This is a genomic window from Streptomyces bungoensis (genome assembly GCF_001514215.1).
GTDB classification, from domain to species: domain Bacteria; phylum Actinomycetota; class Actinomycetes; order Streptomycetales; family Streptomycetaceae; genus Streptomyces; species Streptomyces bungoensis.
Map to the genome: position 1 here is coordinate 273,052 of NZ_KQ948855.1, position 47,954 is coordinate 321,005.

At 72.8% G+C, this 47,954-nt stretch carries 38 protein-coding genes; 9 read left to right on the top strand and 29 right to left on the bottom strand.

What is annotated here, in order from left to right; genetic code table 11:
* Positions 1–511: 511 nt before the first annotated feature.
* Positions 512–1,285 (top strand): hypothetical protein, encoded by a 774-nt coding sequence (locus tag AQJ66_RS13655; protein ID WP_061920642.1) that lies wholly within the window; start codon positions 512–514, stop codon positions 1,283–1,285.
* A gap of 216 nt (positions 1,286–1,501) precedes the next feature.
* Here the strand turns inward: AQJ66_RS13655 and AQJ66_RS13660 are convergent, their stop codons facing one another.
* Together AQJ66_RS13660 and AQJ66_RS13665 are read right to left on the bottom strand one after the other, a co-directional pair.
* Entirely contained in the window at positions 1,502–1,936 is a 435-nt protein-coding gene (locus tag AQJ66_RS13660) for a hypothetical protein (RefSeq protein ID WP_061920644.1), read from the bottom strand.
* Positions 1,937–1,970: 34 nt separating this feature from the next.
* On the bottom strand, positions 1,971–3,596 hold the full coding sequence (locus AQJ66_RS13665) for a restriction endonuclease fold toxin-2 domain-containing protein (protein ID WP_244162818.1): 1,626 nt from the start codon (positions 3,594–3,596) through the stop codon (positions 1,971–1,973).
* A gap of 219 nt (positions 3,597–3,815) precedes the next feature.
* Between AQJ66_RS13665 and AQJ66_RS13670 the strand changes: the two genes are divergently transcribed.
* Entirely contained in the window at positions 3,816–4,247 is a 432-nt protein-coding gene (locus AQJ66_RS13670; RefSeq protein WP_061920646.1) for an ATP-binding protein, read from the top strand.
* Here AQJ66_RS13670 and AQJ66_RS13675 read toward each other — a convergent pair.
* Positions 4,241–4,498, bottom strand: a complete 258-nt coding sequence (locus AQJ66_RS13675) for a Txe/YoeB family addiction module toxin (RefSeq protein WP_061920648.1) — start codon at positions 4,496–4,498, stop codon at positions 4,241–4,243. The two genes, AQJ66_RS13670 and AQJ66_RS13675, sit on opposite strands and share 7 nt — an antisense overlap.
* Complete coding sequence (locus AQJ66_RS13680; protein WP_061920649.1) at positions 4,495–4,773, bottom strand: type II toxin-antitoxin system Phd/YefM family antitoxin; 279 nt, start codon at positions 4,771–4,773, stop codon at positions 4,495–4,497. The genes AQJ66_RS13675 and AQJ66_RS13680 overlap by 4 nt, the downstream gene beginning before the upstream one ends.
* A gap of 179 nt (positions 4,774–4,952) precedes the next feature.
* Between AQJ66_RS13680 and AQJ66_RS13685 the strand changes: the two genes are divergently transcribed.
* Genes AQJ66_RS13685 through AQJ66_RS13700 form a run of 4 tightly spaced genes read left to right on the top strand, consistent with a single transcriptional unit; the run spans position 4,953 to position 15,113 of the window.
* On the top strand, positions 4,953–8,900 hold the full coding sequence (locus AQJ66_RS13685) for a BREX-2 system ATPase PglY family protein (protein ID WP_061920651.1): 3,948 nt from the start codon (positions 4,953–4,955) through the stop codon (positions 8,898–8,900).
* Positions 8,900–11,632: a BREX-2 system phosphatase PglZ gene (gene pglZ, locus AQJ66_RS13690; RefSeq protein WP_061920653.1), complete on the top strand. Its 2,733-nt coding sequence runs from the start codon at positions 8,900–8,902 to the stop codon at positions 11,630–11,632. Before AQJ66_RS13685 ends, pglZ begins: the two co-directional genes overlap by 1 nt.
* On the top strand, positions 11,629–12,972 hold the full coding sequence (brxD, locus tag AQJ66_RS13695) for a BREX system ATP-binding protein BrxD (protein WP_208611357.1): 1,344 nt from the start codon (positions 11,629–11,631) through the stop codon (positions 12,970–12,972). Before pglZ ends, brxD begins: the two co-directional genes overlap by 4 nt.
* The gene (locus AQJ66_RS13700; protein WP_107118929.1) at positions 12,969–15,113 is read left to right on the top strand and encodes a DEAD/DEAH box helicase; all 2,145 of its coding nucleotides are present in this window, start codon (positions 12,969–12,971) and stop codon (positions 15,111–15,113) included. The genes brxD and AQJ66_RS13700 overlap by 4 nt, the downstream gene beginning before the upstream one ends.
* A 178-nt stretch (positions 15,114–15,291) precedes the next feature.
* On the opposite strand, the gene groL is transcribed toward AQJ66_RS13700, so the two are convergent.
* The 4 genes from groL to AQJ66_RS13720 all read right to left on the bottom strand — a co-directional run bounded on the left by groL (position 15,292) and on the right by AQJ66_RS13720 (position 19,465).
* Positions 15,292–16,917, bottom strand: coding sequence for a chaperonin GroEL (gene groL / locus AQJ66_RS13705; RefSeq protein WP_061920654.1), 1,626 nt, complete (start codon positions 16,915–16,917; stop codon positions 15,292–15,294).
* 120 nt (positions 16,918–17,037) lie between these two features.
* Positions 17,038–17,346: a co-chaperone GroES gene (gene groES / locus AQJ66_RS13710; RefSeq protein ID WP_020132158.1), complete on the bottom strand. Its 309-nt coding sequence runs from the start codon at positions 17,344–17,346 to the stop codon at positions 17,038–17,040.
* 338 nt (positions 17,347–17,684) lie between these two features.
* Positions 17,685–18,536 carry a polysaccharide deacetylase family protein gene (locus tag AQJ66_RS13715; protein ID WP_061920656.1) on the bottom strand — a complete coding sequence of 284 codons (852 nt, stop codon included), beginning with the start codon at positions 18,534–18,536 and terminating at the stop codon, positions 17,685–17,687.
* Positions 18,533–19,465 (bottom strand): polysaccharide deacetylase family protein, encoded by a 933-nt coding sequence (locus AQJ66_RS13720; RefSeq protein ID WP_079060216.1) that lies wholly within the window; start codon positions 19,463–19,465, stop codon positions 18,533–18,535. Before AQJ66_RS13720 ends, AQJ66_RS13715 begins: the two co-directional genes overlap by 4 nt.
* 90 nt (positions 19,466–19,555) lie before the next feature.
* On the opposite strand from AQJ66_RS13720, the gene AQJ66_RS13725 reads away from it, so the two are divergent.
* On the top strand, positions 19,556–20,779 hold the full coding sequence (locus tag AQJ66_RS13725; protein WP_061920658.1) for a THUMP-like domain-containing protein: 1,224 nt from the start codon (positions 19,556–19,558) through the stop codon (positions 20,777–20,779).
* A gap of 88 nt (positions 20,780–20,867) precedes the next feature.
* On the opposite strand, the gene AQJ66_RS13730 is transcribed toward AQJ66_RS13725, so the two are convergent.
* From AQJ66_RS13730 to tsaB, 12 genes are all read right to left on the bottom strand, one after another.
* Entirely contained in the window at positions 20,868–23,876 is a 3,009-nt protein-coding gene (locus AQJ66_RS13730) for a glycosyl hydrolase (RefSeq protein ID WP_061920660.1), read from the bottom strand.
* Positions 23,877–24,004: 128 nt separating this feature from the next.
* On the bottom strand, positions 24,005–25,273 hold the full coding sequence (locus AQJ66_RS13735; protein ID WP_061920662.1) for an RNA polymerase sigma factor: 1,269 nt from the start codon (positions 25,271–25,273) through the stop codon (positions 24,005–24,007).
* Positions 25,274–25,316: 43 nt separating this feature from the next.
* On the bottom strand, positions 25,317–25,673 hold the full coding sequence (locus tag AQJ66_RS13740) for a YciI family protein (protein WP_061920664.1): 357 nt from the start codon (positions 25,671–25,673) through the stop codon (positions 25,317–25,319).
* Positions 25,674–25,870: 197 nt separating this feature from the next.
* The gene (locus AQJ66_RS13745; RefSeq protein WP_063804042.1) at positions 25,871–27,256 is read right to left on the bottom strand and encodes an FG-GAP and VCBS repeat-containing protein; all 1,386 of its coding nucleotides are present in this window, start codon (positions 27,254–27,256) and stop codon (positions 25,871–25,873) included.
* Between the two features lie 71 nt (positions 27,257–27,327).
* A complete protein-coding gene (locus AQJ66_RS13750; protein ID WP_208611358.1) occupies positions 27,328–28,383 on the bottom strand; it encodes an LCP family protein in 1,056 nt (351 codons plus the stop codon).
* A 73-nt stretch (positions 28,384–28,456) separates the two neighbouring features.
* Complete coding sequence (locus tag AQJ66_RS13755; RefSeq protein ID WP_061920669.1) at positions 28,457–29,827, bottom strand: endo-1,4-beta-xylanase; 1,371 nt, start codon at positions 29,825–29,827, stop codon at positions 28,457–28,459.
* 91 nt (positions 29,828–29,918) lie between these two features.
* The gene (locus tag AQJ66_RS13760; RefSeq protein WP_061920671.1) at positions 29,919–30,950 is read right to left on the bottom strand and encodes a LacI family DNA-binding transcriptional regulator; all 1,032 of its coding nucleotides are present in this window, start codon (positions 30,948–30,950) and stop codon (positions 29,919–29,921) included.
* 324 nt (positions 30,951–31,274) lie between these two features.
* Positions 31,275–31,709 (bottom strand): ester cyclase, encoded by a 435-nt coding sequence (locus AQJ66_RS13765; protein ID WP_061920673.1) that lies wholly within the window; start codon positions 31,707–31,709, stop codon positions 31,275–31,277.
* Positions 31,710–31,814: 105 nt separating this feature from the next.
* Positions 31,815–32,072, bottom strand: a complete 258-nt coding sequence (locus AQJ66_RS13770) for a hypothetical protein (RefSeq protein WP_061920674.1) — start codon at positions 32,070–32,072, stop codon at positions 31,815–31,817.
* Positions 32,069–33,160 (bottom strand): tRNA (adenosine(37)-N6)-threonylcarbamoyltransferase complex transferase subunit TsaD, encoded by a 1,092-nt coding sequence (gene tsaD, locus AQJ66_RS13775; RefSeq protein ID WP_061920676.1) that lies wholly within the window; start codon positions 33,158–33,160, stop codon positions 32,069–32,071. Before tsaD ends, AQJ66_RS13770 begins: the two co-directional genes overlap by 4 nt.
* Complete coding sequence (locus AQJ66_RS13780) at positions 33,153–33,680, bottom strand: GNAT family N-acetyltransferase (RefSeq protein ID WP_061920907.1); 528 nt, start codon at positions 33,678–33,680, stop codon at positions 33,153–33,155. The genes tsaD and AQJ66_RS13780 overlap by 8 nt, the downstream gene beginning before the upstream one ends.
* Positions 33,681–33,697: 17 nt before the next feature.
* Complete coding sequence (gene tsaB / locus AQJ66_RS13785) at positions 33,698–34,354, bottom strand: tRNA (adenosine(37)-N6)-threonylcarbamoyltransferase complex dimerization subunit type 1 TsaB (RefSeq protein ID WP_061920679.1); 657 nt, start codon at positions 34,352–34,354, stop codon at positions 33,698–33,700.
* A 113-nt stretch (positions 34,355–34,467) separates the two neighbouring features.
* Here tsaB and AQJ66_RS13790 point away from each other — a divergent pair, with 113 nt between their 5' ends.
* Complete coding sequence (locus AQJ66_RS13790; RefSeq protein WP_061920680.1) at positions 34,468–35,025, top strand: hypothetical protein; 558 nt, start codon at positions 34,468–34,470, stop codon at positions 35,023–35,025.
* A gap of 19 nt (positions 35,026–35,044) precedes the next feature.
* Here AQJ66_RS13790 and AQJ66_RS13795 read toward each other — a convergent pair whose 3' ends face one another.
* The 9 genes from AQJ66_RS13795 to glmS all read right to left on the bottom strand — a co-directional run bounded on the left by AQJ66_RS13795 (position 35,045) and on the right by glmS (position 44,410).
* Entirely contained in the window at positions 35,045–35,224 is a 180-nt protein-coding gene (locus AQJ66_RS13795; protein ID WP_061920682.1) for a hypothetical protein, read from the bottom strand.
* A gap of 155 nt (positions 35,225–35,379) precedes the next feature.
* Positions 35,380–35,892, bottom strand: a complete 513-nt coding sequence (gene tsaE / locus AQJ66_RS13800) for a tRNA (adenosine(37)-N6)-threonylcarbamoyltransferase complex ATPase subunit type 1 TsaE (protein ID WP_063804043.1) — start codon at positions 35,890–35,892, stop codon at positions 35,380–35,382.
* Entirely contained in the window at positions 35,858–37,117 is a 1,260-nt protein-coding gene (locus tag AQJ66_RS13805) for an alpha/beta fold hydrolase (protein ID WP_061920686.1), read from the bottom strand. Before AQJ66_RS13805 ends, tsaE begins: the two co-directional genes overlap by 35 nt.
* 135 nt (positions 37,118–37,252) lie before the next feature.
* Positions 37,253–38,419, bottom strand: a complete 1,167-nt coding sequence (alr, locus tag AQJ66_RS13810; RefSeq protein ID WP_061920688.1) for an alanine racemase — start codon at positions 38,417–38,419, stop codon at positions 37,253–37,255.
* 281 nt (positions 38,420–38,700) lie between these two features.
* Positions 38,701–40,137 carry an NAD(P)H-hydrate dehydratase gene (locus AQJ66_RS13820; protein ID WP_107118930.1) on the bottom strand — a complete coding sequence of 479 codons (1,437 nt, stop codon included), beginning with the start codon at positions 40,135–40,137 and terminating at the stop codon, positions 38,701–38,703.
* Between the two features lie 46 nt (positions 40,138–40,183).
* Complete coding sequence (locus AQJ66_RS13825; protein ID WP_061920912.1) at positions 40,184–40,555, bottom strand: holo-ACP synthase; 372 nt, start codon at positions 40,553–40,555, stop codon at positions 40,184–40,186.
* Between the two features lie 329 nt (positions 40,556–40,884).
* Entirely contained in the window at positions 40,885–41,448 is a 564-nt protein-coding gene (locus tag AQJ66_RS38295; RefSeq protein ID WP_063804044.1) for a hypothetical protein, read from the bottom strand.
* 72 nt (positions 41,449–41,520) lie between these two features.
* Positions 41,521–42,390: a TNT domain-containing protein gene (locus AQJ66_RS13835; protein WP_208611359.1), complete on the bottom strand. Its 870-nt coding sequence runs from the start codon at positions 42,388–42,390 to the stop codon at positions 41,521–41,523.
* Positions 42,391–42,562: 172 nt separating this feature from the next.
* A complete protein-coding gene (gene glmS, locus AQJ66_RS13840; RefSeq protein WP_061920694.1) occupies positions 42,563–44,410 on the bottom strand; it encodes a glutamine--fructose-6-phosphate transaminase (isomerizing) in 1,848 nt (615 codons plus the stop codon).
* A 505-nt stretch (positions 44,411–44,915) separates the two neighbouring features.
* Here glmS and AQJ66_RS13845 point away from each other — a divergent pair.
* Positions 44,916–47,954: RICIN domain-containing protein (locus tag AQJ66_RS13845; protein ID WP_244162819.1), on the top strand; the 3,039-nt coding region annotated here is incomplete at its 3' end.

The window sequence follows — 47,954 nt, forward strand, 5'->3', positions numbered from 1 at the left end:
GATCCTGTGGCCCGCTCGTTACCGGTCCGCCCTCCTTCTCCTCCCCGCTCCAGGACCTCCGTCCGTGCCTGGCTGGAGCAGCGCACGAACGCGGCCGGTCGACAAGGACACACTGTGCCGCCGTTGCCGCAACTCGCCTGCACACGCGCCCGGTCGGCCCGGGCCACGCACGCCGCCCACCCTGCGGGAGCCCGTCGTCACATGAGTCCCCGTCGCCAGAGGTCCCTGGCGGCATGCTCGCCATGGGAGCGAGACACGACAGCGAGGAGCCGTACGTCAACGGCCTGTGCGATCAGGTACCGGCGAAAACGCCCTGACGCGACACAGGTTCGGCCGGCTGCTCGGGGACACCGGAGCCGGGGGCCGACAGGTAAGGCTGCCGGTCGACGCGTATCACTGCTGTTTGGAGGCGGGGGCGATGTCAGCGGTTCCTCGTACAGTCGGTCCTGATCGTTTGCTCCGTGCATGGACCCCGTCCACCGTCGTCACGGTCCCCATCCCATGGAAAGTCGTGAACGTCATGTCCAACCTCCCCATCCCCGCCACTGGTGACGACTGGGAGTCGTCACTGACGCAGGCCTTCGGCGTCCTGCTGGGCCATCCCCTCGCGGACTTCGATTTTGGCGCGGAATACGCGGCCGACTACAGCGGCAGCTGGCTCTACGAATCCCAGGCCGACACGGATCCCGCCTGGTTGGAGCCGGCCGCTCTCGCCGGCCGGGAGACGATAACCAACGAGAACCTGCTGCTGCTCGACGAGGTGGGCTACCCGGAGCTCCGGTTCGACGCGAGCCGGTCACTGTTCGAGATCGACACCGCGGTGGACTTCCCAGCGGCTTTCAAGGAAGACCTGGCGGCCGTCAAGGTGCGAGGTCACGAACGCCGGCCTGTAGTCAGGGGCGCCGATCTGGCGCGCCTGACCGCACGCCACGGGGTCGACCTCACCTCGCCGGACCTGCCCGCGAAGACGTGGTGCGTGGTGCGGGCCAGAATCGCGTCGGACGGCACTCTTCTCGATGCCCTCCGGGTCGCCACCGGTATCGGCGAGGGCTCCGACGGCCTCGTGCCGTGTGAGGAGAAGGACGCGGCGACAGAGGCAGCGATCGCGGCCGTGGAGCATGCTGGGATCCGCGCACATCTGCGCGCGTTCTGCAGCCCCGGCTCCGACCTCGGCCTCTGCCTTTGGTACATGCGCAAGTGCAGGGAGGAAGGCAGCCCGCTGGTGGCCCAGTGGGAAGAGGCCGGGGAACAGTTCGAGATCACCGTGCAGCGGGTCGAGGCCTGACCCGTCACCTGCGGACCGGTCTGTGCCTGGATGCCCGGACCTGGTACGCGCTCGTCGTGCCGTCCTCGTCCGTGAAGGCCGTCGAGCGCGTTTCGGGCCACGTCCGCGACCTGCTGCGGATATAGGTGTACGAGGTGACGGACGACAACAGAGTGCGCCGGGTGTCCGCGTGACCGAGTCCCCCGCCGACAGGGTGGAAGGCGTGGCCCTGGCCGTTCAGCCCTCTACGACCTGGATGTGATGCTTCAGCTCCTCGGCGATGCTCGCTGTGTCGGCAGTCGCGGGCACGCGCCAGTCCGTCTCGATCCCCCGCTCCACAGCGGGCTCCGTGGTGAAGCGGATCAGGTCCGGTGACGGAAGGAACGAATCACGGAGCCAGGCGATGAAGACGGCCGCTTCACCGGGGGTGTTGTCCGTGAGGAGGACCGTGTCCCGGCCTTCGTTGGTGGCGAAGCCGTCGAACACGATTCCGTCCTCCGTCACGGCCCAGAAACACAGCCGCAGTTGGCGGCCCTGCTCAGTCTCGTAGCGAACGTCGTGGAACGCGGCGTCGAGCGCGGCGCCGAACGCGGCCAGGTCGAGATTCCAGCCGGCGGGGTTCTTGGCGGGCGCGTAGAGCAGGTAGGTCGTCTGGTAGTCGTCGAGGTCCACGGTGGGAGGTTTCCTTCGTCGTTCGCGTTCGAGATCAGGGCACGTACCGGGAGGTTCCCCTGACTTGCTGGACAGCCATGAGTGTCTGCCAATAGGCGGCAGCATCCTTGTCGTTCGTCATGATCTCCAGGCCGCGGATCTGCTCGTGCTCGTTCATCGCCAGCCGGTAGTCGTTCAGTTCCTTCTCATCCTTGCCGACAAGAACGTCCTTCTTACTCCATTTCTTCTTGCCGTTCTCGTCGTACTTGTCTTCTAGTGCGAAAGTGTCCGGTGTACGGAACGAGTTCTTCTTGCACTCGTCATCGGTGCCCTGCACGTATTTGGCGTCGACCATGTAGCCGTCGACCGGCCGCATGCCGTCCGCCGCGATGGCGCCCTTTCGGGCATCGGCGGGCAACGGTATGAGCCGCTCGGGGTAGCCGGCGGTCCGCAGTTGGTAGGCGTTGGCGGGGTCTGTCACGTCGGGCCGCCCGCCGAAGCCCATGGGTCGCAACGTGTTCACCCACCTCTCGAACGACCTCCGCTCGGCATCGGTGAGCATCCGGGTGGTGCCGGGCACCGGCGGCAGGGGGTCCTGGTGGGCCACGTTGGGGTCGGGATCCCGGTAGACGGCCGGCACGATCCCCGGCACACCTCCCTTGTACGAGGCGAGAGCGAGCGGTACGGGCACGGGCTCGGGGACCGGGAGCAGCGGCAGGCCGGGCAGCCCCGGCGGGTCGTCCGAGCCCTGGGGCAGCTTGACGCGCTTCTCGGAGTCGTCGAGGGCGTGAGCGACGTCGCCGAGCCGGTGGATCCACGGGTCACCGAGAACGGCGTCGAGGAGGCCGCCGTCGTCACCGTTGCCGCCGAACATGGGCGCGTCCCACGGCATGTCCACATGGAAGGGGTCGACCCGGTCCTCGGTGATCTGCGCCTTGGCCGCTTCGACGTGATCGGCGTACCGGTCGCACGCCTTCGCCAGCTGGGCACACGCGGCCACGAGATTGGCGACCAGCGGCTCGTCCGGGTGGGCCCGCTCGGGGGGCACCGAGAAGCCGACGAAGCCCTTGAAGTAGTTGCGGAACGCGTCGGCGGCCTCACCGGAGTGCGCCTTGTCAGCGGTGTGCGCGCAGGCCTGCGCGTCCTCCAGCAAACGCGTCATCAGCTTCGCGCCGCGGTGCCAGGTGCCCGCCACGTCCCGGAGTTTCTCCGGGGAGCCGCGAAACCGGTCGCTCATCCCGGCGGGAGCGTACTGGTCGTACCACGCAGTGTCGCCCACGACCTCCGGGAGTTCCTGGCCCAGCCCGAGGAAGCTTTCGGGGCAGTCCGCTCCCGGGTCGCCCATGCCGTCGGTCAGGTCCACCTGCTTGCCGAGAATGGCGGAGGCGATGCTGCTCTCCCGTGCCATGAACTCGCGGCACGTACGCATCAGGCCCTTACCCGTCTCGCCCATCACATAGGCGCTGAAGCCCATCTTGTCGAGTGTGGTGGCCGCCGCAGACCGGTACACCTTCGCGAAGGCGCGGCCGGCATCATCGTCTCCGGCCATGCCGTGCTGCCGGTCTAGTTCGTGGAAGACCGCGATGGCGGTGTCCCGGGTGCCGACCATGACGCTGTCCACCATGGTCATGGACGCCTTGATCATGCCGTCCACGATCAGTTTCACGTCCGGTCGCAGCACCACGCACTCCCCCAGGCCTCACTCGCCCAGCAGAAGGGCGATCGGACCTCTGTTCTACCGCACGAGGATCTTCGGGACAGGGCCACCGTGAGCCAAAGGATGCCTCGGCGCGCGTGGCGGCCCGACACCCCCCACACCAGCCGTCCGCGGTCCCACAAAGCCGGGCTGTAGTGCCGTTTCTGCTGGTCACGCCGAACGCGGGGCGAAATCTTTGGGTGCATGACGACCTTCACCCTCCGGTTCACAGCGACTCCGCGCGGCGCACGCCTCGCCCGTCGGCTCGCCTCCCAGCAGATGGACGCCTGGGGCTGGCCGTACGGCGGCACGGCGAACGACACCGTCGAGCTGATCGTCGCCGAGCTGGCCGCGAACGCCGTCACGCACGGCCGGGTCCCGGGCCGGGACGCCGAGCTGCGGCTGTGCCGACAGGACGGCGAGAACGGGGTCCGCATCGAGGTGAGCGACACCCGCGGTGAGCGTCTGCCCGTGGTGCGGGACGCCGGGAGCGAGGAGGACGGCGGGCGGGGACTCGTCATGGTCGGCGCACTGGCCAAGGAGTGGGGTGTGACGGACCGCCCTGGTGCTCCCGGCAAGACCGTGTGGGCCGTCGTAGGCACCGGGGTTCCGTTGGCATCGCGCGAAGGTCAGTAGTGGTACCGGGCCTTGATGATCACAACTTCCTTCTCGGTGGCCCGGTAGACGAGTCGGTGCTCGTCGTCGATCCGGCGCGACCAGTAGCCGGACAGGTCACCCTTCAATGGTTCCGGTTTGCCGATGCCGGTGAAGGGGTCGCGCTGGATCTCGCCGATAAGGCGGACAAGCTTGCGGAACAGCTTCTTGTCGGCGTCCTGCCAGTACAGGAGGTCCTCCCACCCGGTAGGACGAAACCGTACGTCCCTCACTCCCCGTCCTCCGCAAGGGCCTGGAGTTCCTCCATGCTCTTGGTGATCACCGGAGTGTCGGCAGCTTTGTCGGCGGCGACGGCCGCCATGAGGTGGGCGGCATTGGCTGGTGAACGCAGCAGGTAGACGGTCTCCTGCCAGGAGCGGAAGTCGTCGGCGGACATCAGTATGGCGTTGCCGCCCCTGGACGTGATCTCGACGGGCTCGTGATCGTCGTTGACCTGCTGGATCAACGGGAAAAGCCTGGCTCGGGCCTCGCTGGCGGTGATGGACATGGCCCGCTCCCTCCGGATCGGCAGAAATGGTACGGAAAAGCCGTACCAGTGCGATGGTACAAGCATGCGGTACCAGTCGCACTCATCTCATGCTTCCCCGGCCGAGAGTCCCGCCCGAGCTGGCAGGATAAGGAGGAGTTGTAAGGGGCACGGGTTTCACCGGGGAGCGGGAGCAGCCGATGGCCAGGGGTGGCGACACCGTCGTACTGAGGGACGTCCTCGACATCAAGGAGGACGTCTACGCCGGCGACTTCAAGGTCGAGCTGTCCCAGGGGTTCACCGGTGACTCGGCGGGGCGGGTCGAGGAGTACGTCGTCACGCCGCAGCTCAGGGAGCAGTTCGACAAGGCGCTGAAGCTGGTGCGCGGCGCCGTGCGCAAGAACGCCTCGTACGCCGCCTACCTGCACGGTTCCTTCGGCGCCGGTAAGAGCCACTTCCTGACCGTGCTGCACGCCGTCCTCAACGGGGACGCCTCCGCGCGGGCCAAGCCGCGGCTCCGAGAGGTCATCGCCGAGCACGACGAGTGGCTGCGCGGCAAGAGGTTCCTCATGGTGCCGTACCACCTGGTCGGCGCGGCCAACCTGGACGAGGCGCTGCTCGGCGGGTACGTGCGGGCCGTGCGCGAGCAGCACCCCAAGGCGCCCACGCCGACCGTGTTCCGCTCCGACGCCATGCTTGCCGACGCCCGGCGCATGCGGGAGCAGCTCGGCGACGACGCGTTCGTCCGGCTGCTGCCCGCGGACGGTGCTACCGCGGGCGGTGACGACGACGATGACGAGCTTCAGGTGATCGGCGCCGGCGGGGCCTGGACCTCGAGCGAGCTGGACGACGCCTTCGACGCGCCGGCCGGGGACTCGCGCCGCGAGCGGCTGGTGTCCGCGCTGCTCACCGGGCCGATGCGGTCGTACGCCGAGAGCGCGCGCGGCGACGCCGCCAAGTACGTGCCGCTGGAGAACGGGCTGTCCGCGATCAGCCGCCACGCGCGCGCCCTGAACTACGACGGTGTCGTGCTGTTCCTCGACGAGCTGGTGCTGTGGCTCCAGGCGCACATGCGGGACCGGACCTTCGTCAACAGCGAGATCCAGAAGCTGGTGAAGCTGATCGAGTCCGGGGACGCCGACCGGCCGGTGCCGATCGTGTCGTTCATCTCCCGTCAGCGCGACCTGTCCCAGCTCGTCGGCTCCGACGTGCTCGGCGCCGACGTCAAGGCCATGGAACAGGCGCTCGAATACCTGAACGAGCGGTTCGACACGGTCGACCTGGAGGACCGCAACCTGCCGGAGATCATCAAGGAGCGGGTGCTGAAGCCGCTACCCGGCAAGGACGTGGTGCTGGAGAACGCCTTCGGCGGGGTCGACCGGTCCAACCAGCAGGTCAAGGACATCCTGCTGGACGGCGGCGGCGCCACCCACGCCGACTGGACCGACTTCCGCGCCGTCTACCCGCTCTCCCCCGCGCTGCTCAACGTGCTCGTCGCCCTCTCCGGCGCCCTCCAGCGCGAGCGGACCGGTCTGAAGCTGGTGCAGCAGCTGCTGCAGAAGAACGCGGGCGCCGCCGTCGGGCAGCTCATCCCGCTCGGTGACCTGTGGGACGTCCTCGTCGACGGCTCCGGGGCCGCCTTCACCGACAAGCTGAAGCGCGAATCCGAGGCGGCCGTGAAGTTCTACGGCAAGGCGCGCACCCACCTGCTGGAGAAGTACGGCTCCGACACGCACGCCGACTTCCGGGCCGACGACCGGTTCGTGAAGACCCTGCTGCTGGGCGCGCTCGCCCCGGACGTGCCCGCGCTGCGCCGGCTCACCGGGGCCCGGCTCGCCGCCCTCAACCACGGCTCCGTGCGCTCCCGTACCGTGCCGGCCGGTGACGTCGTCGTACGGCGCATGCGGGACCTGCAGGCCGCGTTCCCGTCCGAGGTGCGTTCCGACGGCGAGACCGACCCGGTGTTCTCGCTGCACCTGTCCGAGCTGGACATCGAGCCGCTGCTCGACGCGGTCGCCGAGGAGGACAAGGCGGGCGTGCGCCGGGTGTGGCTGCGCGACCGGATCTGGGAGGCCGTCGGCGTCCGGGACGGGCAGTTCGTCGCCGAGAAGGAGATCGTCTGGCGGGGCACCCGGCGCCTCGCCGAGTTCGTCTTCGGCAACGTGCGGGACCGGGCCGACCTGCCGGACGAGCAGTTCACCCCGGCGACCGCGGGCAACGTGCGGTTCGTCGTCGACTACCCCTTCGACGACGGCGACCACTACCCCAGCGACGACTTCCACCGCGTGGAACAGCTGAGGAAGGACGGGGTGACCGCACCGACCCTGGTGTGGCTCACCGACTTCTTCTCCGACCAGCGCCGCGCCCAGCTCGGCCGGCTGATGCGGATCAACTTCCTGCTGGAACGCGACCGGCTCACCGACTACACCGGCAACTTCCCGCCCGACGACCGGGCCAAGGTCCGGCGACAGCTGGAGGTGGCCCGCGACACCCTCACCGACCAGCTCACCGGCGCGCTCGCCGAGGTGTACGGGCTGGCCCGGCCGACCGACGCCAACCCCGGCCCCGAGGTGCCCGACGGCCGGCACGTGCTCTCGCTCCAGCCGGAGTTCGCGCAGCCGCGCGAGGAGGGCGGCAAGGGCTTCGAGGCGAACGTGCAGCATCTGGCCGACGGCATGTTCTCCGCGCTGTACCCGAAGCACCCCGACTTCGGACTCGACGGCAAGGGGCAGCGCAAGGCGGTGAGCCCGGCCGAGCTGCGGACCGCCCTGGAGTGGATCACCCGGGCCATGGACGAGGGCGGGCGCGCCCAGAACGTCGACAGCCACCACCTGAAGACCGTCAAGCGGGTCGTGGAACCGCTCGAGCTGGGCACGGTGCACGACGGTCCGCTGGTCATGCGGCAGGACTGGCGCACCCGGATCAACCAGGCCGCCTCCGCGCACAAGCAGCGCGGTGACCTGGCCGTCGAGGACATCCGCGGCTGGATCACCAGGGACCTCGGCTACGGGGGCCTCGACAAGCTCACCGGGAACCTGCTCATCTCCGCGTACGCGCTGCTGGACGACCGGGCCTGGGTGTACCAGGGCGGCCCGGAGCGGGAGGCGCCCGCGCTGCACGAGATCGGGCCCGGCTGGTCGCTGCGTTCGCAGCCCCTGCCCAGCGAGGACGAGTACGCGGCGGCCCGCGAGCGGGCGGCCCGGCTGTTCGGCGTCTCCGCCAAGCCGAACATGTACGCCCGGAACGTCAACCGGCTCGCCGAGGACATCCGCGCCAAGGCGGACGCCTGGGAGCGGGACGTCGCCGGGGTGCGGGCCTCGCTGGACCGGCACGCGGCGCTGCTCGGCCTCGACGCGCCCGGTGAGCCCGCGCCCCGGGTGGCGATCCTGCGGGAGGCTGCCGGCCTGCTCGCCCGGCTGACCCGGCACGGCAGCGACGCCACCGCCCTGGTGCGCGAGCTGGCCTCCGCGTCCTGCACGGCCACCGAGCGGGACCTGAACACCGCCATGGGCAGCGCCGGTGAGGTGCTGCGGGCCCTGGACGAGGCCGCCTGGCCGGCGCTGACCAACGTGCGCGGGCTGACCGGCCGGGAGGACGGCGTCGGCGACCGGGCCCGGCGGCTCTTCGACGAGATCGCCCTCGCCGCCCGTGCCTCGGAGTTCGAGCGGTCGCTGGTGCCGGTGCTCGGCCACGCCGGGGAGAAGGCCAACTCCATCATCAACGCCGCGCTCCAGGTGGAGACCGTGTTCACACCGCGCCAGGAGCCGGCTCCGGGGGCGCGGGACGTGCGGGTGAGCGAGCCGGAGGTAGCGACACACCATCCGCGGCCGGGAGCCGGCGGTGCCGTCCCGGCAGGGCCGGACGGGGACGCCGTACCGGCGGCGGCACGGCCGGAGCCCGCCCCCGCTGCGCCGGCCGACGGCCCGGCCGCGCCGCGCGCGTCGTCCGGGCGGCGGCTCATCGCGGCCGGCGGGGCCACCCCGCTGGAGCAGCGGCTGGCCGACGGCCTGGCGGGCGTCCGCGACGACATCCGCGCCTTCCTGGCCGCGCATCCGGACGCCTCCGTGGAGATCAGCTGGAAGCCGGTCGCACCCTCCGGCGAGTCCTCGGGCGAGTCCTCCGCCGAGGACGCCGAAGGGGCCCGCTGATGGCCGCCCGGCCCGCCGCCGGGCGGCGTGCCGTCGAGGTGCTGCTGGAGACGGAGCTGCCGCGGGCCGAGGGGCGGCGGCTGGTGCTGGTCGACGCCGTGTGGGCGGGCGGTGACGAGGAGCGGGAGTTCACCGTGCGGGTGGACGGCGCCGCCCGGCGCGTGCACGTCACCGACCAGGACTCGCCGCTCGGCATCGCCGACGCCTGGCGGCGCCACACCACCGAGACCGACCCCGGCGGGGACAGCGTCCTCGTCGTCACCGGCAGGGTCCCCGCCGACCAGCTGGGCTGGGACCTGCGCGGACACGCCGTGCGGCGCAGGCCGCTGGCCGTCGAGCAGGCCGACATCGTCAAGCAGCTGTTCGGGGCCGGTGACCTGGACACCCGGATGGTGCGCGAGACCTGGCTGCTCGACGCGCTCCTGGAGGCCGAACCGCCCGGCGGCTGGCCCAGAGCCGGGTCCGTCCTCACCCGCGACCGGGCACTGCGCGCCCTGCTCGCCGCCCGCGTCGGCCTCGGCGACATGCGCGCCGACTCCCTCGACCTGGACGCCGACACCCTCTTCGACTGGAGCCGCACCCCGGCCGGTCCCCGGCTGTTCGCCGAACTGCCCGACCAGCAGCGGGCCGGACTGGCGGAATGGCTGGAGGAGGTGACCGGGCCCGCCGCACCCACGCTGCTCGCGCTGGCGGCCGACGGGCGGGGCGCCGACGCGCTGCCGCTCGGCGCGCTCGCCTCGGCCGTCCTCGCCTGCCCGTCGGCCGCCGACGCCGGGTTCGCGCTCGGCACGCTGTTCGGCCGGGCGCTCGGCTCGTTCGACGTACTCGGCCCGTACGCGGCGGCGGCCACCGGCGTGCTCACCCGGTGGATCGCGCAGGCGGAGGCGGGCGGAGGGGCGGGCGCGGACGCCCACAGCCGGGTCCTGGCCGTGCTGGAGCGTGCCGACCAACTCGCCGAGACCGCCCGGCTGACCGGCCTGCTGGCCGGGGACCGACTGCTGCCCTCCGGCTACCGGACGCGGCTGCGGTCACTCGCCGCCGCACTCGACGGACGGCCCGGCCCGGCCCAGGCCGCGCTGCGCGATCTCGCCGACCACCAGCTCGCCGTCCTGCACACCGAATCCACCGAGCGGGCCCGGACCGCCGTACGCCTGTTGCGCTGGCTCGACACCCCGCAGGCCGCCCCGGGCTCGGTCGGCAGGAGCGTGCGCCACCACATGGAGTCCACCGGCTGGGTGGACCTGGCGGCCGGAATACTCGCCGAGGGCGACGCCTCGCGGGACAGCGAGGTCGGAGAGGCGTACCACCGGCTGATCGCCCGGGTGCGCGACCGGCGCCGGCAACTCGACGAGCAGTTCGCCGCCGTCCTCGCCACCTGGACCGAGGCCGCCTCCCAGCAGGCTCCGAACGGGGCACTGCTGATCGAGGACGTGCTCGCGGAGGCGGCCGCGCCCCTCGCCCGGGACGGCGGACGGCCGCTCATCCTCGTCCTGGACGGGATGAGTGCCGACGTGGCCGTCGAACTCGCCGCCGGGTTCGACCGGCGGAACTGGACCGAGATCGTCCCCGCCGCGGAGGCGGGCCGGCTCGCCGCCGTCGCCATGCTGCCCACCCTGACGAAGATCAGCCGGGCGTCGCTGCTCTGCGGAGCGCCCGCCGAGGGCGGCCAGGACGTGGAGCGGGCCGGGTTCACGGCCTTCTGGAAGAAGCGCCGTCGGGAAGCGGTGCTCTTCCACAAGGGCGGCTTCGAAGGAACGGCCGGACACCGGCTCGCACCCGAACTCCTCGGCGCGCTCGCCGACGACAGAACGATCGTCGGGGTCATCCTCAACACCATCGACGACGCCCTCGCGGACGGACGCGAGAGCGGGCGCGCCCGCTGGCGCATCGGCGACATCGCCAAGCTGGCCGACCTGCTGGGCGCCGCCCTCGGCGCCGGCCGTCCGGTCCTGCTCGTCTCCGACCACGGGCACGTCCTGGACCGCGGCCCGCGCGAGGCGGGCCCCGTGGTCGCCGAGGGCGTGCAGGGAGCCCGCTGGCGTACCGGGCCCGCCCAGTCCGGCGAGGTGGAGCTCGCCGGGCCACGTGTCCGGGCCGGCGGCGGGCGCGTCGCCGCCGCCTGGCGCGACGACCTGCGCTACACCGCTCGCCAGGCCGGCTACCACGGCGGCGCCTCACTCGCCGAGGTCACCGTTCCCGTACTGGCGTTCGTGCCGTCCGACAGCGAGATCCCGGCCGGCTGGGCCGCACTGCCCGCCGAGAACACCGCCCCCGAGTGGTGGCGGGGCGCTGCCGAACCCGCACAGCCGCAGGAGACCGCGCCCGCCCCGCCCCGCGGCAAGGGCGGCCGCAAGCAGCCGGCGCAGTCCGAAGGGCTGTTCCCTCAGCCTCCGCAGCCGGGCCACGTCACGCCGGGCGAACAGACGGTGCGCAGCAAGCCGTACGAGACGCAGCGCGAGTTCGTGCGGAACGCGCCGGCCGGACCGGCCGTGGCCGCCGCGCTCGACGCGCTGCTCGAAGCGGGCGGCAAACTGTCCCCGGCCGCCGTCGCCGCCGCCGCCCAGGCCGCCACCGGCAAGTCCGAACGCAACCCGCAGCGGTTCGTCACCATGCTCGAACGGCTCCTCAACATCGACGGCTACCCCGTGCTCCAGCTGGTCGAGTCCGGGCGCACCGTCCACCTCGACAAGGAGCTGCTGCGGCAGCAGTTCCTGGAAGGCACGCCCTCGTGAACACCGCAGACGGCCCCCAGGCAGGGGGCATCAGCCCCGCCCGCGCCCGGGACGTGGTCGACGCGCTGCGCCGCGGCACCGTGCCGCAGCAGGGGCTCGGGCTGTTCGCCGTCGGCCTGGACCGGTTCGCGGGCGCCCTCGACGACGACCTCGCCACCGTCGCCCGCGGCGGCTCCGCCTTCCACGCGCTGCGCGGTGAGTACGGCTCCGGCAAGACGTTCTTCGCCCGCTGGCTCGCCGAGCGGGCCAAGCGGCGGGGCCTGGCCGTCAGCGAGGTGCAGATCTCCGAGACGGAGACTCCGCTGCACCGGTTGGAGACCGTGTACCGGCGGCTCACGGAACGGCTGGCGACGGCCACCCATGCACCGTCCGCCCTGCGCGCCGTGATCGACTCCTGGTTCTACGCGCTGGAGGAGGAGGTCCTCGACGCCGGGGACGCCGACCAGGACGACGAGGCCGGACTCGCCCGCGCCGTCGACGAGTTGCTGGAGCGGCGGCTCGCGGACGTCGCCCGCACGACCCCCGCCTTCTCGGCCGCGCTGCGCGGCTACCGCGAGGCCGTGGCGGCCGGTGACGGAGCACGCGCCGAGGCACTGATCGCCTGGCTCGGCGGCCAGAAGTCCGTGGCCGCCTCCGCCAAACGGGCCGCCGGGGTACGCGGCGACCTGGACCACTTCGCCGCGCTCGGGTTCCTCCAGGGGCTGCTGACCGTGCTGCGGGACTGCGGTCACCCCGGGCTGCTCCTCGTCCTCGACGAGGTGGAGACCCTCCAGCGGGTGCGCGGCGACGTGCGGGAGAAGTCCCTCAACGCCCTGCGCCAACTGCTCGACGAGATCGACGCCGGACGATTCCCGGGGCTGTTCCTCGTCATCACCGGTACCCCCGCCTTCTACGACGGACAGCAGGGCGTGCAGCGCCTGGCACCGCTCGCCCAGCGGCTGGCCACGGACTTCACGACCGACCCGCGGTTCGACTCGCCCCGGGCCGTCCAACTGCGCCTGCCCGGCTTCGATCTGGCCTCCCTCGGGGAACTGGGGCGCAAGGTGCGCGGCGTGTACGAGGCCACCGCCCGCAACCCGAAGCGCGTCGCAGCCCGCGCCGATGACGGCTATCTGGACGAGCTGGCGCGTGCCGTCACCGGATCGCTCGGCGGCAAGGCCGGCATCGCGCCCCGGCTGTACCTGCGGAAGCTGGTCGCCGACGTGCTCGACCGGATCGACACCTTCGACGACTTCGATCCCCGCGTCCACTACACCCTCACCGTGAACACCGCGGAACTCGACGAGGTGGAGCGCAACGCGGCCGCGGGCGCCGGTGACGTGGAGCTGGAGCTGCCGTGAGCGCCGACGCGCTGGACCTGCTCGACCCGATCCTCACCCACCACATCGTCAACTCGCTGGGCTGGCGCTCTCTTCGGCCACTGCAGGAGGAGGCGATCGGGCCGCTGCTGTCCGGGCAGGACGCCGTACTGCTGGCGCCGACCGCCGGCGGCAAGACGGAGGCCGCCGCGTTCCCCCTCCTCACCCGCGCACAGCGGCACGGGTGGAAGGGCACCGGCATCCTCTACGTCACCCCGCTCAAGGCGCTCCTCAACAATCTGCACCCCCGGCTGGAGACGTACGCCGGCTGGGTGGGGCGGACGGCCGAGCTGTGGCACGGCGACATCGCCTCCAGCAGGCGCCGGCGCATCCTGTCCCAACGCCCGGACCTGCTGCTGACCACCCCCGAGTCGCTGGAGGCGATGCTGGTCAGCGCGAACGTGGACCACCGGACGTTCTTCTCCGGTGTGCACAGCGTGGTAGTCGACGAGGTGCACGCCTTCGCCGGCGACGACCGCGGCTGGCATCTGCTGGCCGTGCTGGAACGGCTGCAGAAGATCGTCGAACGGCCGGTGCAGCGGGTCGGTCTGTCCGCCACCGTCGGCAACCCGCACGAGCTGCTGGACTGGCTCCAGGGATCCGGCAAGGGACGCCGGCCAGGACAGGTCATCGCTCCCGGGGTAGCGCTCCCCCAGGCGGAGGGCATGCAGTCCGTGGCGTCCGTGAGTGTCCCGCCCGGTGACATCGAGCTGGACTTCGTCGGCTCGGTCGCCAACGCGGCCACCGTCATCGCCGCCCTGCACCGGGGCGAGAAGCGCCTGGTGTTCTGCGAGACCCGGCGCACCGTCGAGGAGCTGGGCGAGCAGCTCCGGCTGCGCGGCGTCACCACCTTCCTCTCGCACGCCTCGCTGTCCACCGACGAACGACGGCGCGCGGAGGAGGCCTTCGCCGAGGCCCGGGACTGCGTGATCGTGTCCACCAGCACGCTGGAACTCGGCATCGACGTCGGCGACCTGGACCGGGTCATCCAGTTGGAGGCACCGGCCACGGTGGCCTCGTTCCTGCAACGGCTGGGCCGTACCGGACGCCGCCCCGGCACCCTCCGCAACTGCCTGTTCCTCGCCCTGACCGATGCCGGGTTCCTGTCAGCGGCGGCCCTGCTGCTGGCCTGGTCGCGCGGCTGGGTGGAGCCGGTGACCGCACCTCCTGAGCCACGGCACCTCATCGCGCAGCAACTCCTCGCGCTGTGCCTCCAGGAGCACCGGGTCGGGGAGAACCTGTGGCAGGAGTGGTGGGGCGGGCTCGGGCCGTTCGGGGCGGGCGCCGAGACCGTCGTACGGCACCTCGTCGAGCAGGGATACCTGGAGCGCGACGGCGGCACGTTGTTCATCGGGCCCGAGGCCGAACGCCGCTTCGGGCACCGGCACTTCATGAACCTGACGGCGTCCTTCACCGCGCCGCCCGAGTTCACCGTCCTCAGTGGGCGGACAGAGATCGGCCGCACGGACCCGGACCTGCTCACCGAGGAGGTCGAGGGGCCCCGCAAACTGCTCCTGGCGGGCCGCAGCTGGCTGGTGACGTACATCGACTGGCGGCGCAGGCGCTGCTTCGTGGAGCCCGTGGACGAGGGCGGGCGGGCCAAGTGGAGCGGCTTCGGCCCGGACCGGGTCCGCTCCTTCACGCTGGCCCGGGCCGCCCGCGAGGTGCTGCTCGGTACCGATCCCCCGGTACTGCTCACCCGCCGGGGCGAGGCCAAACTGGCCGAGGCCCGGGAGTCGCACCTGGACGTGGTGCACCCGGCGGGGACCGTCATCAGCCGCCGCGGTGACGACGACGTGCGCTGGTGGACGTGGGCCGGTCACCGGGCGAACGCCACGCTGGCCGCGTCACTGCCGTCCGTCGTCCTGTGCCACCGCTTCGTCGACGACCGTTTCATCCGCCTGCGCGACGACGTGACGCGCGAGTCATGGCACACGGCCGTCGCTGACGCGGGAACCGGCCTCACCCTGCCCGATGTGGACATCCGCGCGGTCCGCGGCCTGAAGTTCGCGGAGGCCCTGCCCCAGCGACTCGCACAGGCCACCCTGGCGGCCCGGCTGGCGGACGAGGCCGGGGCACGGGCGGCACTGGCGGAGCCGGTGCGCTTCGTCAGCTTCCCGTGACGGGCGCGGGGAACTGCGCGAGCAACCAAGAGCGGCGCCGCACCCGGCGTAGGACCGCGGCTAGGCAGACGCGAACCCACCCGGCACAGGCACGCGCATGGGAAAACGCACGGTGCCCAGCACCCCCGAAGGGGCGCTGGGCACCGTGGTTCAGCTCAGCCGAGGCTCAGCGCAGCGCTCAGTGGGCGTGGCCGTGGCCGTGGCCCGCGGCGGCCGGCTCTTCCTCTTCCTTCTTCTCGACGACCAGGGTCTCGGTCGTCAGGAGCAGGGAGGCGATGGAGGCGGCGTTCTCCAGGGCGGAGCGGGTGACCTTGACCGGGTCGATGACGCCGGCCTTGACCAGGTCGCCGTACTCGCCGGTGGCGGCGTTGTAGCCGTTGCCCTTGTCCAGCTCGGCGACCTTGGAGACGATCACGTAGCCCTCGAGGCCGGCGTTCTCGGCGATCCAGCGCAGCGGCTCGACGGCGGCGCGGCGGACGACCGAGACACCGGTGGCCTCGTCGCCGGTCTTGTCGAGGTTGCCCTCGAGGACCTTGACGGCGTGGACCAGCGCGGAGCCACCACCGGAGACGATGCCCTCCTCGACCGCGGCGCGGGTCGCGGAGATGGCGTCCTCCAGACGGTGCTTCTTCTCCTTCAGCTCCACCTCGGTGGCGGCGCCGACCTTGATCACGCACACGCCGCCGGCCAGCTTGGCGAGGCGCTCCTGGAGCTTCTCGCGGTCCCAGTCGGAGTCGGTGTTCTCGATCTCGGCCTTGATCTGCGCGACGCGGCCCGTCAGGTCCTCGGCCTTGCCGGCACCCTCGACGATCGTGGTGTCGTCCTTGGTGACGGTGACGCGGCGGGCGGAGCCGAGGACGTCGAGACCGACCTGGTCGAGCTTGAGGCCGACCTCCTCGGAGATGACGGTGGCGCCGGTGAGGACCGCCATGTCCTGCAGCATCGCCTTGCGGCGGTCGCCGAAGCCCGGGGCCTTGACCGCGACCGCGTTGAAGGTGCCGCGGATCTTGTTGACGACCAGGGTCGACAGGGCCTCGCCCTCGACGTCCTCGGCGATGATCAGCAGCGGCTTGGAGGCACCCGACTGGATGACCTTCTCCAGCAGCGGCAGCATGTCCTGGATGGAGCTGATCTTGCCCTGGTTGATCAGGATGTACGGGTCGTCGAGGACGGCCTCCATACGCTCCTGGTCCGTGACGAAGTACGGCGACAGGTAGCCCTTGTCGAAGGCCATGCCCTCGGTGAAGTCCAGCTCCAGACCGAAGGTGTTGGACTCCTCGACGGTGATGACACCGTCCTTGCCGACCTTGTCCATCGCCTCGGCGATCAGCTCGCCGACCTGCTGGTCCTGGGCGGACAGCGCGGCGACGGCGGCGATGTCGGACTTCTCGTCGATCGGGCGGGCCGAGGCGAGCAGCTCGTCGGAGACGGCCTTGACGGCGGCGTCGATGCCCTTCTTCAGGGCGGCCGGGGAGGCACCCGCGGCGACGTTCTTCAGGCCCTCGCGGACCAGCGCCTGGGCGAGCACGGTGGCGGTGGTGGTGCCGTCACCCGCGATGTCGTTGGTCTTGGTCGCCACCTCCTTCACCAGCTGCGCGCCGAGGTTCTCGTACGGGTCCTCGATCTCGACCTCGCGGGCGATCGTGACACCGTCGTTGGTGATGGTGGGGGCGCCGAACTTCTTGTCGATGACGACGTTGCGGCCCTTGGGGCCGATCGTCACCTTCACCGTGTCGGCCAGCTTGTTGACGCCGCGCTCGAGGGCGCGACGGGCGTCCTCGTCGAACTTCAGGATCTTCGCCATGACAGCGGGAGCCCTCTCGGAATGGTTGGGGATAAAAGACGACTGCGCCCCGGGCGCCCGGCTTCTTATCGGTCGCGGGGGCCAGGGGCGCAGTTCAAAGCAGAGATTGCTTCGAGGTGACTACTTCTCGATGATCGCGAGGACGTCGCGAGCCGAGAGGACGAGGTACTCCTCGCCGTTGTACTTCACCTCGGTGCCGCCGTACTTGCTGTACAGGACGACGTCGCCGACCTTGACGTCGAGCGGCAGGCGCTCGCCGTTCTCGAACCGACCCGGGCCCACGGCGAGGACGGCGCCCTCCTGGGGCTTCTCCTTCGCGGTGTCCGGGATGACCAGGCCAGAGGCGGTGGTCTGCTCGGCGTCGAGCGGCTGGACCACGATGCGGTCCTCGAGCGGCTTGATGGCAACCTTGGAGCTGGTGGTCGTCACGATCCGACCTCCCCCTTCGGAGATCTCACGGGGTTAACTGTCTGAGGTGGCGACCAGGTGGATCCGTCGTCGCGGGTGCCGGACCTGCCCGTCGCGTTGTTGGCACTCTCCAGTGGGGAGTGCCAGAGCCGAGACTATGACCGCGATTAGCACTCGGTCAAGCGGAGTGCCAATTGCCGTGCGGCGCGTCGGCCGAGAGTGGGCTACCGGAGTGGGTGAGCGGCCGCCTCTTGCCCCGCCGTCTGGGCGGCTGCCGCCCCCAGGCCCCCGCTGTCGGGCCTTCGGCCCTCGTCCTCAAACGCCGGACGGGCTGATCGGCGCCCGCCCCCGGATCGGCCTCAGTCCAGATAGTCCTCCAACCGCCCCACCGTCAGCCCCCGCTGCTGCACCCTGCGCAGCACCCGGGTCGTGCGGTCGCTCAGGGACGGGCCCGTGGCCTCGTCGGGGCCGACCACGACGATGTCACCGGGGCGCAGGTGGTGCTCGCCGTGGGTGTAGACGAGGTCGGCCGGGGTCATCGCGGCCCGCCACAGGACGAGGGTGGAGATGCCGCAGTCGGCCGCCGCGCGCCGGGTGGTGGTGTCGTAGGCGCCGTAGGGCGGGCGGAAGAGGCGGGGGCGGACGCCGAGGCGGGATCTGAGCCGGTCCTGCTGGCCGCAGATCTCGGTGCGCTGGCCGGCGTACGGCAGCCCGGCCAGGGCGCGGTGTTCGAGGGTGTGGTTCTCGATGCCGGCGCCGGCCGCGCGCAGCCGGGCGAAGTGGCCGTAGCCGGGTCCCACGACGCTGTCGGTGAGGAAGAGGCTGACGGGCAGGCGGAGTTCGCGGACCATGTCGACGAACCGGGGGTCGCGTTCGGCGCCGTCGTCGTAGGTGAGGAAGACGACCTTGTCGCGGGTGGCCACGTGGTCCACGGCCCGGGGCAGCGGGGCGCCGGGCCGGTGGGCGGACAACGGGCGGGCCGGCGGGCTGGGCGGGGCGGCGAGCGGGGCGGTCAGGCCCCAGCGGCGGTAGGCGCGGCCCGCGGCCGCCGGGCCGGGCGGCCGCACCTCGCCGGCCGCCCGCTTGCCCAGGCGTTCGATGGGGTCGACGGAGGAGGCGCAGCCGATGAGCAGCAGGGAGGAGGCGAGTGCGGCGGCGAGCGCGGGGCGGGCGCGCGCCGGGCCGCGCCCCGGACTCCTCCCCCGCGTCACAGGTAGTCCTCCAGGCGGGCCACGGCGTAGCCGTCGCTCGTGACCTTGTTCAGGAAGCGGCGCATGTCGTCGACCATCGTGCCGTCCCAGTCGTCGGTGCCGCGGAAGTGGGTGAGCACGATGTCGCCGGGGCGCATCTTCTGGTCGTCCTCGCGGTACTCCCAGTGGTCGACGTACACCTCCTCGTTCCAGATCGGCGCGTACTTGATGCCGCAGGACTTGGCGACCATCAGGGTGTCCTGGTTGTAGTTGCCGTAGGGCGGCCGGAAGACCTCGGGGCGCTTGCCGAACTGCCGCTGCATGACGTCCTGCATGCCGCAGATCTCGTCCTGCTGCTGCTCGTAGGTGAGGCCGGGCAGGTAGGGGTGGTGCAGGGTGTGGTTGTTGAGGGTGTTGCCGTAGGACTGCGCCTTGCGGAAGTAGCCGTAGTCGTCCTTCACCAGGTAGTCGCTGAGGAACGCGGTGTACGGGATCTTCAGGTCCCGCATCATCTGCAGGAACCTGGGGTCCTTCTCCGAGCCGTCGTCGATCGTGAGGAAGACGATCTTCTGCCTGGTCGGGATCGTGGTGAAGACCGGCGGCAGGTTCCAGTCCTCCTGGTGGTCCACCTCGAAGCCGGGCCGGGCGGTGATCCTCGGCTTCACCGCGGGCGGCGGCGGAGGGGTCAGCGGGACCTGGTCCAGTCCCCAGCGCTTGGCGGCGGCGACCAGCCGGGCGTGTTCGGCGGCCTGGCGCTGCGCGCGGGCGGCCGGGTCCGCGGGGCCGCCCCGGGCGGGCTGCCCGCCGGACGCGGGGTGGGTGTGGGAGTCCGCGTCGGGGGCGGAGCAGCCGGAGGCGAGGGCGGCGGAGGCCAGCGCGGCCGCACCGCAGCGGAGGGCGAGCTTCAGGAGCCGTGCCCGGAATTTGTCATTTTGTACTACGACTCGCATGGCTTTGGATCCAACCAGGCACCGGTCCCGCATCCGGCCCGACACCACCGCCGCGGGCGCACGGTCCACCGACTGGCCCACAATGACCCGGTGAACGACCTCGCCCCGCTCCTCACCCCCGAAGGCCGCGCCCTCCTCGACGAGGTCCGCGACACCGACCCCGCGCAGGAACTGGCCGTCGCCACCCGGCTGCGCCGCGAGCACCCCGCCGAGCTGGTGTCGGCGGCCCTCGGGCAGGCGCGGCTGCGGCAGCGGGCGGCGGCGAAGTTCGGGGCCGAGGACGCCGGGCGGATGTTCTTCACGCCGAACGGGGTGGAGCAGTCCACCCGGGCGAGCGTGGCGGCGTACCGGGCACGGCGGTTCACGGAGCTGGGGGTCACCTCGGTCGCCGACCTGTGCTGCGGGATCGGCGGCGACGCGATCGCGCTCGCGCGGGCCGGCATCCGGGTGCTGGCCGTGGACCGGGATCCGCTGACGGCGGCGGTGGCCCGGGCGAACGCCGAGGCGCTCGGGCTGGGTGAGCTGATCGAGGTGCGCGAGGCGGACGTCACGCAGGTGAGCACCGAGGGCTACGACGCCGTGTTCGCCGACCCGGCCCGGCGCGGGGGCAGACCAGGGGGAGCCGCGCGGAGCGCGTCGTTGAGGGGTGGTGGCCGGGCGACGGGCGGGCGCATCTTCGATCCGGAGGCCTATTCGCCGCCGCTGTCCTGGGCCGTCGCCGCCGCCCTCGGGGCACCGCGCGCGGCCCTGAAGGTCGCCCCCGGAATCCCGCACGAGGCGGTGCCCGCCGAGGCCGAGGCGGAGTGGATCTCGGACGGCGGGGACGTGAAGGAGGCGGTCCTGTGGTTCGGGACCGAGCCGGGCCTGGTCCGCGCCACCCTGCTGCCGGGCCCGCGCACCCTGCGCTCCCGCGGCCTGCCCGACCCGGCCGTGCGGCCCGTCGGCCGGTACCTGTACGAGCCCGACGGCGCCGTCATCCGCGCCCACCTGGTCGCCGAGGTGGCCGAACAGGTCGGCGGCGGGCTCCTCGACGAGACGATCGCGTACGTCACCGCCGACGAGCCGCACGCCACGGAGTACGCCACGGCCTACGAGATCACCGACCGGCTGCCCTTCAACGTCAAGAGGCTGAAGGCCCTGCTGCGGGAACGGCAGGTCGGCGTCCTGACGGTGAAGAAGCGGGGCTCGGCGGTCGAGCCCGAGGAACTGCGCAGGAAGGTCAAGCCGCAGGGGCCGAACGCGGCGACGGTGTTCCTCACCCGGGTGGCCGGGGCACCGACCATGCTGATCGGGCGGCCCGTGCGGCCGGCCTAGAGGCACCCCGACGCATTGAAACGTTCAAAAACCGACGCACCCGGCCCCGCCGGGTGCGTCGGGTGCGCCGGTCCGGCAGCGGTTGCGATCAGTCCAGGTCCGCCTGCACGTACGGCGTCAGCCTCACGGGCCCCACGAGGCCGTGGTCCTGGCGTGCGACGCCGCCGAACACGGCCGGCTGAGCGGCCCGGAGGCGGTTGATCAGCGGGGTCGCCACCTCGACCTCCAGCGTGTTCTCGCCGCTCCGCAGCAGGGTGCCGAGGTCGACGACGGGGTGCAGCCGGTCGGCCGGGGCGAGCCGGGTGCCGTTGACGGTCACCCGGAACGTGTCGCTGACCTGCCCGAGGTCCAACAGCGCACCGTGGGACGCGTCCCACTCGGCCGGCAGGGTGACCGTGGTGCGGTACCGGCCGATGCCCGCCGAGTCGGCCAGCTCGGGGATCCGCGACCAGGGCAGGAGGGCGTCGAGCGTCACCGTCCTGCGCACCTTCTCGGTCTTCGTCGCCGTGGCACCGGGGTACCAGTCCTCGACCTCCAGCTGCCAGCGGGCCGGGGCGATCGGTTCGGGGACGGACGGGACGGCCGTGGTGACCGTGCGCCCCGTCGACAGCCGCGTCGTGCGGGTGCCCGCCGTCGTCGCCCGTACCGCCAGGCCCCGCCGGGTGAAGAGCACCGCGTCGGCGTCCGTGGCCACCGCGTACGGGCGGTCGCCGTCGCGGTCGCCGAACAGTCCGGGCCGGCCCAGCGCGACGATCGCCGTCTGCCCGGGCTGGAGCGTGACGCGCAGGGTGAAGCCGTCGCCGTCACGGGTGTACCGGGCGAGCCGTACGGCCTCGCCCGTCCACGGGTCGAGCAGGTACGGCACCGCGGCACCGCCCCGGGTGCGGCGCAGCGTCACCTCGTGGTCGATCGCCGCCACGGGCGGCTTGACGGTCTCGGCGTGCTTGCCGTTGCACAGGTAGTAGAAGTCCGCCTCCGCGGTGGCCCGGTGCGCGTTGAGCAGGGTGGAGGCGGTGGCGTAGCGCGCGTCGGGCGTCACGCCGAGCCGGGTGAGCGCGTCCCCGATCGCCGTCTTGTCGGTGACGCGGACGACGTGGGGCAGGGCCAGCAGGCGGGCGAGAACCTCGCGCAGCCGGTCCGTCTCGCCCGGCGCGGGCACGCCCGGGGTCAGCGCCTGGTCGAAGGCGCCGAACAGGACGACCGGCAGTCCCGCCTCGGCCAGTTCGAGGATCCTGCGGGCGTCGGCCAGGGCGAGCGTGGGGGTGGAGGCGTAGAAGAAGTCGCCCTCGACGAACAGCGCCTTGTAGGCGGGGCCGTCCGGGGCGAGCCGGCCGGCGGACACGGTGGCGCTCGGCAGGGCGAGCAGCGGGCCGCTGAGGAACTGGTGGGTCCAGCCGAGCGGGACGCCGGTCGCGGTGAACCAGGACGCGCCGATGCCGGTCGCGCTGTAGCCGGTCTGCCGGAACACGGCGACGTCCACCCTGGGAGTACCGGTCTGCAGAACCCGGTGCACACGGCCGAGGTAGCCGGAGAGGTCGGTGACGTGCTGCCAGGTGGGCTGCCGGGGCCCCCACGACTCGCCGTAGCCGGGCGTGCCGTTGTACGGGCTGAAGGCCGCGAAGCCGGGCCAGCTCACGCCGGGCGCGGTGGCGTAGGAGAAGCCGTGCACGACCGTCTGGTTGACGCCCGCCGCGTAGGCGCCGCCCATGGTGCGCAGGAAGCGGTCCCAGGTCGTGCTGTACGCCGACCCGTTGTACGCGCCCGCCTCGCAGGACAGCACCGTGTGCCCGGCCATGTCGCGGCCGCCGGCCAGGCAGCGGAAGTCGTCGAGGTTCTTGAAGCCGAGGGACTCGCCCTCGGGGACGTCGAGGATCGCCGCCGACGCGATGGCGTCGGTCTGCAGGCCGTACGGCTGCGCGCGCAGGCCCATGCCCAGCGGGTGCGCCCAGTCCCGCAGCGCCCCCAGGTGGTGCCGGTTGAACAGGCCCGACACGGTCTCCCAGAAGTCGTGCCTGATCTGCCGGGTCAGCTGGGCCTCGAACGCGAAGACCTGGTTGCTCTTGTCCAGGACGAGCGCGGGCAGGTACGGCAGCAGCGGCCGTCCGGTGTGCTCCTCGAAGGCGTCGGGCAGCCCGGTGGTCCAGGTCAGGCCGGTGGTCTCCAGTTCCACGGAGTCCTCGAAGAACGTGCCGCCCGCGGCCTTCAGCAGCCGCCGCACGGAGGGGGTCAGCACCTGGCTCTCCCAGTAGCCGGTGACCGCGGCGGTCCCCTCGGCGCTGAGGTGGTCGACGACGTAGGCGGCCGGCGCGGAGTGCGGGCCGGACTCGGGCTGCTGTCCGGAACCGCGCTGCCAGTACGAGATCAGCACCCAGTCCCCGGCTCCGGGCGCCGTCCAGGTCAGCGTCCCGTCCGTGACGGAAGCCGTGAGGTCGCGGACGCTTCCGAAGTCGAGGCCGGTCTCCTTGCGGGTGGCGTTCGCCGGTTCGACGCGGGCCGCCTGTACGGCGAGCAGCCGCTGCCGGGTGACCCCGCCGGCCGCCGCGCGCACGGGCGGCGGCACCGGCCCCTGGTAGGTGGCGCCGGCGGCCACCGGGGCCCGGCCGTAGGCGAGTTCCTGGGCGGCCGCGTCGTCGTCGGGGGTGACGCCGGGCACGGCCACGGGCCAGCTCGGGCCGAGGGTGATGTCGACGGTGACACCCCGTCGGGCGGCCTGGCTCAGCGCCGCCTCCACGCCGTCGCGCCAGGGTTTGCCGCCCCAGCCGTGGCGGGCGGTGTCGAGGACGGACTTGTCCTGGACGCTGTGGTGGACGGCGGCGATCTCGACCCCGCCGAAGCCCGCGTCGGCGATCTGGTCGATCTCCCGGGCGATCTCGTCCGGGTCCACCAGGCCGTCGGGCCACCACCACCGGAACCGGGGGCGCACCGCCCGCGCGGGGTCCGCGAACCAGTCGCCGCCGGGCCCGGTCCCGCCGTCGGCGGCGCGTGCGACCGCGCCAGGCGACGTGGCCCCGAGCGCCACGGCGGTGGCGGCGGCCACGCCGGCGGTCAGGACCGAACGACGGGAGGGACCGCCGGCTTGCGAGTTGTGTCGATGCATGAGTGCGTCCCAGGGAGGTTCAGGGGAGGAACCAGCGATTGAATCGTTTCAATCAGCTGTGAACGACTGGACGCTAAGCCGCCCCTCCCGGCGGGGTCAAGATGTCGGCGCCACATTGCCCTTCGGCGCTACGGCGACTCCCCCGCCCTGCGCCGCAGCAGTTCCCGTTCGCGCCCGTTGCGGGCCAGCCCGGCCGCCCGGGCGAACTCGGCGCGCGCCTCGGCCGTCCGGCCCAGCCGTCGCAGCAGGTCACCGCGCACGCTGGGCAGCAGGTGGTAGTCGCGCAGGGCGGGTTCGGCGGCGAGGGCGTCCACGATGTCCAGCCCCGCGGCCGGGCCCTGGTCCATGGCGACGGCGACGGCGCGGTTCAGTTCGACGACCGGGGACGGGAAGCGGGCGGCGAGCAGGCCGTACAGGGTGGCGATGGTGCGCCAGTCGGTCTCCTCGTAGGTGTAGGCGTGCGCGTGGCAGGCGGCGATGGCGGCCTGGAGCGCGTAGCGGCCGGGGGCGCCGGCGGCGGTCGCGTCGGCCCTGGCCAGGGCGCGGATGCCGCGGGCGATGAGCATGCGGTTCCAGCGGCGGCGGTTCTGGTCCTCCAGCAGGACCGGTTCACCGTCCGGGCCGGTGCGGGCGGCCGTGCGGGAGGCCTGGAACTCCAGCAGCGCGGTCAGCGCGTGCACCTCGGGTTCCTTCGGCATCAGGGCGGACAGCACCCGGGCCAGGCGCAGGGCGTCCTCGCACAGGCCGGGGCGCAGCAGGTCGTCGCCGGCGGTGGCCGCGTACCCCTCGTTGAAGATCAGGTAGATGACGTCCAGGACGGAGTCGAGGCGCGCCTCGCGGTCGGGGCCGTAGGGCACCTCGAAGGCGACGTTCCTTCTGGCGAGGGTCTTCTTGGCCCGGACGATGCGCTGGGCGACCGTCGGCTCCGGGACCAGGTAGGCGCGGGCGATCTCGGCCGTGGTCAGGCCGCCCAGCAGCCGCAGGGTGAGCGCGGTGCGGGCCTCGGCGGAGAGCACCGGATGGCAGGTGGTGAAGACCAGGCGGAGCAGGTCGTCGTCGATGTCCTCGGGGTCGGCGGGCTCCTCGGGCGGGACCGTCTCCGGCAGGTCCCGGCCGATCTCGCGCAGCTTGCGGGCGTAGGTCTCCCGGCGCCGGACGAGGTCGACGGCGCGGTGGCGGGCGGTGGCCATGAGCCAGGCGCCGGGGTTGTCCGGCACGCCGTCCCGGGGCCACCGCTCCAGGGCCGCGACCAGGGCGTCCTGCGCCAGTTCCTCGGCGATGCCGACGTCCCGCACGATCCGGGCGACGCCGGCGATCACCCGCGGGGACTCCAGGCGGAAGACGGTCTCGATGGCGCGCACGGCGGTGGGCCGTGGCGCGGTGGGCTGTGGTTCCACAGCCCACCATGCAACACCCCCGTACGGCAGGGCGCCAGGGATCTCAGCCCTCGGCGATCTCGCGCACCTCGCAGGTCACGGTCCAGAAGTCCTCGTGGACCTGCACGAACCGCTGGGCCCACTCCAGGGCCTCGGCCTTGTCCTTGCACTGCATGATCGCGTAGCCGCCGACGACCTCCTTGGTCTCGGTGAACGGGCCGTCGGTCACCGACAGCGTGCCGCCCTCCCAGCGCACCCGGGTGCCCTGGGCGGTCGGGGTGAGACCGGCGGTGTCGAGCATCACGCCGGCCTTGGTGACCTCCTCGATCAGTTCACCCATCCGCTGCATCAGCTGCTCGCTGGGGCCCTCGGCGGGCGCGGAGGACTCGTCGATGCGCACGAGGGAGAGGTAGCGGGGCATGGTGGCTCCTTCGGTAGGGGCGGCGGGGCCTGTCCCCGCCACTCACCCATGCGTCGAACGGGAGACACCCGGATCGACACGCTCACGAGAGAACTTCCGGAATTTTCTTCCGGCGGCGCCCCCTCTCCCGTCGCGGTCCAGGGTCTTTCGTTCGGATCAGGCCGGACCCCGCGAGCCCGGCGTGATCCAAACGAGCCCTAGCGCAGTACCGCCCCGAACGCCGACTTCGTGTACGGCGCCCCGATCTTCTTGCCGCTGACGGAGAGCGCCCCGTCCGCCGTGACGCCCGAGGCAGCGCCGCGCAGCACCGTCACCGCGCCGTTGCGGCCGTTCTCGCCGGGCGCGCCGACGGCCAGGTCGGCGTGGCCGTCCCGGTCGGTGTCGAGCAGGGCGGTCGCCGCGCCGAAGGTGTCGGCCAGCTCGCTCGCGCCGGGCACCCCGGGCGTGCCCTGGGTGATCTGCTGCGCGTTCGTGGCGGTGAGCCCGGAGCTGCCGCCCTGCAGGACGACGACGGCTCCGGCGGCGTCGTCGTAGCCCAGCTCCTTGTTCGGCGCGCCGATGACGAGGTCGTCGATGCCGTCTCCGGTGATGTCCCCGGTGGACAGGGCGGCGCCGAAGTTGTCGACCTCGTCGGCCGTGCCCGGCACGCCCGGGGTGGACTGGCTGTAGGACTTCCAGCCGCTCTGCGGGCCGGGGCCGGACGGCGAGCCGTACGCCACCCGCACCAGGGCGTCGTCGGGCTCGCCGACCGCGACGTCGTCGTATCCGTCGCCGTCGAGGTCGCCGAGGGCGACGGCTCCCCCGCCGCCGGGTACGGCGCCCTGGGCGGTGAGGCCGGTGGGGGTGCCGGTGTAGAAGCGGGTGCAGTAGGAGCCGTCGCCGCAGTAGACGCGCAGCGCCAGGTCGGTGCGGCCGTCGCCGTTCACGTCGCCGGTGGCGCCCCCGTGGACGTCGACGTACTTCAGGTAGCCGGCGTCGAACGACTTCTTCGCGGCCGGCGTGCCGGAGCGGGTGAACGGGCCGGACCAGACCGCGCCGGTGCTGCCGTTCGGGTCGTCCCCGCCGGCCGGGGTGGTGCGGAAGACGGCCAGGTCGAGCCTGCCGTCGCCGTTGAAGTCGCCGGTCTGGGTGTCGCTCGCGGCCACCGAGGTGCTGCGCGAGCCGCTCAGGCCGCTCTTGCCGCCCCAGAAGACGACCGCGTCGCCCTTGCCGGAGGAGGTGGCGACGACCAGGTCGGCGTACCCGTCCCCGTCCAGGTCGCCCCGGGACAGCCGGCCGCCGAAGCCCTGCTTCCCGGCGGCGGCGCCGGGGACGCCGGTGGTGCTGCGGCTGAGGACGGTGTGCCGGTCCGCCGACACACCGTGCGGGCCGCCGTACACGACGGCGACGTACCCGGCTCCGCTCTGCCCGGAGACGGTGGCCTTGGGGGCGGCGACGGCCAGGTCGGCGTACCCGTCGCCGTTGAAGTCGTCGTGGACGGGCACGGCGGGCTTCGCCGACGCGGCCGGGACGGCGAGCCCGAGGGCGGTGACGCCCAGGGCCACGGGCAGCGCCCAGCGGGCGTGCGAACGCAGCGAGAACAAAGGAACAACCCCCTGTGTACGGTGACTGGTCACCGCAGGAGACTCGCGCGCCCCGGGGATGGTTGTACCGGTCAACGCAGCGACGCCCAGAGCTTGTTGGCCGCCGGCTGCCTCGCCACCACCCGGTTGGGGTCGGAGGGCGCGGTGACGACCGGCATCATCACCGTCCGCACCCGGCCGGCCGGCAGGCCCCGCAGGCTCTCGCCGAGCCGGGTCAGTTCGCCGAGGGAGTCCAGGCCGGTGTCCGTGGTGAGGCTCGCGGTGACGGCGTCGGCGACCCGGTACAGCTTCGCCGGGTCGGTGAGCAGGTCGGTGGCGGCCATCTGCGTCAGCAGGGCCTTGACCAGCTTCTGCTGGAGGCCTATGCGGCCGAGGTCGCTGCCGTCGCCTATGCCGTGCCGGGTGCGGGCCAGGGCGAGCGCCCGGGTGCCGTCCAGGTGGTGGGTGCCGGCCTTCAGGTGCAGGTGGCTCCTGTCGTCGTCGATGTCCTGGGCGGTGGTGACGGTGACCCCGCCGAGGGCGTCCACCAGCTTGGCGAAGCCGGCGAAGTCGATCTCGAGGTAGTGGTCCATGCGGACGCCGGTCATCGCCTCGACGGTCTTGACGGCGCACACCGGGCCGCCGACCGCGTAGGCGCTGTTGAACATCGCCTGGTGGGCCACGGCGGTCGAGCCTCCGGAGGGCAGCGGGCAGGACGGGCGGGTGACCAGGGTGTCGCGCGGGATGCTGACGACGGTCGCCCTGGTCCGGCCGGTGTCGACGTGCACGACCATCGCGGTGTCGGAGCGGGCGCCGGAGCTGTCGCCGCCCCCGAGCTTCCTGTTGTCCTTGCCGCTGCGCGAGTCGGAGCCGAGGACCAGGATGTTCAGGGCCCCGGTGGGCAGCGGGGCGGCCGATGCGGAGGTGGAGGCGGCCGGGCCGGCCACCGCCCGCGCGGGACGGTCGTCGCCGAGCGCGCCGTCGATGTCGACGCTGCGGATGTTGTGGTTCAGGTGCCAGTAGGCCCAGGCCGCGGTGGCCGAGCCGAGCACCAGGGCACCTGCCAGGAGCAGGCCGGCGGCCTTCAGTACGCCGGGCCGCCGGCCGCTCCGTCTGCCTTCGTCGCCGTTCTCGTCGTGTCCGGTCACGGCAGGAACGTAAATCCGGATTATTAGCGGACTGTTAGCGGAAGCCGTGAGAGTCGGTTTTCTTGCGGAATTCTCATCCCAGAGTCACCGTGGGCACCGGATTGCTCCCGCTCCACGAGCCGTTGAACCCGAACGACACCGAACCGCCGTCCGGCACCGACCCGTTGTACGAGGCGTTGGCGCACGACACCGCGGCGCCGGACTGGGTGCACGTGGCGTTCCAGGCCTGGGTGATCTTCTGGCCCGAGCCGAAGTTCCAGTTCACCTTCCACCCCGACAGCGAGGCGCCGGAGCAGGAAAGCGTGACCTCGCCGGTGAAGCCGTCGTTCCACTGGCTGCTCACGGTGTAGGCGGCGGTGCAGGCGCCGCCCGTCGGCGGTGGCGGGGTGGTCGTCGTGCCGCCCAGGGCCTCCGCGATGCCGTAGTACGCCGGTTTCGGCGCGTAGTTGTCGTCGTACGGCGTCGCCGCCCCGTAGCCGGGGAAGGTGCCCGGCACCCAGGAGTCGCTGTCGGCGAAGCCCCACACGGTCACGTCGACACACCGGGTGACGGCCGCGCAGGCGGCCACCACGGACTTGAAGTCGGCCTTCTGCTGGGTGAGTCTCGTGCTGTCGGCGGGGGTCTGCATCCTGATGTCCAGCTCGGTGATCGCCACGTCCACGCCGAGGTCGGCGAAGCGCTGGATGTTCTGCTGGAGCGTGGAGGGCACCTGGCCGAGGATCAGGTGGGCCTGCAGGCCCACGCCGTCGATCGGGACGCCCTGCGCCTTGAGGGATCTCACCAGGTTGTACAGGGCGGTGGACTTCGCGTCGACGCCCTCGACGTTGTAGTCGTTGATGTACAGCTTGGCGTCCGGGTCGGCCGCGTGCGCCCAGGTCAGGGCGTTGGCGATGTAGCCGGAGCCGAGGTTGTCGTACCAGATGGTGGAGCGGTAGGTGCCGTCCTCGTTGAACGGCTCGTTCACGACGTCCCAGGCGGCGATCTTGCCCTTGTAGCGGCCCACCTCGGTGTCGATGTGGTCGTGCAGCAGGCTGCCGAGCTGGGCCGGAGTGAAGCCGCCGTTGGTGAGCCAGCTCGGGTTCTGGTTGTGCCAGACCAGGGTGTGGCCGCGTACCTGCTGGTGGTGGGCCTGGGCGAAGGCCACGATCTGGTCGGCCTCGGTCCAGTCGAAGCTGCCCCGGGTGGGCTCGACGCTCCCCCACTTCATGGCGTTGCCCGGGGTCAGCGAGCTGAACTGGGTCCCGGCGACGTCGCCGTAGGCGCCGGTGAGCTTGGAGCCGGTGACGGCGGTGCCGACGACCTTGCCCTTGGCCGCCGCCAGGTCGCGCAGCGGGGTGTCCGCGGCGTGCGCCGCGGGCGCCGTGAGGAACAGCGCCGCTCCGGCCGCGAGGGACGCGAGCGACGCAAGTGACGTCAGGGATAAGCCCGTTCTCAGAGATCTCATCGCGGGTGCCTCCGAAAGTTTCGGTTGAAAAACCGATTGGCTTCGGAGCAGTGTGGGGTGACCCTGGGCACCCGTCAATACGCGTGCCCGCTCACGCCTCCTGCGGCGCCGCCGTGCTCGAGCGCACCACGAGGGTCGTCGCCAGCTCCACCCGGGTGGCCGCCCGCTCGTCCTCGGCGCGTCCCAGTTCCAGCACGAGCCGGGCCGCGGCCTCGGCCATCTCCGTCAGCGGCTGCCGTACGGTCGTCAGCGGCGGGCCCACCCAGCGGGCCACCGGCAGGTCGTCGAAGCCGACCACGCTCAGGTCCTCCGGGACGCGCAGACCCAGCTCGCGCGCGGCCTCGTACAGGCCTAGCGCCTGCAGGTCGTTGCCCGCGAAGACGGCGGTGGGCCGGTCGGGGCGGCGCAGCAGTTCCATGCCCAGGCGGTAGCCGGCGTCGTGGTGGAAGTCGCCGGCCACGATGAGCGAGGGGTCGACGGGCACCCCGGCCGTCTCCAGCGCCGCCCGGTAGCCGTCGACCCGGGCGCGGGCGCACATCATCCGGACGGGCCCGCTGATGGCGCCGATCCGGGTGTGGCCGAGCTCCACCAGGTGGCGGGTGGCGGCGAGGCCGCCCTGCCAGTTGGTGGCGCCGATGGAGGGCACGTCCGGGCCCGGATCGCCGGCCGGGTCCATCACCACGAACGGGATGGACCGGCTGGTCAGCAGGGCCCGCTGCGACTCGTCGAGGCCGGACAGCACGAGGATCACCCCGTGCGGGCGGCGGGCGGCGACCTGGTCGGCCCAGGTCCGGCCCGGGGTGAGCCGCCCGGCCGACTCCGACAGCACCACGCTGAGCCCCGCGTCCCGGGCCACGTTCTCCACGCCCCGGATGACCTCCATCGCCCAGGCGCTCTCCAGCTCATGGAAGACCAGGTCGATCAGCGGGGAACGGGAGGCCTCGGCGCGGCGGCGCCGGTAGCCGTAGGAACGCAGCAGTTCCTCGACGCGGGTGCGGGTGGCGGGGGCGACGTCGGCGCGGCCGTTGAGGACCTTCGAAACAGTCGGAGCGGAGACCCCGGCCTCCCGGGCGATCTCGGCGAGGGTCGCCGTCTGCGTTCCTGCGGGCTTCGAAGGTTTCATGCCGGCGATCGTATCCCCGCGGGACCGTCTGGCGAAGGGGCGCGCTCGGCGGGGTTGCCCCGGAAGATTCGGCTCCCTGACCGAAATATTCGCCACGCCCTGGTGCAGAACGGGGCGCGGTTGGGGCGGGCAACGCGAAACCCCGCCCCCCGTGATCGGGGGCGGGGTTTCAGTGGAGCGCCGGGCAGGCCTTGCACCTGCATTTCCCCGCAGGAAGCGGGGCGTCTTTCCTTGGACCACCAACGCACGTCGTCCGGACCGTTGTTCCGGCCGTTCGCGTGTGATGATCATAGCGCACCTTGGCGGGTGTCCGCACCTTCGAGGTCAGGCGCCCTTGCGCTCGGTCAGGCCGAGCTGGGCCATGATGGCGCCGGTGTCGAGATAGGCGCGGGCTTCCTGGATCTTGTTGTCCTTGACCTCGTAGATGTCGCACGCGTGCACCGTGACGTGCCGGCCGGTGGCGGGCACCGTCCCGGCGTGCAGGATCAGGTCGCCCGTCTGGGTCCCGTCGCCGGTGTACTCGATGACCACCGTGTCCCCCTGGGCCGTGAGGTGGTCGACCGTGAACGTGCCGTCGGGCATCGCGTCGAACAGGGACCTGGCGAGCCGCGTGAAGCCCTCCGGGCCCTTGAGCGTCCTGCCGCTGCCCTCCTCGACCAGGGTGCAGTCGGGCGCCACCGACTCCGCGATGGCCTCGTAGTCGCGGTTGTTCCACGCCGAGAAGAGGTCGCGGATGAACCTTTCGGTGTCCTGTGCCATGGGAGCCTCCGTCTTCCCCGAGCCGGGGCGCTCTCCCGATGAGTCCGAGCAGCCCTCCCTCCATGCTGGCGCCGGGCCAGGGCGCCTGCATCTCGGCGGTCCGGGCTATTCCCCGTCGGCGGACTCGAACCGCCACCGGTGCACCGGCCGCGTCACCAACGGGGCGTCCGGCTCGGGCAGTTCGGGCAGGTCGGCGTCGTACGGCGCGTCCCACCACGTGATCACCAGCACCCGGTCCTGCGGCGCCCGGAAGGTCTCCCGGCGCACCGGCTCCGGGGCGAGGCCCTGGCCGCGCACCCAGGCCAGCAGCTCCTCGCCCCGGCCCGCGGCGGCCCGGGCCTCCCACATCAGGGCGACCGTCACGAGTACAGGTTCCCGGCGCCGGCCTCGTGCACGTGGTCGTGGCCGTGCCCGGGGACGTGAGGATCCGTCACCGGCAGGGAGGAGTCGGCGGACAGGTCCCAGCTCGATGCGGCCCGGCCCCGGGCGACCATCTCGGCGCCGAGCGCCGCGACCATCGCGCCGTTGTCCGTGCACAGCTTGGGACGCGGGACGCGCAGCCGGATGCCGGACGCCTCGCAGCGCTCCTGCGCCAGGGCGCGCAGCCGCGAGTTGGCGGCCACGCCACCGCCGATCATCAGGTGGTCGACGCCCTCGTCCTTGCAGGCGCGCACCGCCTTGCGGGTCAGGACGTCGACGACGGCCTCCTGGAAGGAGGCGGCCACGTCGCGGACCGGGACCTCCTCGCCGGCCGCCCGCTTGGCCTCGATCCAGCGGGCCACCGCCGTCTTCAGCCCGGAGAAGGAGAAGTCGTACAGCGGGTCGCGCGGGCCGGTCAGGCCGCGCGGGAAGGCGATCGCCGCCGGGTCGCCCTCCCGGGCGTAGCGGTCGATGACCGGGCCGCCCGGGAAGCCGAGGTCCAGCACGCGGGCGATCTTGTCGAAGGCCTCGCCGGCCGCGTCGTCGATGGTGGACCCCAGCGGGCGGACGTCGGAGGTGATGTCCGAGGACAGCAGCAGCGAGGAGTGGCCGCCGGACACCAGCAGCGCCATCGTCGGCTCGGGCAGCGGGCCGTGCTCCAGCTGGTCCACGCAGATGTGCGAGGCGAGGTGGTTGACGCCGTAGAGCGGCTTGCCGAGCGCGTAGGCGTACGCCTTGGCCGCCGAGACGCCGACGAGCAGCGCGCCCGCGAGGCCGGGACCCGCGGTCACGGCCACGCCGTCGAGGTCGCGGGCGGAGACGCCCGCCTGTTTCAGCGCGCGGTCGATGGTCGGGACCATCGCCTCCAGGTGCGCGCGGGAGGCGACCTCGGGGACGACGCCGCCGAAACGGGCGTGCTCGTCGACACTGGAGGCGACGGCGTCCGCCAGCAGGGTGGTGCCGCGGACGATGCCGACGCCGGTCTCGTCGCAGGAGGTCTCGATGCCGAGGACGAGGGGTTCGTCAGCCATTGATCTCGGTTCCTTGTACGGATGCGGAGGGGTCGGTGAGGCGCATCACCAGGGCGTCGACGTTCCCCGGCTGGTAGTAGCCGCGCCGGAAGCCGACGGGTTCGAAGCCGAAGCGCTCGTACAGCTTCTGGGCGGGGAGGTTGTCGACCCGGCACTCGAGCATCACCTCGTGACACTCGAAGGCGGTGGCCGCCCGCAGCAGGTCGGACAGCAGCCGCGCGCCCAGGCCGGTGCCCTGGTGGTCGCGGGCGACGGCGATGGTCTGGACGTCGCCCAGGTCCCCGGAGGCGGTCAGGCCGGCGTACCCGAGGATCCGGCCGGCCTCCGCCGTCTCCTCGGCTTCCCCGGCTTCCCCGGTCTCTCCCGTCTCCCCCGTCTCCTCGGCGACTACGTACCGGCGGGTCGCCCCGGGGCCCCGGGAGTGGGCCAGCTCGGACCAGAACATGCCCCGGGACCAGGCGTCCTGGGGAAAGAGGTCCTTCTCCAGACCCAGCACCGGGTCGATGTCCCACCAGCGCATCTCGCGCAGTCGTACGGTCACTTCGGCGTGACCACCTTGTAGTTCCTGGGGACCTGCGCGTCCGGGCGGCGCAGGTACAGCGGACGGGGCGCCGGCAGCTCCTCGCCCGCGGCCAGCTTCCCGGCGGCGAGCGAGGCGAGGGCGGCGGCCGAGACGTGTTCGGGCTCGTGGGCGCTCGGGAAGGTGTCCGGGTAGAGCAGCGCGCCCGCGCCGACGGCCGGGAGCCCGGCGACCCGCTCGGCGATGTCGGCGGGCCGGTCGACGGCCGGGTCGGTCAGGCGCGTGTGCGAGTCGGCGTACGTGGCCCAGTAGACCTCCTTGCGCCGGGCGTCGGTCGCCACGACGAAGGGGCCCTTCTCGATGTCGGCGGCGTAGGCGAGGCCGTCCAGCGTGCACACGCCGTGCACGGGGACGCCGAGCGCAAGGCCGAAGGTGTCGGCGGTCATCAGGCCGACGCGCAGACCGGTGTACGGCCCGGGCCCGATGCCCACGACGATCCCGGTGACGGCGTCCAGTCTGAGCCCGGCCTCGGCGAGCACGCGGTCGACGGCCGGCAGCAGCAGCTCTCCGTGCCGGCGCGCGTCCACCTGGGTCGAGGAGGCGATGACGTCCGTGCCGTCGTGCAGCGCGACGGTGACGGCGGGGGTGGCGGTATCCAGAGCGAGCAAGAGCACGCGAACAGCCTACGGCGCCCGCGCCTCGCGCACGGCCGCCCCGGACGGACGGTCACCGACTGCTACGGTTCGTACGAAGTACGACATATGGTACGAGGCAGAGGTGGGCGCACGTGGCAGGGAGCAGTTCGGGGATCGTGGCCTGCCTCACCGCGGCGGCCGTCGGAACCGTCGGATTCCTCGCCTACCAGGCACGGGCGACCGTCCCGGCCAGTCTGAGCGGCCGGCCCGGTCCGAGCGCCTCGCACGCGCCGGCCACCACCAAGGCCCCCCGCGACCCGCGCAACCCGGCCGCCCTGCCGAGCGGCTCCGGTACGGGTGAACGGGTCGTGTACTCGGTGGACGACGACCGGGTCTGGCTGGTCGACGAGCACAACCAGGTGCTGCGCAGCTTCGGCGTGAACCCCGGCACCGTCGACCCGCCGGTGGGCACGTACTGGGTCACGTCCCGGTCCAACGCGGTCACCGGCACGGACGGCGTGCCCATCGAGCACGTGGTGCGGTTCACCAGCGTGGACGGGGTGGTGATCGGCTTCAGCGCGGTGGTCGGCGTCGGCGCGGACACGACGACGGGGAGCGTCAAGACGGGCGGGATCCGGGAGCGGCGGGAGGACGGCGACGCGATGTGGAAGTTCGCCACGATCGGTGAGCGGGTGGTGGTGATCCGCTAGGGGCCGGGGCCTGGAGGGTCTAGGCAGCCTGCGGCCGCTTCTCGGCCCGTCCCGGGCGCTCGGGGTCCGGCGCGCGGGGCGGCCGGGAGACCGCGTCCGCCGCCGCGCAGGACGCCAGGAGTTCACGCATGGACACGCCGGTCGCTTCGGTGCGCAGGGACGGCCGGGCCGGCCGCGCCGGGGGGCGGGATGCGGTCATGGACGCCTCCTGAAGTGCGAGGGCCGGCGTGGTTAGGCACGCCTAACCACGGGCTGACTCCCATGTGACCACGCCCGGGGTGCGCTGCGCAATATGGTGCCGACACGGTGTCGGGAACCGGCGGGAGATCCCGCGGGCGGATCCGACGTGGCCGGTCAGGCGGCCAGGGTCTCCAGGCCGGCCTCCGCCCACCGCTCCCCGAGCCCGGTCAGCGTCACGTGGCGCACCTCGTCCACGGTGTCGCCGACGGCGCGGTGGATGACGACCTGCAGCCGGTCCTCGGTCAGCTCCTCGACCTTGCCCTCGCCCCACTCCACGACGATCACCGAGTCGGGCAGGGAGACGTCGAGGTCCAGGTCCTCCATCTCGTCGAGGCCGCCGGAGAGCCGGTAGGCGTCGACGTGGACCAGGGGCGGGCCACCGCCCAGAGAGGGGTGCACACGGGCGATCACGAAGGTCGGCGAGGTGACGGCGCCGCGCACCCCGAGCCCCTCGCCGAGCCCGCGGGTCAGCGTCGTCTTGCCCGCGCCCAGCTCCCCGGTGAGCATGACCAGGTCGCCCGCGCGCAGCAGCTTGGCGAGGCGCCGGCCCAGGTCCCGCATCTGCTCGGGAGAGGTGACGGTCAGCCGGGTCTCAGCGGGGTTGTGCGGTGCTGCTGGTGCTTCCATAACCGCTAACGGTAGCCCCTGCCGGCACGGCGCCCGCGCGGGTGAGCAGGTCGGCGAGGCGGTCGGTGACCACTTCCGGGTGCTCCAGCATCACCAGGTGCCCGGCGTCCGGCACGAGCACCAGTTCGGCGTCCGGCAGCAGGTCGGCGATGGCCTCGCTGTGCTCGCTGGGCGTGACCAGGTCCTGCACACCGGCCAGCACGAGCACCGGGAAGTCCCGGAAGCAGGCGAGGGCCTCGGTCTTGTCGTGGTCGGTGAAGGCCGGGTAGAACTGCGCGACCACGTCGATGGGCGTCGCCTCGATCATCCGCTCGGCGAACCGCTCGACGGCCGGGTCGACGTCCCGGGAGGCGAAGGAGTACCGCTTGATGACCCCGGCGAACAGGTCGGCGGTGGCCCGGCGCCCCTTCTCCACCAGCTCCGCCTGCTGGCCGAGCGCCTTCAGCACACCGGGGAGGATCCGGCGCACCGCGTTGACGCCGGCCACCGGGAGCCCGAAGTTGACCTCGCCCATCCGCCCCGACGAGGTGCCGACGAAGGCGGTGGCGACGACCCGGTCGCGGATCAGCTCCGGGAACTGGGCGGCCAGCGCCATCATGGTCATCCCGCCCATGGAGTGCCCGACCAGCACGATCGGCCCGGTCGGCACGGCCGCGTCGATGACCGCCTTCAGGTCGCGGCCGAGCTGGTCGATGGTGACGGGCGCGCCGTCCCGGGTCTGTGCCACGCCCCGCCCGGACCGGCCGTGGCTGCGCTGGTCCCAGTGCACGGTCCGGACGACCCCGCGCAGAGCGGCGCGCTGGAAGTGCCAGGAGTCCTGGCTGAGGCAGTAGCCGTGGCAGAAGACGACGGTGACCGGGGCGGGCGCCTTGCGTCCGAAGAGCCGCCGGCGGCGCGGGGAGACACCGGGGCCCGGGTCCGGCTCGACGTCGTCGACCTCGTAGTACAGCTCGGTGCCGTCGTCGGCGTACGCCTTGCCCGGCGTGCCGCGCAGGGTGCCGTAGGGGCCCGCGGAGTCCAGCGCGAGCCGCGCCTTCCTGCGCATCCCGCGGCCGACCGTCATCCGCTCGATGGCGACCCCGGCGGCCGCGCCCGCGGCGAGCACGCCTATCGCGGCGCCGGCGAGGCCGGTCGCCCTGCGCAGGCTCCCGGCCGCCCCCGCGGCGGAGGCGGCGGCCGCCGAGGCGACGACGTCCGCCACGGCCTCCGCACTGCTCTCGCTCACGTACCGCTCCTCTTCGCCGTACTGCAGTTCGCTGGGTGAGTGAAACAGGTGGTACCGCTGTGGTGCTCGCTTGTCCGTGTTGCCCTCGGGGACCGGTGTAACCGGCCGCGGGAAGTGCACCGCCCCCCGAAGGGACTACCCCGCTTGTTCCCCGTTCACATAGACGCGCGGAACGCGGGTTCCGATCCGTGTCACGATCTCGTAGGCGATCGTGCCGCAGGCCTGCGCCCAGTCCTCGGCGGTGGGCTCGCCGCGGTCGCCGGGGCCGAAGAGCACCGCCTCCGCGCCCACCGGGGGCTCGTCGCCGCCCAGGTCCACCACGAACTGGTCCATGGCCACGCGTCCGGCGACGGTCCGCCACTTGCCGTCCACCAGCACGGGCCCGGTGCCGGAGGCGTGCCGGGGGACGCCGTCCGCGTAGCCGACGGGGACGAGGCCGAGGGTGGTGGCGCCCGGGGTGACGTAGTGGTGGCCGTAGCTGACGCCGTGTCCGGCGGGGACGTGCTTGACCAGCGCGAGGGAGGCGCTCAGCGTCATCACCGGGCGCAGGCCGAAGTCGGCCGGGGTGCCGATCTCCGGGCTCGGCGACACGCCGTACGTGGCGATGCCGGGCCGGACGAGGTCGAAGTGGGTCTCGGGGAGGGCGAGGGTGGCCGGCGAGTTGGCGATGTGCCGCACCTCGGGGCGCACGCCCTGCTGCTCGGCGTACGCGACCATCTCCCGGAAGCGGGTGAGCTGGGCGGCGATGGAGGGGTGCCCGGGTTCGTCGGCGCAGGCGAAGTGGGACCACAGGCCGGTGACCCGGACCAGCCCCTCGGCCTCGGCGCGGAGCGCCCCGGCGACCAGTTCGGGCCAGTCCGCGGGCTGGCAGCCGTTGCGGCCGAGGCCGGTGTCGGCCTTCAGCTGCACCCGCGCGGGGGTTCCGGCCGACCGGGCGGCCTCGGTGACCTCGCGCAGGGCCCACATGCCGCTCAGCGAGACGTCGATGCCGGCCTCGATCGCCTGCCGCCAGGGGCCGCCCGGCACCCACAGCCAGCACAGCATCCGCGTGTCCAGGCCGGCGGCGCGCAGCGCGAGGGCCTCCTCGGGGGTGGCCGTGCCGAGCCAGGTCGCGCCCGCCTCGACGGCCGCGCGGGCACACGGCACCGCGCCGTGGCCGTACGCGTCCGACTTGACGACGGCCATCACGGCCGCACCCGACGCCCGGGCGCGCAGAGCCCGCACGTTGGCCCGGAGGGCACCCAGATCGATCTCGGCCCGGGCCCGCAGGGGCGCGGTCGGCACAGCACCAGTCTCACTCATCGCGCCCCCAGTCTCTCAGAGGCCTCCGGGCACTCCGGGCCCAGGACCGGCGACGACCCGCGCGATCCACCTCACCCGCGCGTCACGCCCCGCCACGCCGCCGGAATCCGCGCGGCGACATCGTGCGCCCCCACCGGCGCCCCCCGCGCCGCGAACCGGCCCGCCAGACCGTGCAGGTAGGCCGCCACACTCCCGGCATCCCGCGCAGGCAGCCCCGCCGCCAGCAGCGACCCGGCGAGCCCGGACAGCACGTCCCCGCCGGGCTCACCCGGCGATCCACCTCACCCGCGCGTCACGCCCCGCCACGCCGCCGGAATCCGCGCGGCGACATCGTGCGCCCCCACCGGCGCCCCCCGCGCCGCGAACCGGCCCGCCAGACCGTGCAGGTAGGCCGCCACACTCCCGGCATCCCGCGCAGGCAGCCCCGCCGCCAGCAGCGACCCGGCGAGCCCGGACAGCACGTCCCCGCTGCCGGCCGTGGCCAGCCACCCCGTCCCCGTCGGGTTCACCCGCACGGCTCCGCCGCCGGGGTCGGCGACCAGCGTCGTCGACCCCTTCAGCAGCACGGTCGCCCGGAACCGCGCCGCCAGTTCCCGCACCGCGGCCAGCCGCGCGCCCTCGACCTCCTCGCGCCGCACGCCCAGCAGCGCCGCCGCCTCGCCCGCGTGAGGGGTCATCAGCGTCGGTGCCGTACGCCCCCGCACCGCGTCCCGGTCGGCCAGCCGCAGCCCGTCCGCGTCGAGCAGCACCGGCACGTCGGTGTCCAGCACCTCCGCCACGGTCGCCGAGTCCTCCCCGGCGCCCGGCCCGACGACCCACGCCTGCACCCGCCCGGCCTTGGCGGGCCCCTGGTCGGAGACGAGCGTCTCCGGGTAGCGGGCGATGACCGCGTCCCCGGCCGGGCCGACGTAGCGGACGGCACCGGCCCCGCCGCGCAGCGCCCCGGACACGGCGAGCACGGCGGCCCCCGGGTACCGCGCCGACCCGGCCGCGATGCCCACCACGCCGCGCCGGTACTTGTCGCTCTCCGCCGCCGGCACCGGCAGCAGCCGCGCCACGTCGGCGTGCTGCAGCGCCTCCAGCTCGGGGTCGGGCGGCAGTTCGAGCCCGATGTCCACCAGCCGCACGGTCCCGGCGTACTCCCGCGCGGGGTCGATCAGCAGCCCGGGCTTGTGCGTGCCGAAGGTCACGGTGAGGTCGGCCCGGAGCGCCGCCCCGCGCACCTCACCGGTGTCCGCCTCGACCCCGCTGGGCAGGTCCACGGCGACGACGGCGGCCCGGGACCGCGCCACGGCCTCGGCCACGGCCCGCGCCTCGGGCCGCAGCCCGCCCTTCCCGCCGATGCCGACGATCCCGTCGACGACGAGACCGGCCCGCTCGATCGCCCGCCCGGCGCCCTCGGCCGCGGCGATGGTTCCGCCGGCCCTGCGCAGAGCGGCGAGGCCACCCCGGTGGGTCCGTTCGGGGCCCGCCAGCAGGACGGCCGTGACCCCGGCCCCCCGGCGCGCCAGCCGGGCCCCGGCGTACAGCGCGTCCCCGCCGTTGTCGCCGCTGCCGACGAGCAGCACCACCCGGCCGCCGTACACCCGCCCGAGCATCTCGGCACAGGCGGCGGCCAGCCCGGCGGCGGCCCGCTGCATCAGCGCGCCCTCCGGCAGCCGTGCCATCGACGCGCGCTCGGCCGCCCTTACCGTCTCCACGCTGTACGCAGTACGCATGGCTTCGAGTCTGCCCCGGGAGCGCGGCCTTCCACACCCGACCCGCTCAGCCCTCGGCGACCACCACGGCCGAGGCCACGCCCGCGTCGTGGCTGAGCGACACGTGCCAGGCCCGTACGCCGAGTTCCGCCGCCCGCGCGGCGACGGTCCCCTTCACCCGCAGCCGGGGCTGACCGCTGTCCTCGACGTACACCTCGGCGTCGGTCCAGTGCAGCCCGGGCGGCGCCCCCAGGGCCTTGGCGAGGGCCTCCTTGGCGGCGAACCGGGCCGCCAGGGACGCGATGCCCCGCCGCTCCCCGCTGGGCGCCAGCAACTCGCTCCGTACGAACAGCCGATCGGCCAGCCCGGGCGTCCGGTCCAGGGACGCCCGGAACCGGTCGATCTCGGCGACGTCGATTCCGACCCCGATGATGCTCATGCCGAGCACCCTACGGCCCCGCCCCCTCCGTCCCCGCCTTTGTCCCCGGGCCGTTGTCACAGCGGACCGCCGGCCTGCGGCAACTTGATCCGATCACTTCACACACCGTCAGCGTGCCCTGGGGGCCGGCCGGCGCGCCGGTGATTCCCCGGAACAGGGGGCGGACCTGCGCCAGGAGGGCGGCTACCCGTACTCGGCGGAGTCCGGCAACACCGACGTCGGCGCCGTCCGGGGGGTGTGGTTCCTGGCGTCGCGCTGATCTGCCTGACGGAGCGCGTCCGCAAGTGGGCCGCGCGCAAGGGCTGAGGTTCGCCGGGCGGCACCGGCCGTCACCCCTGCGGTGGCTCCGTACGGCCGTCGTCGCCGGGAGGGTGCTCGGCGGCCCGGCGGCGGGCCTCGGCCAGGGCGCGCTCGAAGTCCTCGCGGGCGCGCCGCTGGGTGCCCTCGGCGTCGTGCAGCAGCACGTCGATCTCCTCGGGCGTGGCCTCCACGGGCGGGGGCTCGGTGAGGTCGCCGGCAGCGGCGGTGTTCCCGGTGCCCCGGCGGCGGGCCTCGGCGAAGGCGCGCTCGAAGTCCTCGCGGGCGCGCCGCTGGGTGCCCTCGGCGTCGTGCAGCAGCACGTCGATCTCCTCGGGCGTGGCCTCCACGGGCGGCGGGCCCTCGTCGGTCAGGCGGGCGTGGAGCCAGCGGCATGCCCGGTCCTCGTCCGGGAACCGCTCCAGCACCTCGTGGGTGCCGCGCTCGCGGACCCCCACGATCCACCGGCCGTCACGCTGTTCGAGGACGTAGCGGTCGCCGGGCGGGCGCGGGGCGGGGGTGCAGCCGGGGATGTCGTAGTACGCCTCCGGGACCCCGGCCGCCCGCAGGGCCCGGCAGAGCTGGAAGCGGTCCATGGGGCCAGTCTCCCACCGGGGACGGAGCCGGGCCCGGCGTCCGCTGTGCGGCGCGGGCCCGGCTCCGGAGGATCACCGGATCGTGGTCTTCACCCCGGCCGGCGGCTTGTTCTTCATCGTCTTTACGTCCGTGTACGGGACCTTCACCCGCACCAGGGTGCCGTTGCCCACCAGGTCGCCCACGCTGACGCGCACGGTGTCCTTGCAGGCGGAGCTCGAGGTGGCGTACTGGATGGCCCCGCCCGGCTGCTCGAACGCCGGGGCGGCCGGCCCCGCGCAGACCGTGACGTTCTTGGCCACCTTGTAGAGGTGGTAGTCGAAGGGATAGCGCGGATCGCTGGTGTTGAGGTTGGACGGCGGGATCGCCCGCTGCCCGAACTTCGTGCCCGCCGGGGAGAGGAACCGGCCGCTCTCGTTGCCGAACCGGTCGAGGAACTGGCCCGCGTTGAGGGTCAGGTGCGCCGCGATCGGGTTGCCCTGGCGGTCCAGCGCGAAGCCGTCCTGGGGCGGGTACTTCCAGTCGCCCTGGCCCGAGTCCTTGGTCGGGTCCCACCACTTGTTCAGGAACTGCACGGCGGTCAGGCCGCCGGTCCGGTTGTAGCCCTGGAGGATGCTCCCCAGCAGCCCGCGCGTCGGCAGGTACCGGGGGCCGAGCCGCCAGTCACCGCAGTAGTAGTACGCGCGGTAGGCCAGGGGGATGGGGTAGGGCACCAGGCCGCGGCACACCCACGACATGCCGGGGTCGTCCTGGCCGCCCTCCGGCAGTCCGAGGCGTCCCGCCGTCCGGGGCGCCGCCGGGACCGGCCGGGCCTGGCCGGCCTGCCGGATGCGGCCGCCGTCCTCGTGCGTGGGCGCCGCCGCCGCCGCGGAGGCGCCCATGACCAGGGAACCGGTCAGGCCGACCGCAGCCGCGAGGCCGGCACACTTCACTGACGATCTCAACGAACCTCCCACGCTTACGCGCGTCCGGTAAAAGGTCCCGTCGCGTCCCGAAAGACCGGGAACGGGCGGAATGATGAGATCACTCAAGCCGGAACGGCCCGGCGGAAGCGAGCGGACGCGCCGCGCCTGCCGCCGAAGGAGTCACATGATGTGACGAGCCATCAGGCGAGGCTCACTCCACCGTCACCGACTTCGCCAGGTTCCGGGGCTGGTCCACCTCGTTGCCGCGGGCGGTGGCCAGTTCGCAGGCGAAGACCTGGAGCGGCACCGTGGCGACGAGGGGCTGCAGGAGGGTGGGGGTGGCCGGGATGCGGATGAGGTGGTCGGCGTAGGGCACGACCGCCTCGTCGCCCTCCTCCGCGATCACGATCGTGCGGGCGCCGCGCGCGCGGATCTCCTGGATGTTGGACACGATCTTGTCGTGCAGGATCGACCGGCCGCGCGGCGACGGGACGACCACGACGACCGGGAGGTCCTCGTCGATCAGCGCGATCGGGCCGTGCTTCAGCTCGCCGGCCGCGAAGCCCTCGGCGTGCATGTACGCCAGTTCCTTGAGCTTCAGGGCGCCTTCGAGGGCGACCGGGTAACCGACGTGCCGGCCCAGGAACAGGACCGTGTTCTTGTCGGAGAGGGACCGGGCCAGCTCGCGCACCGGCTCCATGGTCTCCAGGACCCGCTCGACCGAGTCCGCGATCCGCGACAGGTCGCGGATCACGTCCTGGATCTCGTCGCCCCACTTGGTGCCGCGCACCTGGCCGAGGTACAGCGCGACCAGGTAGCAGGCCACCAGCTGGGTCAGGAACGCCTTGGTGGAGGCGACGGCGACCTCGGGGCCGGCGTGGGTGTAGAGGACCGCGTCCGACTCGCGCGGGATCGTGGAGCCGTTGGTGTTGCAGATGGCCAGCACCTTGGCGCCCTGCTCGCGGGCGTGGCGCAGCGCCATCAGGGTGTCCATGGTCTCGCCGGACTGGGAGATGGCGATGACCAGGGTCTGCGCGTCGAGGATCGGGTCGCGGTAGCGGAACTCACTGGCCAGTTCCACCTCGCAGGGGATGCGGGTCCAGTGCTCGATGGCGTACTTGGCGATCAGGCCCGCGTGGAAGGCCGTGCCGCAGGCGACGATGACGACCTTGTCCATCTCGCGCAGCTCGGAGGCGGAGATGCGGACCTCGTCGAGGGTGAGGTTGCCGCTCGCGTCGATGCGGCCCAGCAGGGTGTCGGCGACCGCCTTCGGCTGCTCGGCGATCTCCTTGAGCATGAAGTAGTCGTAGCCGTCCTTCTCGGCGGCGTCCGCGTCCCAGTCGACGTTGTAGGACCGCACCTCTGCGGGGCGGCCGTCGAAGCCGGTGACGGTCACGCCGTCGCGGCGCAGCTCGACCACCTGGTCCTGGCCGAGCTCGACGGCCGAGCGGGTGTGGGCGATGAACGCGGCGACGTCCGAGGCGAGGAACGCCTCGCCCTCTCCTACGCCCACGACCAGCGGGGAGTTGCGGCGGGCACCGACGACGACGTCCGGCTCGTCGGCGTGCACGGCGACCAGGGTGAACGCGCCCTCCAGGCGCCGGCACACCAGCCGCATGGCCTCGGCGAGGTCGGCGCAGGAGGAGAACTCCTCGGCGAGCAGGTGCGCGACGACCTCGGTGTCCGTCTCGGAGCCCAGCTCGTGGCCTCGCTCGGCCAGTTCGGCCCGCAGCGCGGCGAAGTTCTCGATGATGCCGTTGTGGACGACGGCGACCCGCCCCGCGTTGTCGAGATGGGGGTGGGCGTTGGCGTCGGTCGGGCCGCCGTGCGTGGCCCACCGGGTGTGACCGATGCCCGTCGAACCGGCCGGCAGCGGCCGCTCGACCAGCTCCTTCTCCAGATTGACCAGCTTCCCGGCCTTCTTCGCCGCCGCCAGCCCGCCGTCCGAGAGCACGGCGACGCCCGCCGAGTCGTAGCCCCGGTACTCCAGCCGCTTCAGCCCGGCCATCACGACGTCCAGTGCCGACTGCGATCCCACGTATCCCACGATTCCGCACATGCGCGGCAGCCTACGGTCCGGGAGCGCTCCGAAAGAGGCACCGCGTGCCCGAAATCGGAAATTCCCACCGGGGCAGGAAGGGCCGCGACTCGGGGTCGATAATCGGCCATCTTTCTTCGGCCAACCCACCCCTCGCCCACCTCACCCACTCACAGAAAGTACACAGAATCTGCAGAGATGACCGGGCCCGGGCGCGGAAGGATTCACGCCAGCCCCACCACCGGGAGCATGAACACCTGTACGACCACGGTTACTTGTGCGTAGGGTGTCGTCCGCGCACGGCGGGGCCTGACCACTCCGTCCGCGCACGTCAGTCAGCGACCGGGGGAACGCCGTCGCTCACGGGGAGGGGTTGCATCGCCATGCCGTCGTACCGGCTGTCCGGCTGCCTCACGTCACTCGGGTTCCGGAGTCGCTGACCGTCTCCCGCGGACCCCGCACTGTCCCTGCTCTTCGGCCGCCCTTCGGCGTGCAGCCGCCCCCTGAGCCCAGAGAGGGATGCTCCGTGCACCCCAGACCCCGGTTCCGCCCGCGCGGAACACGAAGATCACGCCTGCTCACCCCCCTCCTCACCTCCACCCTGGCCGCCGCGCTGCTCAGCACCCTGGTGGTCCATCCCGATCCGCTCCACCGGCACGACGGCATCGCACTCGCGGCGGACAGCTACGACGGCTTCGACACCAAGGCCGCCGAGCAACTGCGCCAGGACCAGTGCCTGATGGCGGGTGTCGCGCGACTGGGCGGACCGACCATGTCCGGCATCGCGCGCGACGCCCTCAACCAGCCGGCGGACGCCCTGCACACGGCGGCGAACCGGGAGTACTGGAACGACACCCCGCTGTCCAAGGCGTTCGACCAGGACAGGGCCCTGCTGGACAAGGACTCCGACGCCCGCGCCAAGCGCCGCGACGCCTGGAAGGCCCCGCTCAGCGGCCTGGCGACGCCCGGCGGGTTCACGGTCACCGGGTTCGAGTGGCCGCCGTCGTCCTCCGACGAGGGCGGCGACTTCTTCGACCGCACCGGCCTGCCGCAGTGGTCCGGCGAGCAGTGGTGGCGGAGCGAGGGCACCTTCTACGACGACCCGACCCCGAAGGCCGACGAGGCCACGGTGAAGGCCGTCAAGGACCTCGGCACGCCCCTGTACGGCAAGGACCCGGACGCCACCTCGCCCAACTGGAACCGGGACTACGAGGAGCACCAGGCCTGGGACCACCTGGTGAACTGGGACCTGGAGCCCACGGGCGCGGACAACGCCCGCCTCTTCCTGAGCTCGGGCGGTTTCGCCCGCACCGCCCCGGAACCGGGCAGCCTCGAGTTCCGGGTGGCCGTCGAGGACCTGAAGTCCCGCTTCGCCACCTGTGCCTGGCGCGGCCCGGTGGACCCCGACCGGGTGCTCGGCAAGGAGGTCGCCACCGCGTCGGACGAGTGGCAGCAGGAGATCGCCTCCCAGGCCACGCAGCGCACCCAGGTCCTGGACGCGAACAAGGACGCCACCAAGGCCCTGACGGCCGGTGCCACGGCCATGGGAGAGCTGCTCGCCCAGTCCTGGACCGCCGACCACCTCACGCGCTGGCAGGACTACTGGAGCGCCGGCGGCATCGGCTGGATCGGTGACGCCCCGCTGGAGATCCAGGTGCCGGGGGCCACGGGCAAGTGCCTGGACGTCCAGGGCGGCGCGAAGACCAACGGCACCCCGGTGCAGATCTACACCTGCAACGGCGGCGACGCCCAGCGCTGGCAGCTGTGGGGCTCCTACGACGGCGGCTACACCCTGCGCAACGTCAACTCGGGCAAGTGCCTGGAGGTGGCGAACGGCGCCAACGCCAACGGCACCAAGATCCAGATCCAGACCTGTGGCAGCGGCAAGGCCCAGCAGTGGACGTTCGACGTCCGCGCCGCCGGTGAGCTGCGCAACGCCGCGACGGACAAGTGCCTGAACCTGGCCGCGTTCGACAACGGCAAGGACGCCCAGCTCTCCACCTGCAACGGCAGCACGGCCCAGAAGGTGCGGATCGTCCCCAAGGGCCACACGGGCGACGGCAAGCCGAGCTACCCGGACAAGGCCCAGTTCGACAAGGCCAAGAAGGGCATCACGGCCGCCCAGGCGGCCGCCAAGACACAGCTCACCGCTCTCCAGACGCAGCTGACGGCCGCGCAGAAGGCGGCGGCGACGTCGAACACGGCGATCCAGGCCGCCTACGGCATCGCCGACGCAAACGGCGCGCCGCGCGGCCGGGGTCTGCTGGTCGGCCAGCAGAAGGACCAGGTCACCCAGGGCGCGGTGGCCGCGCTGCAGGCGCTGGAGAAGGCCGGTGAGACGGCCGAGGCCGCGACCCGCGCCTCCGCCGGGGACAGCGAGACCATCGCCCAGCGGGCGCTGGCCCAGGCCGCGCAGTCGAAGGCGGAGTTCCGCAAGGAGGCCGCGAAGACGGCCGAGCTGCAGGCCAAGGCCGCGGCCGACGCGGCGAAGGTCCACCGGGACAACGCCAAGAAGGACAAGGAGACCGCCGAGGCCAAGCTCGCGGTCGCGGTGACGGCCGAGGGCGACGCGAAGGCGGCCGCCGCCGACGCCCACGCCAAGCGGCTTGCCGCCGAGGCCGAGGAGAAGACGGCCAAGGCGGAGAAGGAGACGGCCGCCGCCAAGCAGGCCGAGGCGGCACAGCACAAGCAGAACGCCCAGGCCCAGGCATCGAAGGCCGCGGACGCCAAGGACAAGGCGGAGGCGGCGGAGAAGACCGCCGAGGGCAAGCGCGACGACGCGGTCACGGCGAAGGACCACGCGGCGGCCATGCGCGACGACGCCTGGGACGCCGAGCAGAAGGCCGAAGCGGCGCGTGCCAAGGCCGACGCCAAGGGTGCCTACGCCGACTCCCTGGACTCCGGGGACGCGGCCGACGCGGCCCGTGCCGCGGCCAACGAGGCGGACCAGCACGCCGACGACGCCGAAGCGGCAGCGGCGAACGCCCGCTCCGAGGCCGACGCCGCCACCCAGGCAGCCGCCGACGCGGATGCCGCCGCGACGCGCGCCGAGGCGGCCGCCAAGCGGGCCCGCTCCGACGCGGACGCCGCCCAGGCCGACAAGCTCAAGGCCGACGCGGCCGTGAAGACCGCGACCAGCGCCGCCGCCGACGCGATCAAGGCGTCCCAGGACGCCGCCGCCGAGGCCAAGACGGCCGTCAAACTCGCCGACGAGGCCGAACAGCACGCCAAGGACGCCAAGACCGAGGCCGACGCCGCCAACACCGAGGCCGGCAAGGCACTCGCGGCATCAGCGAAAGCGGCCGGCTTCGCCCACGTCACCGCACAGGCCGCCGTGGACGCCGGCAAGGCGGCCGAACAGGTCGCCAACCCCGCCAACGACGCCATCCAGCTCGGCTCCGCTTACGTCGACACCGACTCCGCCGCCGGCCTCGTCGTCCTGACCGGCCAGGCGTCGAAGACCATCGCGGAGCAGCAGCAGGCCGTCGCCGACGCCCACGCCAAGAACGCGGCAGCAGAGGCCCAGGCGGCCAAGAACCTCGCCGACCAGGCGAAGGGGGATGCG

Coding starts and splice junctions, on each gene's coding strand:
- glmS (WP_061920694.1), bottom strand. CDS start 44,410: ATGTGCGGAATCGTGGGATACGTGGGATCGCAGTCGGCACTGGACGTC.
- AQJ66_RS13825 (WP_061920912.1), bottom strand. CDS start 40,555: ATGAGCATCATCGGGGTCGGAATCGACGTCGCCGAGATCGACCGGTTC.
- AQJ66_RS13755 (WP_061920669.1), bottom strand. CDS start 29,827: ATGAGATCTCTGAGAACGGGCTTATCCCTGACGTCACTTGCGTCGCTC.
- AQJ66_RS13795 (WP_061920682.1), bottom strand. CDS start 35,224: ATGACCGCATCCCGCCCCCCGGCGCGGCCGGCCCGGCCGTCCCTGCGC.
- AQJ66_RS13740 (WP_061920664.1), bottom strand. CDS start 25,673: ATGCCCCGCTACCTCTCCCTCGTGCGCATCGACGAGTCCTCCGCGCCC.
- tsaE (WP_063804043.1), bottom strand. CDS start 35,892: ATGGAAGCACCAGCAGCACCGCACAACCCCGCTGAGACCCGGCTGACC.
- tsaD (WP_061920676.1), bottom strand. CDS start 33,160: ATGGCTGACGAACCCCTCGTCCTCGGCATCGAGACCTCCTGCGACGAG.
- AQJ66_RS13730 (WP_061920660.1), bottom strand. CDS start 23,876: ATGCATCGACACAACTCGCAAGCCGGCGGTCCCTCCCGTCGTTCGGTC.
- AQJ66_RS13780 (WP_061920907.1), bottom strand. CDS start 33,680: ATGCGCTGGTGGGACATCGACCCGGTGCTGGGTCTGGAGAAGGACCTC.
- pglZ (WP_061920653.1), top strand. CDS start 8,900: ATGGCCGCCCGGCCCGCCGCCGGGCGGCGTGCCGTCGAGGTGCTGCTG.
- AQJ66_RS13720 (WP_079060216.1), bottom strand. CDS start 19,465: ATGCGAGTCGTAGTACAAAATGACAAATTCCGGGCACGGCTCCTGAAG.
- AQJ66_RS13685 (WP_061920651.1), top strand. CDS start 4,953: ATGGCCAGGGGTGGCGACACCGTCGTACTGAGGGACGTCCTCGACATC.
- AQJ66_RS13670 (WP_061920646.1), top strand. CDS start 3,816: ATGACGACCTTCACCCTCCGGTTCACAGCGACTCCGCGCGGCGCACGC.
- AQJ66_RS13765 (WP_061920673.1), bottom strand. CDS start 31,709: ATGGCACAGGACACCGAAAGGTTCATCCGCGACCTCTTCTCGGCGTGG.
- AQJ66_RS13680 (WP_061920649.1), bottom strand. CDS start 4,773: ATGTCCATCACCGCCAGCGAGGCCCGAGCCAGGCTTTTCCCGTTGATC.
- AQJ66_RS13760 (WP_061920671.1), bottom strand. CDS start 30,950: ATGAAACCTTCGAAGCCCGCAGGAACGCAGACGGCGACCCTCGCCGAG.
- AQJ66_RS13820 (WP_107118930.1), bottom strand. CDS start 40,137: ATGCGTACTGCGTACAGCGTGGAGACGGTAAGGGCGGCCGAGCGCGCG.
- alr (WP_061920688.1), bottom strand. CDS start 38,419: ATGAGTGAGACTGGTGCTGTGCCGACCGCGCCCCTGCGGGCCCGGGCC.
- AQJ66_RS38295 (WP_063804044.1), bottom strand. CDS start 41,448: ATGGACCGCTTCCAGCTCTGCCGGGCCCTGCGGGCGGCCGGGGTCCCG.
- groL (WP_061920654.1), bottom strand. CDS start 16,917: ATGGCGAAGATCCTGAAGTTCGACGAGGACGCCCGTCGCGCCCTCGAG.